The following is a 57671-nucleotide window of genomic DNA, read 5'->3' as shown; positions in this document are numbered from 1 at the left end:
GCTTACTTTTTGACTAGTAATTTGGCACTAATTCAAGGTCTATTTGGTTAATTACTAGGAGTTAGAAGTTAGGAGTTAGGAGTTTGAATTCATAACTTCTAACTTTTAACTCCTAATTTATTTAAACAAAACAGCTTCAATATCATTTAAAGCAGTTTCAAAATCGTCATTAACGATTCTAATGTCAAATTCATCTGCGGCTTGAATTTCGTCTTGGGCACGGAGCAGACGACGGGCGATCGCTTCTTCAGAATCTTGGGCACGAGAGCGTATTCGTTTCTCTAATTCATCAAAGGAAGGCGGTAAAATAAAAATGCTGAGGGCACTGGGGAAGGAAGCACGAATTTGTCTTGCCCCTTCTAGTTCAATTTCCAGCACCACCAACTTACCAGCATGAATTTGGTTAAGTACAGCTTCACGGGGGGTGCCGTAATAGTTACCAGCAAATTCTGCCCATTCTAAAAATTCACCTTCAGCAACTAATTGCTCAAACTTACTGCGGCTGATAAAGTAATAACTTTTGCCATCGATTTCCCCTGGACGGGGAGAACGAGTTGTCACGGATACTGAATAATAGAGTTCTGGATGACGCTCTAGGAGCGATCGCATTAAAGTGCCTTTACCGACCCCACTGGGGCCAGTTAAAACAATTAATCTGCCTAAATGTAAGCATTCTTCGGTAGTTGCACTACTCTGGATGGGTAAAACTGGCATCATCCCTTCAACCTGTGAATCAATCAATACATATTACTCATTAGTCTTGTGTTCCTGGCCTAGTCCACTAATGACTAAAGAATTTGTAGTAAGGGTGACAAAAAAATTGTCTAATTCACATGGTACTACCGATACGGTGCAAAGAGGAGTGGGAAAAAGCCACTGCTAGTCAATTATCTACAGTTTGATGCTCGCGGGAAATCACAAAGCGATTCGCTACCGTTTCCGGCTGAATCGCTGACAGAATTACGTGGCTGGAATCGGTGATAATTACAGCCCTAGTCCGACGACCGTAAGTTGCATCAATCAGTTGACCTCTGTCTCGTGCATCGGTAATAATCCGCTTAATCGGGGCAGACTCTGGACTGACAATGGCAACTACTCGGTTGGCAGACACGATGTTACCAAAGCCGATGTTGATTAACTGAATGTCCATAAAAAAAAACTAACGCTAAACGCGGTTTGATAAAGCTTGAAATAAACTTCTTTCCATGTTATCGCCAAAAAACGGGAGTTACAACGCTTAAATTCAAGCCAATCTGCGTTTTTAAATAATGTCTGTTTCTTTTAGCTATTTATTAGCTATTTTTCCTAAAAATATTCCTAAAGATACAGGCAAAATCATACTGATACAAGCTAATTAGGTGATGTATCTTCATCAAAATAACTAGTAGCGAAAGGCTAATTCAAAATTAATAATGAAACTTGCGGACTTGTTAACAAAATTCAAAATGAATACAGTGTAAGGATTTTACTGATTTTAATTTAGTGGTTTATTTACGCTATGCTGGAAAAAGTTAGCTTATCTTTAACCAGGGGCTATGCCACGCAAGAGCATTTCAAAGGAAGTAAATAAATTTTGAGCTGATATTTTTGTTCATGACCCAATCTTTCAATCTCGTCAATCAAATAATCCCAATTAAAATGCTCTAAATCTCGTTCTTGCAATTATTTCAATGTAGTTTATAACCAATTTATATAAAATTTGAGTGAGTATTTTTAGACATTACTTAGTATTTTTCTAATTGGCGAAGATTGGGAATTAGGTTTTATTGACGTAAACTTCCAGCTTCACAATCGCGCAACCATGCTTTAATCCCTTGGGCAACAGTACCGTTACTACTATTGCGTGGTGGAGATAGTGGTTGCTGTTGTGAATAGGAACCAGCTTGAGAAAACATCATTACTAGTTGCCAACCACTTTGAGTTTTAGTCAATAACAGCCAGTGAAATTGTTGTAATTCTACAACTTTCTTACCTATGTACTGCCGCTCCAAGGTAGTAAAGAAAACTTGCTCAACTCCTGATGTAGCACTTTTAGATGCATCTGCACTATATTCTTCAAGGTTAAGGGGCAGAGGAGTAAACTCAGGTTTTCCTGCAACAAGCATATAACTGTAAACCTCACTGCTTCTACTGAGGCGGCGGGCGCGTTGACTAGCGCGATTGGTATAACTAGGTAATTTTTGCAGTAGCTGTATAGTTAACGTTTCTAAATTTTGCTCAGAACACAAAGACCTTTCGCCACTGTTGACATTTTCCCTTTGTGCTAGCGCCGAGGGTTTAGGGGTGGCGTTTATCGAGTAGGCTGGGTAAGTAAAGCTATTTGATACTACAACCCAGAAGCCACAAGCTAAAAGCCAACTATAATTTTTCTGATTGAGCGAAGAGGCAAGATTGTTCTCCCTTACACCCTGCACTCTGAGTGTCTCACGAACTCTTAGCTTCATGCCACCGTGGTTAACTCCTCAGAAATCCGCTTCCAAGCTAACTCAGGCTCACTAGCAGCGGTGATGGGACGACCGATCACGAGATAATCTGCACCGGCAATAATAGCTTGGGCTGGAGTGAGCGATCGCTTTTGATCGCCAATATCAGCCCAAGTTGGTCTAACCCCCGGACAAACTAGCAAAAACTCATCTCCACAACTTTGTCGTAGCTGTGCCACTTCTTGGGGCGAACAAACTACCCCATCCAAACCAGATTCTTGAGCCAGCAGGGCCATTTCTAGGGCATATTCTGGCAATTCTAGGGGGATTTTTAAATCAAATGCCAACTGCCGAGCAGAAATGCTCGTTAGCAGAGTAATCGCAATTAACTTTGGTGGTTCTATACCTGCTTTTGCAGCCCCTTCCTGTGCGGCCTCAGTTGCGGCTTTCAGAGCATCTTTACCAGCAGTAGCATGAATTGTCAGTAAATCCACTCCATATCTAGCTGCACTCCGGCAAGCACCAGCAACGGTATTGGGGATATCATCAAACTTTAAATCCAAGAAAATGCGCTTTTGCCGAGACTTTAACACTTCCAGAATTTTCGGCCCAGTGCTGGTAAACAACTCTAAACCGACTTTCCAGAAAGTAACTTGTGGTAGCTGATCTATAAGAGCGATCGCACTTTGTTCATCCGGGACATCCAAAGCCACAATAACTCGTTGTTCTACCTGTTCCCTATTCCCCATTCCCTACTCCCCATTCCCCATTTAAGGCACTAAGCGCACAAACTTATTTTTCCCAACTTGTAAAACTTTACCTTGTAATTCACTAGGAGCATCGAAAGTGGTATCAACATCAGTAATGCGATCGCCATCTAGGCGCACTCCACCCTCTTGAATTTTCCGCTTTCCTTCACCTGTACTTTTGCACAAGCCAGTGACATTGAGTATATACGCTAACTTCGTAGGAAATTGCTGTACGCCAGCTAGAGAGAATTCTGGAACTGCACCTTCCTTACCACCGCTTTGGGCTGCTTCTTTTGCCTCTTGGGCTGCGGTTTCACCGTGGTACTGTTTGACAACTTCCCATGCTAAAAGTGTTTGGCGATCGCGAGGATTTTCTGGCAGATTATCCAAAGGTAAATCCGTCAACAGTTCAAAATACTGTTCTAGAAGATTATCGGGAACTCCTTGCAACTTTTGATACTTTTGTCCTGGGTGTTCTGACAATCCGATATAATTACCTAAAGACTTAGACATTTTTTGCACGCCATCCGTGCCAATCAAAATTGGCAGCAGCATTCCAAATTGGGGCTTTTGACCAAAATGGCGCTGCAAATCTCTGCCTACAGCAATATTAAATTTCTGATCGGTGCCACCTAATTCCACATCTGCCTCAACTGCAACCGAATCAAAACCTTGCATTAACGGGTACAGGAACTCATGGATAAAAATTGGATTCTCTTTTTTATAGCGTTCAGCAAATCCTTCCTTCGCTAACATTTGTCCCACCGTCATCGTGGACAGTAACTCCAAAATTTTCTTTAAGTTGAGCTTAGAGAGCCATTCGGAGTTATAGCGCACCTCTAACCTTCCTGGTGTGTCAAAATCCAAGATAGGACGTACTTGATCTAAATAAGTCTGAGCATTTTGAGCTACATCTGCTTCTGTAAGCTGACGACGCACTTCAGATTTACCAGTTGGATCGCCAATACGCGCTGTGAAATCACCAATAATTAAAACTGCTGTATGACCTGCATCTTGAAATCCTCGCAGTTTTCGTACTGGTATGCTATGACCTAGATGAATATCAGTACCAGTAGGGTCAATCCCCAATTTGACCCTCAAGGGTTTGTTTGTAGTTAGTAAGAGCCTTTCTAAACTTTCGCTGTTAACATCAACTGATTGTGGGAATACTTCTACTACACCACGACGCAACCAAGTAAAATCTGGTGTCATGCTAAAAGATTCATTATTACCTATGTTTTGCACACTAGAAGTTAAGTTGGTTATAAACACTTGCAATTTATCCACTTTCTCATCTGCCAAACTACTATAATTGCAAAAAACTAACCGCCTTGCTTCACCCAATCAATTACAGTTAAATTTACAAGTGAGGAAGTGAAATAGCCGTGTCGTCGTCTAGGACTTTTGAAGATAAACAGCCACAGCGTCGGGCTTCATCAGGTTTTGAGTTTTTGAAAGGAGTCGGTCAGGTAACTGGCGGTACTCTCCTCTCAATCACCATGCTGGCAAGTTCCATTGTAGCCGGAGGACTGGTTGGTTTAGCCATCAGTTTCCGTAATTTGCCAGATGTGAGACAGCTACGTAACTTCTTTCCCTCAGAAACGACTTACATTTATGATGTTAAGGGCAAACTCTTAACGAGTATTCACGGGGAAGCCAACCGGGAAGTCGTACCTCTAGACAGAATTTCCCCGAATTTAAAACGCGCAGTGTTGGCAAGTGAAGATGACCACTTCTACGATCACCACGGAATTAATCCCACTAGCGTTGGCCGGGCCGTAGTAGCTAACGCAGCAGCAGGTGGAGTCAAAGAGGGTGGCTCTACTGTCACCATGCAATTGGTAAAAAACCTATTTTTGTCTCGTAAGCGCGCCTTTACCCGAAAGTTAGCAGAGGGGGTGCTAGCAATCCGGTTAGAGCAAATTCTTACTAAAGACCAAATATTAGAAATGTACCTCAATCAAGTTTATTGGGGTCATAACAATTATGGTGTACAAACGGCAGCCCGCAGTTACTTTAATAAATCATCAGAATATTTAAGCTTGGGTGAGTCAGCAATGATGGCGGGTTTGATCCAAGCACCAGAAGAATTCAGCCCCTTTGTGAGCATGAAGCTGGCAAAACAGAAACAAAAAGAAGTGCTAGGACGGATGCTGGAATTGAACTGGATCAACCAGTCAGAGTACGACAATGCCCTCAAACAAGAAATCAAACTTGGAAGAATCAAATCCTTTCAAGGTAGTGCCTTACCTTATATAACCAATACAGTAGCGCAGGAGTTGGCTAAAAAGTTTGGGCGTGAGACATTACTCAAAGGTGGGATGCGCGTACAAACTACAGTTGATGCCAACTTCCAAATAATGGCAGAGGAAACTGTCGTTAAGTGGCATAAATCATTGCTTGGGCAGGGATTATCTAAGAATCAAATCGCCTTGGTAGCAATTGATCCGCGCACACATTTTATTAAAGCACTGGTGGGTGGTGTAGATCCTAAGATCAGTGAATTTAATCGTGCAACTCAATCTCAACGTCAGCCCGGCTCTTCCTTTAAACCGTTTGTCTACTATGCTGCTTTTGCTACTGGTAAATATGGGCCAGACTCAACGGTGGTAGATTCTCCAGTCAGCTATCAAGATGGTAATGGTCGATACTTCCCCAGAAATTATGATGGAGGTTTTAGCGGTCCTATGCCAATTCGCACGGCTTTAGCCCAGTCGCGCAACATTCCCGTGATTAAGATTGGTAAAGCTGTTGGCATGAATCGAGTGATCGAAACTTGCCGTACTTTGGGGATCATGAGTCCGATGGAACCTGTCACCTCTCTGCCTCTTGGTGCAATTGGTGTCACTCCCCTAGAAATGGCTAGTGCTTATGCTACCTTTGCCAATTATGGCTGGCAATCTCCACCCACTGTAATAGCCCGTGTCACCGATAGTAGTGGTAACGTGTTACTAGATAACACCCCGAAACCCCAGCTAGTTCTAGATCCTTGGGCATCGGCAGCTATTATCGATGTGATGCGAACGGTAGTTACTAATGGTACAGGTAAAGGTGCCGCCATAGGTCGTCAAAGTGCTGGGAAGACGGGTACAACTTCCTCAGAAAAGGATATTTGGTATGTTGGCACTGTGCCACAGCTAACCACTGCTGTTTGGGTAGGTAGGGATGACAATAGACAACTAGCTAGCCGTGCTACAGGCGGTGGTATGGTTGCTCCCATTTGGAAAGATTTCATGGAAAAGGCACTTAAGAACGTACCAGTAGAAAACTTCAAGTCACCTTCCCAGTTTCCTCGTCCTAAGTCACAATAATTTAATTTTAGATTTTGAATTTTGGATTACCAATGAATCCAAAATCTGTATTGGAAAGTTGGAGCGCCAACTTCTAGCGATCTGACTTTCCGCAAAATCTAAAATTGACTAAGGCTGTTTTTCTAGCTCGGCTTTCATCCGTTCTAAAGTGAGGTGCATTTGGTCAAACATTTGTTGCGGGGTGACACCGAACTGACCTAATTGCGTTTTCAGTTGTTCTACTGTCATTTGTGCCATGAAATCTTCTGATAGCTCGAAGCGCTTCATAAAGATGCGGTACCGATCCATCATGGTTTCCATTTGCTCAATAAACAGCTTTTTGCCATCGCGGTCAAATTTGCCGTAGCTGTTGCCAAGTTTGATCAGCGCTTGATAATCCTCAAACAGCTGTTTTGCTTCTTGCTGAACTATTTCAGAATCGAAGAATCCCATATTGCTTATATTAAACTGAGCGCCCAGACTCAGTAGCTTAATAGTTTTACTTCTATTTATTATTTTAGTCTAGGGGAGTAATCTAGTCACGAAGCTTCGGTTTTGGTACGGTTTGTTACCGAAATTTCAACACTTGACTTGAGAAGGTTTCCCCTTGTTACCCTTGTTAAATCGACTTAATAAAGCCGCGATACTCAGAGCTTTACCCATTGATTTAGGATTGGTGTTTTCACCCAGTTCCATTTTCAGTCTGGTGGCGTATTTCAAAGCTAGTGAATCTTGCGGGTTAAGTTTTAATGCTTGACGGATGTAAACCCTGGCCATACCGATAAATTTCTGTTTTAGATGTACTAAACCTAATAAGGCATAATAGTCGCTGTTATTTGGCTCTAACTTGATGGCATCGCGCAGTTCTTGCACGGCTAGGGGCCAGTTGGCTAGCTTGACGTACTCAATAGCTCGCTGATAGTGACGTTGAGCGTAATTTGTCAAAACTGGTTCGACATTAGTTTTTTCATTTAATCTTAATTCCACTGGCTTGACTTCTATTTCAGGGGTGATGCGAACAGCTTTTTGCGCTAGAAACAAGTCAGGTTTATGCAACTGTAAGTAAACTAAATTCAGTATGCTAATTTGTTGTGTAATTTGATAGAACTGATGGAGTGATTTGTATTGAGCTTCTGCATAGGAGGCGATCGCTTCTTCGTAAAATAATTCTGCTTGGGGTGCAGGCATTTCTATAATTTCCTTAGCTATGGCACTTTGCCCACACAAAGCTTGCTGCTGTACTACTCTTGCGTCCGATCGCAGCATAGCTATGGCAATCAAGCGCTTGTGTCGATTTTTGAGTTGTTCGTAAGCTGGATTGATTAAATAGCTAAGTATTGCCGTTGCTAATTCTTCGTCTGGATTGCAGCTTTTAGCATAGCGATCAGGATGTAGCAGTTTTGCTAAAGTGTGATAGCGTTTAAAAATCTGGCGATCGTCAGCACTCACAGAAATTCCTAGCACAGCGTAAGGATCACAAAGCTGTTTAAACCATTCTGGCGGTAGGAAGGTCTGTGACATCGTAGTAATCTAGATCCATTAAAAACTTAAAATTAGCATCAAAGCTCAATGCACAGTCATGTGAAACTTACTCAAATTTCTTCAAATTGGGGATTGGGGATTGGGAAGATTTAGTTAGGGTGAATTGTTTCTGCGCCTTTTGGCTGTCTTCTTGTAGGAACTATGATATTCGTATACTTATTAGAAATATGTTGACTAAGCGCAAAAGTCGAAGTGTTGCCGCTGTTTTAGCTTTTTCTGGCACGCTGACAATTTCAGGATTACATAAATTCTACCTGGGACAACCGCTGTGGGGTGTTTTGTATGTGTTGCTTTCCTGGACGCCGATCCCCAAGGTAGCTAGTGCGATTGAGGGAGTTTGGTATTTAGCCCAAGACGAAGAAGCTTTTGATCGTAATTTTAATCTAGGCAAGTCAGCGGCAAGAAACTCACAAAAGGTGATTAATCAGGTAGGAGCGATCGCTGATGCAATGCGGGAATTAGATGCTTTGCGCCAGGATGGACTAATTTCAGAGTATGAATTTGAGCAAAAGCGCCGCCAATTGCTAGATCAGATTTCTTGAGGTGAGCGACAATCATGAATAACTGGCTACCTTTAAACTCTAAGCTGCAAAAACTCCGCGCCAAGCTCCTCAACGATCCCTACTATCGCCTACAATCTGGGGAAGAAATTCAGATAGCGGCCCAATTAGGTATCCGCATTGATGCTAATCAAGCCACTGTAGATGATTGGTTACGCCTGCCAGGTTTGTCAATTCACCAAGCGCGATCGCTTGTGGAACTTTCACATTCGGGTGTGAAATTTTACTGTATTGAAGATATCGCTGCGGCTTTGGGTATACCAGCGCCGCGCTTAGAGCCATTAAAGCCTCTGCTGAATTTTATTTACTATGACCACGAATCTTTAGAAAATCCTACCCATTTAGTCAACCCGAACACAGCAACCGTTGAAAAATTAGCACAAATTCCATTTATAGATTTGTCTCTAGCGGAAGCAACGGTGCAAAATCGGCAATCAGCCGGGCCTTACCGTAACCTAGCTGATTTCCAGCGACGGCTGGAGTTAACTGGTGATGCGATCGCCCAGATAATGTATTATTTGAGGTTTTAAGTTAAAAGTTAGAAGTCTTAAAATAACTCCTAACTCTGGCAATTTTGGATTGAAAGAAAAATCCAAAATCTAAAACTGATTAAATGAACCCAATGCGATTGAGAGGCCAAAAGCGAAACGTTGCCCGACCGATGACATTTTTTCTGGGTAAAAAGCCCCAATAGCGAGAGTCATTACTATCGTTGCGATTATCTCCCATAACGAAAAATTCGTCTTCTGGGACTTTTGCTGGTTGATATGGCTGATTTGGAGGTTCAGCGATGTAGTCTTCTGCCAAAGGTTGACCGTTGAGGTAGACTTTGCCAGAAGCAACACTAATTACCTCACCAGGCTGGCCAATAACTCGCTTGATAAACGCTTGGTCTTTGGGATATCCTCGACGTTGTAGTTCTGCGGGTGGCTGAAAAACAATAATATCCCCAGTTATGGGAGGGTGAAAATGGTAGGAGATTTTTTCAACTACCAAGCGATCGCCAGTATGTAAGGTGGGTAACATCGAGTCAGAAGGTATATACCGGGGTTCGGCGATAAAAGTCCTGATTAAGAATGCCAAACACAGTGCGATCGCAATTAAAATCAGATTTTCTCGCCAACTACGCCATACTTTTAACGACGCACGCTCTTTTTTTGCATCACTTTCGTGAGGAATCATAAAAGTTTCTAGCCAGTTTCAGAAGTGAGACAAATACCTTGATTATTTTGACTCAAAAGGTATATCAATAGGAAAGCAGGATTGAGGGTCAATCTATACAGACATTAAATAATACACTTATCCATTTACCAAAGATAAGCAAAAGTGCTGTAAATAAACTATGACTTGTCTAAGGTAATATAAGCAAATAATTAGGATTGCTAAATAAATAATTAAAAATAAAAATTCTAATTGCTGTAATTATAAGGCAAGTTATGAAATAATTGTTAGTCTTGTTTCTTCCTGCCAAACAAGCTAGTTACAGACTGCTAAAGAGATACAACTAGTAGGTTTTTTTTCTTTAAACGGCAAAATACTCTACCCCATGTTTGGCAGTATCTACCTCACTTTACTGAAAAAAGGCGAAGGGCAGTTTTGCTGGAGGTTGAGTTGCAAGAAAATATATTTGGGTCTGTATTTTAAGTGATATTACATAAAACTAATCACAATTTAAATGTATTATTTAATGCAAAAAATAGTTAATCTAAGCGTTTTTAGTAAAAAATACGACTTTTAAAGATGAAATATAGACCTCATTGCTTCAAGGGATAGATGCAATCCTATTGTGATTTTAATCACTTGCCTATATAACCGGAAATAATTTCCGTAATTACACGGTGACAGTGCATATTAAACTGTACTATTAATTAAGATATAAACATACTTAATTGTCGAAAAAAACATTCATAGACAGAAAGCTCTAGCGATTTCGGCTAAAGTATCAGCATCCGAAAGAGAAGTAAGCTGCTGATAGAATTATTTTTGTTGAATGAGTCAAAGGTGACTAGATTTAAAGAATAAATGCCCCTTGGCAATGAGAAACTATATTGAATCAATTTTCGTCTAGTCTATTTCAGAGAAAATACTAGGTAACATTCTGTCAGTTGAAAATTTAACTTTTTCTTAAAAAGGAAATAATAGCAACAGGCAGTAAAATATATTTTATCAAGAGTAGAACTAATAGTTTCCCAGATTCTTTTTTTAAAGATACCCCACCCTTGTAAGTAGTTTTGTATGTTAATCAAACAATTGACTTAAGTTGTAAATTATACAGATTTGCTGTCACAAAGTCTGGCTAAAAAAACTTCAGTCTGCTAAAAGTGTAAATTGTAGGTATGAAACTGAGTTCATCTTATTTGAAAAGCTATAAAACTTGAAAGGATAATGCTGCCTTAGCAGTGAACTGAAAAATAGCAACTAATTCAAAACTCCTATTTAAGAGGATTTTGGGGTGTGGTTAATTATCTAATTCTGTTCCTCTCCTTCTTAGAGCTAGCAGTAAGAATGTGGAAGTGTAGAGCTTACCTTTTATAACTGGGTTGAAATTAAACAGTACCAAGTATTGTATATTCAACGCTGTCCAAATCTAGAGCATATAGATTTTAGTTAAAGCAATATAGTCTGTCTTATCAATTCGGAATTCCCGTTAGTACCAATTCCAATTTTCATGATTACCAGAAAGTAACTGGTATCTAAATATCTAATAAAAATGTGCTACAACGTACCGTCATAAGCGTGGTGATGGTTCGATCTTTGAAGGAGCTTTGAGGTGGAAAACAATAAGTCGTTTCTGTGGCCAGAAGGAATATTAATTGCGCTACTTGCTTTAGGTGGTGTTTTTAGTCTTGCTTTTATGATGCTTCTAAGACCAAATGCTTCGGATGCTCAAAGTAGACCAAGTTTAAATATCAAGGATGTATCTGCAAACGTAGGAATTCAGCAGCGCATTGAGAAATTAAAGGCAGCGATGCTTACAAGTTGGCAGCAAGAAGCACAAACAAAGGGTCTAGCTTACCCCATACCATCACGTTTTCAAGGGCAAACTATTAAGGCTGCAAAACTTACTCAGGGTGAGAAAGTGATTGCTCTCACCTTTGATGATGGTCCTTGGCCTCAGACTACAGAGCAAGTGCTAAGTATTCTGAAATCAAATAATATCAAAGGGACGTTTTTTGTAGTCGGGCAGAACCTAAAAAATTATCCAGAGTTAGGAAAGCAAATTGTCGCTCAAGGTCACGTCATTGCCAACCATACTTGGCATCACTGGTATCACTTCTTTAATCAACAAGCAGCTGCTTTTGAAATTGAGCGCACAACAGACTTAATTTATCAAGTTACAGGTGTTAAAACAAATTTGTTCCGACCGCCTGGTGGCAACTTACACAATGGATTATCTGCTTATGCTAAAGGGCAAAAGTATGCTGTGGTGATGTGGTCGGCTGACTCTACAGACTACAAGTTACCAACTGTACCAAAGTTGATCGATAACGTGATTAAAGATTCTAAACCTGGAGGTATTGTGCTAATGCATGATGGTGGTGGTAATCGTTCCAGAACTGTGCAAGCTTTACCAGAAATTATTAACAACCTTAAAAAGCAAGGCTATCGCTTTGTGACTATTCCAGAACTTTTAGAAATAGAAGATACAGATCAAAAGTTGCTTGCTAAGAAAAACTAATAATGAATTATGGGTCATTAGTGAATAGTAATTGGCTACAAACTAAAATTATATTTTTTGGTTAAAATGTATTATCTGTGGATTACAGTTTAGACAAATTACTGCTGTGAGACTAAAAAAAATCAACTTAAAAGTTGATGAATGGTCTTGGTTATTCAGATGAAGGTTTAACCCAGCGATGGAGAGGCAATAACTGTCCAAGTTGCCATATATGTTCCAGCATACTTATTGGAATAGTCAGTAGTGCTATCGGGCACGAACCAGTCAGGAGTCGTCTTCTGCTGTCTAACCTGTTTGTCCAAGCCAATTTGCAGAGAAATATTCTCGGAAACAATTTTTGCCTTTACAGCTTTCAGCAGTTCTTCTAGCAAGTTTTGTAACCATTCTGCCCGAACATACAAATTATGAGATGGATGTTCCCCATAAGCAAAAGGTATAATAAGCACCAAATATCCTTTGTCACTTATTAGTTTGTCCAAGCAGAATTGAACTAGTTCTTGATCGTTATTTTGCTCTAGTGTTTCCTTGTCAACATTATGAAATAGTAAGCCAGCTAGTACGACGGCATCAAATTTTTGATTTCCGGAAGCTAATTCTGGGAGTGCAACCGATAAATTTTTGCAAGTAAACTTCTGGTTAGGGTATAGTTTTGAACAGTATTGAATCGCACCTTCACTGTGGTCTATCCCAAGGTAGTCACACCGCTCAGGTAGATATTTGTTCAAAGCCCCATTGCCACATCCTAAATCTAACAAAGAGAATGAACGTTGCTTAAAAGCCTGATCGAGATACCAAACTGATGGTGTGTATCGGGTAGCATTTTCAGGAGATTCAAAGTATGAATAATAATCATCTTGGAAACGTTCTTCTTCAGAAGTTTTGCGATCGGGAGCTTGCTCTTCTATAAGCATTTTGATAGACAAGTATTACTTGCCTGAAAACTTTTCTATGGCAGTTTACCAGTATTTAGATAATGCCTTCTATACGCAATTAGGTAGATTTCAGGACAGTCCTGATCTCGATTTTACTACTTGGACTTTCACAATATTTGATTGCTCGGTCACTTTGGTGTTCTTATTCTAAAGTTGATCTGTGAGTATTCCCCCTTTTTTAGGGGGAATATTTTTTCTCTCTACGCTCTTTTTAAGAGATAAATTCAGGCGACTGCTTTGTGCATCCATCCAAAGGGGTTTCGCAGAGTATCTGTTTGTGCAGCTTCTCCTACGGGCGAATAGCTTAAGAGAGAGTATGAGAACGGTTACAGCTACTAATGACTGCTTACTAAACTGAACTCAGTCGTTTTGTTTTCAGGATTAGCTTCTGGACTATCAATTTCAGAAGGCGGAACCAACTGCCAAAATTTCGGCAAAAATTCTTGCCAGTTTTGCAGAATTTTCTTCGCCTTTGGTGAACCAGTGCGTTCTGCATGAGTTTGGATTAACTCTTGCAGTTGCTTTGCACCTACTTCGGTAATCACCCGCTGAATTTTGACAATTTCTGGGTTGACTAACTCACGAAATGAGTCGTCTTCATCCAAGAAGTATGCGAGTCCACCAGTCATTCCAGCAGCTACATTACGTCCTACTTTGCCAAGGACGACAATTACACCACCTGTCATGTATTCACAGCAGTGATCCCCAGCGCCTTCAATCACTGCTATGCCTTTGGAATTTCTCACCGCAAATCGTTCTCCTGCTAGACCGTTGGCAAATAACATGCCACCAGTAGCACCATAGAGACAAGTATTGCCAACTATCACGTTTTGTGATGCGTTATAGGTAGCAGCAGTTGGAGGTTTGATGATGATTTCACCACCATGCATCCCTTTACCTACATAGTCGTTTGCTTCTCCTTCCAAGTTCAGAATTATGCCTGGGAGGTTGAAAGCACCAAAGCTTTGCCCAACACTACCTGTGAAGTTGAGATTAATTTGTCCTTCAAAGCCACTGTCACCATATTGAAAAGCGATCGCACCCGCTAATCTTGTGCCCACTGTTCTGTCAGTATTGATAATTGGGTAAGTCTTGGTGACAGTAGACTGATCCCTAATAGCAGCCTGAATGTCAGGATCAGCAAGGAACTTGTCATCCAAAACCACGCCGTTGCTGTGAACTTCTTCATGTACCAACCAGCTACGATTGTCTCTGCTATTTGGTAGCTGAAGTAAACAGTCAAGATTTAGCGATCGCGTTTTGGTGAGATTTACCTCTGGGCGCAGTTTTAATAAATCTGCACGTCCAACGATTTCTGACAAAGAACGGTAGCCAAGTCGGGCTAACAAACTCCGCACTTCTTCAGCAATGAAGTAGAAGAAGTTGACAACTTGTTCCGGTATTCCCGTAAACCGCTTGCGGAGTTCTTCTTTTTGGGAGGCGACACCGACGGGGCAATTATTTGTGTGGCAGATCCGCGCCATGATACAGCCTTCAGCAATCATGGCAATGGAGCCGAAACCAAATTCTTCACCGCCCATCAATGCACCTATTACCACATCCCAACCACTCTTGAGTCCGCCATCTACGCGTAAAATCACGCGATCGCGCAAGCCATTTTCCATCAAGACGCGATGCACTTCGCTTAAACCCAGTTCCCACGGTGAACCAGCATGTTTAATCGAACTTAGTGGCGATGCACCTGTACCACCATCATGTCCAGAAATCTGAATAATATCAGCGTTTGCCTTAGCTACACCAGCCGCGATCGTGCCAATGCCAACTTCTGAAACTAGCTTCACCGACACCTTTGCTTTCGGATTAATTTGGTGCAGATCAAAAATCAGTTGTGCTAGGTCTTCAATGGAATAAATATCGTGGTGCGGTGGTGGCGATATCAGCGTGACGCCTGGTTTGGAGCGTCTTAACATCGCAATGTATTGGCTTACTTTGGGCCCTGGCAGTTGTCCACCTTCCCCAGGCTTTGCACCTTGGGCAATTTTTATTTCAATTTGTTTGGCGTTGACTAGGTACTCTGGGGTGACACCAAAGCGTCCCGATGCAACTTGCTTAATGGCACTATAAGCTCGATCGCCATTCCGCAATCCTTTTAAATGAGGTAGGGTTGGCGAGTGACCAAACTCGTCTACATCATCTAAAACTGTGTAGCGGACTGGATCTTCGCCGCCTTCTCCAGAATTGGATTTACCGCCAATGCGGTTCATGGCGATCGCTAAAGTTTCGTGGGCTTCTCTTGACAAAGCGCCTAAAGACATACCGCCTGTGCAGAAACGCTTGACTATTTCATATACCGATTCCACTTCTTCTAGAGGAACCGACGGGCGATCGCCTTGGAAGTCTAGTAAATCTCGTAAGGCTGTTACTGGTCTGCCTTGGAGGTGCTTTTTGTAAACTTCGTAGTGGTCGTAGTTTTTGCCATCTAGAGCCTTATGCAGCGCCTTAACCATTTCGGGGCTATTCATGTGGTACTCGCCGCCAGGACGGTACTGCACAAAGCCCAGGTTTTCTAACTTCTTGGTCGTTAGTTCTGGGAAAGCTTTGACGTGGAAGGAAAGCACTTCATCAGCAAGTTCGGTAATGCTCAAACCACCGATGCGGGAAGTCGTCCCACGGAATCCCAGGTCGATTAAATCTCCACCAATGCCAATCGCTTCAAAGATTTGGGCTGCTTGATAGCTGGAGAGCAGAGAAATTCCCATTTTGGACAGAATTTTCAGCAAACCTGACTCTACTGCTTTGCGATAGTTTCCTAAAGCTTGTTCTAGGGTGAGGGTGGGAATTTTTTGCACACCCATTAACTTTTGAGTTTTGGGATCAGACCACCAATCACGCACCGTATCTAAAGCCATGTATGGGCAAACTGCGCCAGCACCATAGCCAATCAGACAAGCAAAGTGATGGGTACTCCAACATTGAGCAGTATTCACAATTAGCGATGTTTTCATTCGCAACCCCTCACGAATCAGATGGTGATGCACCGCACCCACTGCTAATAGGGGAGGAATGTAGGTATATTCTTTGTTGAGACTGTCATTGACCCGATCGCGATCGCTTAATATTAAAATCTTTGCACCTGCCCGGACTGATTCAGCTGCTTGTGCTTGTAAAGATTGCACTGCGGCTTTTAGTCCTTCTGGGCCGCTGGCGATCGCAAATAGGGTTGACAACTCAGCCGTGGCAAATCCTGACAGCTTAATTGCCTCTAATTCACTATCAGTTAACACTGGTGATTCGAGTTTCAATCTCCGAGCATATTCTGGCTTAGGTTCTAATAAGTTACCCCGTTCACCCAGTTCAACTTTTAGCGACATCACTAGCTTTTCCCGCAGCGGATCGATCGCCGGGTTCGTCACCTGAGCAAAGCGCTGTTTGAAATAGTCATAAAGCAGGTGGGGCTTTTGTGACAGCACCGCTAAAGGAATATCATCACCCATACAGAAAGTCGGTTCTGAACCGGCGATCGCCATTGGATGAATCACCATTTCTACATCTTCTGTGGTGTAGCCAAAGGCAGTTTGACGCTGAAGTAAGGTTTGCTTGTCAATAGTCAATTGTCCTGAGTCATTTGTCAATTGTCCTTTGCCATTGCCATTTGCTAATGACGGATGACCAATGACCAATGACTTTAATTCTTGACGATGCTGTTGCAGCCATTCTCCATAAGGATGCTGCTTGGCAATGCGTCCTTTTATATCCCAATTCTTCAGCACTTCATGATTTTCTAAATCCACGGCAATCATTTGCCCTGGGCCGAGTCTACCTTTCTCGACAATATCGGCTTCTGGGAAATCCACCACACCAGCTTCCGAAGCTACAACAATGTAATCATCTTTGGTGATTGCGTAGCGAGCTGGTCTTAAACCATTACGATCTAAAGTTGCACCAACTTTTTTGCCATCGCTGAATACTAAAAGTGCTGGCCCGTCCCAAGCTTCTTGCAAACCACTGTAATATTCGTAGAAATCAACAATTTCTGGAAATTCACGTAAAGAAGGCTGATTTTGGTAAGCTTCTGGAACCATAATCATTAAAGCTTCCAAGGGGGTGCGTCCAGAGCAAACCAGCAATTCCACGACGTTATCTAGGGTAGCTGAGTCGCTGTTATCAATGTGAACTAATGGCTTGAGTTCCTGGATGCGATCGCCCCATACAGGATGATTCAGGCTAGCTTCTCGTGCCATCATCCAGTTGATGTTACCCAATAAGGTATTGATTTCGCCGTTGTGACCCAAAAGCCGCATCGGTTGCGCTAGGGGCCACTTGGGCATGGTATTGGTACTAAAGCGGCGGTGATAAACAGCAAAGGCGCTTTTATAAGCTGGATTTTTTAAATCGTCATAAAAGCTGCCCAAGACAGCAGAACGCACCATGCCTTTGTAGACAATTGTGCGACTTGACAACGAACAGATATAAAATTCTTCTGAGATGTTAGTTGCAGCTTTACTAATTCGGCGGCGGGTAATGTACAACTGCCGTTCTAATTCATCACCGCTTTTGTCAACAGAAGCTAACAAAACTTGTTCAATCTGGGGCTGATTTTCTCTTGCTTGTACCCCCAGCAAATCAGATTGCACTGGTACTACTCGCCAACCCAATACAATTAATTTCTCTTCAGCAGCTACTTGCTCGACAGTCGCCCTCGCTTGTTGTGCAGCTTGCTGGTCTTGTGGTAGAAATATCATTCCCACAGCTATGCGATCGCTAGATGGAAATTCCTTCCCTCTTTGGGCAAAGTCTTGTTGGAACAGTTCCCAAGGGATAGCTGTCAAGACTCCAGCACCATCACCAGAGTCGCGATCGGCGCTACAACCTCCCCGATGTTCTAAACAGGCTAAAGCAGCTAAGGCTTTTTCGACAATTTCATGGCTGGTATGATTTTGGCGATGAGCAATAAAACCTACACCACAGGCATCTCGTTCCTCTATTAACCACTTTTGCCCCTGATAGGTATCTCTTGAGTTGATATTCGCTGTGATTTTCTGGTCTTGATTCATCGGTTTATTATTCATACCCTGTTCCTGAAGTATTGAGTTACCAATTTTGCCACTACATTGTGGGAAAAAATTTCTAAATTCAGCGATGGAAAAATATATAAGCACCGAAATTTAGGGAAAAAAAATTTTAACTTCGGTTTTCCTTTATCAGTTCTCCCGTGTTAAAATGATTGCGTGTTTTTTATGTGTTTATGCGGTGTTAGACAATTTACCTCCGCCAAGACATTATTTTTGCCCTGACAGTTTCTTTTTTATATTTTGAAGTTAAGTATTTTCTCAATCCCTTTTTTCCAGATGCACACTAGCTACTCATGGAGCCTATTTCGGCTCACCTGAAACAAAACTAAAATTGAACGCTGCACTATTTTTTAAAGCCAAAGCCCAGATAATTCGTAATTGCTCGTGACAATCAAGAACTCACTCTAAGCAGTCGCGTTGCGTTTCTTAGAGAAGCTATGCTAAAAGCTTTACGCTACGCTACCTTAATTCGTGGTTGCAATCAGTGAGGGGTTCTACCCTCCATTGTTTTGTTAACCATTGAATTAAAAATTGAGTCTGAGCTGGTGTACCCTTTTAATTACGAATTAGTAATTATTTGGTTATCCCGATCCAGCAATAAAATCAGCGTATTACAATATATACCCATTTGACAATTCCCAAATATTGTTGTTGTCTAGAATTTTGCCGCTTACCAGTTGCTGTATGTATTACTATTAACTAGACATTACTGAAGCAATAACAGTAGCAACGTTCAGTTAGGATTAAATATCTTAATCCAATTTTGATAACCAAAACTACCGTATATAGTGTGGTTAGAATTAGTGGGAGTTAAAAAACTTGATTGCAGTGGCTTTAGCGTCTAAATAAATTTGTGTCTAAAAGAGATAACTAGCCAATATATAGATTACCATATTTATTCAAAAATAAAGTCATGTTTTCTTTATATTTCCAAATAATTGGTTAGTTTAGACCTTGGGTGATAGTTTTCCAAAGTACCTAGTAAATTATGGTAAAAATGCCGAATTGTTGCCAATCAGAGATTAGCGACGGCTCTACAAACGCCAAGGGCGATCGCAGATTTTTCCGGGCTACTGTGTCACCAATACTTTTGACAGTAGTGTGCTTAACCACTACCTGTGCTACCAACGCCCAAGAGTCCCCAAAAACCACCAAATCAACACCTAGATTAATTTCTCAGTCGGCTGCACCTCCTTTAACAGGTGTAGCATCCTCTGGTAATCAAATTTCCCTCAATGGTCGTACTTTACCAGGAACTTGGTTACAGCGGCCTGGAAAATCTGGCCAGGTGACAACCAATATCAGTGATGGGGCATTTAGGCAATTAATTGGAGTAAATTTCTTAAACAGTAGTAATTCAGCGAAGCAACCAATACAGTGGTTTTCGTCGGTGACAACGCCACTGGTTTTATCCACCAGACTACTAGGAGCATATCGCTATCTGGATATTAGCAATTTTGCTCAAACATCTGGATGGGAAATCCGAACCAATGGCAACACTTTGCTGATTTCTACCCCAAAAACACAAATCACAAATATTATTCAGAGTCAGCAACCTCCAGAAGCGAGTACCCCTTTGCAACAGACTCGGATTATTGTCGATTTAGATCGTCCCACTCCCTGGCAAGTTGTACAAGGGTCAGCGATCGCAAAATTGCAAACTCCTTCCTCCGATCCAGATACGCCAACTCCAAAATCCACTGCACCGCCAAATAGACAGTGGACAATTACTCTGGATGGAATCGCTGACCCCGTTTTGATAGAACGCTATACCCCCCAGCCACCAGCAGCACCACCAACATTGCTGCCAAACTTGCTCAAACAATTATCACCAGCTACACCAACACAACCAATACCACCAGCCCCTGAACCGCTCATTCAAAAAGTAGAGGTGGTGAAAAACCAAACGATTATTAGTCTGAGCGTTCCCTTTGGTCTATCGCCTCAAGTTAGTACTGTAGATAACCCCAATCGCCTGATTATCAATATTCGACCCGATCCTCTAGAAGAACGAGATATTACTTGGGCCCCAGGATTGCGCTGGCGACAGCATTATGTCAACTTAGGCACAGAACGCTTTCCAGTCGTTTGGTTAGAAGTTAATCCTCGTAAATTTGGGCTAACGTTGAAACCTATGTGGGCTAGTCCTGATGGGCTTGCGGGTACTGCTCCCTTAATTCAAACAGCACAACGTTACTTAGCAATAGCTGGAATTAATGGTGGTTATTTTAACCGTAATAATAAATTGCCATTGGGTGCGATTCGTCGAGATAGTCAATGGTTATCAGGCCCGATTCTGAATCGAGGTGCGATCGCTTGGAATAATTCAGGCCAATTTTACTTCGGTCGTCTCACCTTGGAAGAAACTTTAATTACGGCAAATGACCAACGCCTACCAATTCTGTTTTTCAACAGTGGCTACGTCCAGAGTGGTATTGCTCGTTACACCTCAGCTTGGGGATCAACTTACACACCCCTGACAGATAACGAAATTATCTTAGTAGTAGAAAAAGACCAAATTACTAATCAGTTACCAGGCGGTAAAGTTGGTGCTACAGCGGTTCCGATTCCCCAGGATGGCTACCTGCTAACTTTACGCGCTAACGCTACTACTGCTGCTTCCCAGCTACCTATTGGAAGCGCAGTAAGTCTTTCCAGCACCACTACTCCAGCTGATTTTAGTCGTTATCCCCACATTATCGGTGCTGGGCCGCTATTAGTCCAAAATCGTCAAATTGTCCTTGATGCCAAAGGCGAAAAATTCAGCAATGCCTTTATTGCCGAAAAGGCTATTCGTAGCGGTATTTGCACAACGGCAACAGGCACACTGATGATTACTGCCACACATAATCGTGTTGGCGGTTATGGGCCTAATTTGGCAGAACATGCTCAATTGATGCAACAGATGGGCTGTGTGGATGCTTTAAATTTGGATGGCGGTAGTTCTACCAGCCTTTATTTAGGAGGGCAACTACTCGACCGATCGCCCAGTACCGCTGCTCGTGTTCATAACGGAATTGGTATTTTCTTGCAACCACGAAAATGAAGGAATAGGGGAAAAACTTAATCCCCAATTCCAGTCACTTTTTAAAGTTTAGAACAAGCTGTCATTTTGCTTGATGAAGACTTGGTGTAGACATCAGAATTTTAGTAGTGATGGTTTACACCATAAGGGTTGATTTTGCTATGTTTATCAAAGTGCGACAAAATTGCTGATTTTTAAGGTTGCAAGATAGCGCCAGATTTTTTATCAATAATTAAGAGTACCAACGGTTTGTTATGTCTTCAAATGAGGTAACTATGGCTCGATATCAAGAAACTACACAGACTGAAACTCTACACCTACCTCCAACCATAACTTCCAGGGGCGTTGCTGCAACTGAATTACGTCCTTGGGGTGCTTTTACAGTTTTGGAAGAAGGGCGCGGATACAAAATTAAGCGCATCGAAGTTAAGCCTGGACACCGCCTCAGTCTACAAATGCACCATCATCGCAGCGAACATTGGATCGTCGTCTCTGGTACAGCTAGAGTAGTTTGTGGTGAGAAAGAAGTACTACTAAGCAATAATGAGTCAACATACGTACCCCAATGTACGTCTCATCGTTTAGAGAATCCTGGCGTGATCCCCTTGATATTGATTGAAGTCCAAAATGGCGAATACTTGGGAGAAGATGATATTATCCGCTACCAAGATGACTATGCCCGTACCAAAGATTAAAACCAAAAGAACGCAATTAAAGCTTTAATCCCAAAGCTAAATACATTTTTGTGTAAACCGTCTTTGTAAACGAACTACTACACCCCAGAAGTCCCTACCTAGTTAAGGTAGGGACTGAAGCATATTAGTGTTATAAATGTAGTAATAGCGATCGCGCTCATGCCTTGGATAATTTGGAATTTTGCACAGCAAGGGTCAACCTATCTGTAAAATGGAAGATGGGGTATTCAATTGCAAAAAACGAGTTCCATGATTCATCTGAGTCAAGCAGCCGTAAGTGAGATTGGGCGAATAAAGTCCAAGCAGCCAAATGTCTTATTTCGATTGGCAGTAAAACCAGGTGGTTGTTCCGGGTTCTTTTATGATATGTCCTTCGATGAAGCAATAAAAGTTGACGACCAGGTTTTTGATTTGGATGAGATTCAAATAGTCATAGATGGCGCAAGCTTAAATTACCTCAATGGTTTGAGAGTTGATTATTCAGAAGACTTAATGGGTGGTGGTTTTCGCTTCCACAATCCCCAGGCGATCGCTACCTGTGGCTGTGGCAATTCCTTCTCCTTGAGTCATTAGTGATTGAACAATTAGTCAAAAAACAGATGTTCAATCCTAAGGAAAAATAACAATTGACATAAAGCGATAAAAAAAGATATAATCAGGATTTGTTAAAACTTAGACCATAAGCAGCTTTACGCGCTGTAACTCATGCCAACAATACAGCAGCTAATACGAAATGAGCGCGAACAAGCGCGTCAGAAAACCAAGTCCCCTGCTCTGAAACAATGTCCCCAACGTCGGGGAGTTTGTACCAGAGTATACACGACCACACCAAAAAAGCCTAACTCAGCCCTACGCAAAGTAGCAAGAGTCAGACTTACCTCTGGATTTGAAGTCACAGCTTACATTCCAGGGATTGGTCACAACTTACAAGAACACTCAGTTGTGATGATTCGTGGCGGTCGGGTTAAGGATCTACCAGGCGTGAGATACCACATTATCCGTGGCACCCTAGATACAGCCGGAGTCAAAGACCGCAAGCAAGGCCGTTCCAAGTATGGAACCAAGCGTCCTAAAGAAGCGAAAAAATAGGATTAGGCGATTAATCGCATCCAACACGATTAATCGTCTACCTTAAAAACGCCCAAGGGCAAAAGAAGGAGCGCCGTCTTTGTTCTAAAGGTAGTGATGAAGGCTGCTAAAGTCAGTTTCAAAAAATCAAGCAAGCTACATCTACACTAAGCGAGCAAGTGTAGAAGTTCTGAGGAGGAAAATGCTGTAATCTACAGCTAATTTCTCAGCTGAACATTAAAGTTAATAATCTTGTCGCCTTGAGTATTTCGTTGCAGGTAGTTAAGTCAAACAATTCTTGATTTTAGACTTCGGCTACGCTCAGTCGAACGATTTGCGGTTTTGGATTGGTCGAACCCACAAGGGAATTAGGCTTACAAACTTTTGATTTGTTCAGATCATTGCGATCAGAATATATACCGAAAACTTTTAATCCAAAATTAAAAATCAAAAATCAAGAATTGGCAGTAAATTAAGTCAGCCTTGCTGCAACGGTCGAAAAAAATTGAGGAAGTCTGAGGGTTGGGTTCTACCGCTTTTAGTTTCCGGTGTCTGATAGCATATAATTTCGTTGCCAATTCCGAATTAAAGGTGAAGTATGTCTCGTCGTGGTGTTATTCAAAGGCGCCCAGTTCCGTCTGACTCCGTATATAACAGTCGCCTTGTGAGCATGATTATCAGACGGATCATGCGTCATGGCAAAAAATCACTTGCCGCACGCATTGTTTATGATGCATTAAAAACTATTGAAGAACGCACTGGTGCTGGTGCCTTAGAAACCTTTGAAAGAGCAGTGCGAAATGCCACGCCTTTAGTAGAAGTAAAGGCTCGGCGAGTTGGTGGAGCAACCTACCAAGTACCAATGGAAGTGCGTACAGAACGGGGCACGACCCTAGCACTGCGTTGGTTAGTGCAATATTCTCGGTCAAGACCAGGCCGTACAATGGCCAGCAAATTGGCAAATGAGTTAATGGATGCTGCCAACGAAACTGGCAATGCTATTCGCAAACGTGAAGAAACGCACCGGATGGCAGAAGCTAACAAAGCATTCGCACACTATCGCTACTAAGTAAAAAAGCGATATATCACATTGCCGAAGCGGTATATCGTAGATTTACAAAAAAAGACGGTTTTCCGTAAAAGTATAGAATCTTAACAAAGAGTAATATACAAGATATCATGAGGCAAAAACGATAGGAGGCACCTGTGGCACGCACGATCCCGCTAGAGAAAGTACGCAACATTGGTATTGCGGCGCATATAGATGCGGGCAAAACAACAACAACAGAGAGAATATTATTTTACTCTGGGATAATTCATAAAATTGGCGAAGTTCATGAAGGAACTGCCGTCACAGACTGGATGGAGCAGGAGCGGGAGCGGGGAATTACCATTACTGCCGCTGCAATCAGTACCAGTTGGAAAGATCATCAAATTAACATTATCGATACTCCGGGTCACGTAGACTTCACAATTGAAGTTGAGCGTTCCATGCGCGTGTTGGATGGTGTAATCGCAGTATTTTGTTCTGTGGGTGGCGTGCAACCGCAGTCTGAGACAGTGTGGCGTCAAGCAGAACGCTACAAAGTTCCTCGGATAGCCTTTATCAACAAGATGGATCGCACCGGAGCGAACTTTTATAAAGTTCACGACCAAATCCGCGATCGCCTGCGGGCCAATGCGATCGCTATTCAACTACCAATTGGTAGTGAAAATGACTTCCGAGGTATCGTTGACCTAGTACGGATGCGTGCGTATATTTACGCCAATGACCAAGGAACCGATATCCAGGAAACCGATATCCCGGAAGAATTGCAAGCGCAGGTAGAAGAACACCGCACCAAGCTAATAGAAGCCGCAGCAGAGACCGATGATGCTCTGATGAATAAGTACTTCGAGGGCGAAGAACTTACAGAACAGGAAGTTCGGACTGCCCTGCGGAAAGGCACAATTGCGGGGACAATTGTACCAGTACTTTGCGGTTCGGCATTCAAAAACAAAGGCGTGCAGTTGATGCTGGATGCCGTTGTCGATTACCTGCCAGCGCCAAGTGAAGTACCGCCAATTCAAGGCTTATTGCCCAATGGCGATACTGTTGAGCGGCGGGCTGATGACAACGAACCCCTAGCGGCTCTGGCATTCAAGATTATGGCTGACCCTTACGGTCGCCTGACATTTGTTCGTGTTTATTCTGGTGTTCTGAAAAAGGGCAGCTACGTTCTCAACGCTAGTAAGAATAAAAAAGAACGGATTTCCCGCTTAGTTCTCATGAAGGCAGATGACCGACAAGACGTCGATGAACTGCGAGCGGGTGATTTGGGAGCAGCTTTGGGATTGAAAGACACCTTGACAGGTGACACGCTTTGTGATGATGGATCGCCAGTAATTCTGGAATCCCTATTCATTCCTGAGCCTGTGATCTCGGTGGCGGTTGAACCCAAAACCAAAAACGACATGGACAAACTGTCCAAAGCTCTGCAATCTCTCTCAGAAGAAGACCCCACCTTCCGTGTCCGCGTCGATCCCGAAACCAACCAAACCGTGATCGCGGGGATGGGAGAGCTACACCTAGAAATTTTAGTAGACCGGATGTTACGAGAATTCAAGGTGGAAGCGAATGTAGGTGCGCCACAAGTAGCTTACCGAGAAACAATTCGGAAAGCTGTAAACAAAGTTGAGGGCAAATTCATCCGCCAAAGTGGTGGTAAAGGTCAATACGGTCACGTTGTGATCAATTTGGAACCTGGAGACCCCGGTACTGGCTTTGAATTCGTTTCCAAAATTGCCGGCGGTTCAGTACCTAAAGAGTACGTTGGCCCCGCAGAACAAGGAATGAAAGAAAGCTGTGAATCCGGTGTTCTAGCTGGATATCCATTGATTGACGTCAAAGCGACGCTAATTGATGGGTCATACCACGATGTAGACTCTTCGGAAATGGCTTTTAAAATCGCCGGCTCAATGGCGATGAAAGAGGCTGTGTTGAAAGCTTCACCCGTCCTCTTAGAGCCTATGATGAAAGTTGAGGTTGAAGTTCCTGAAGACTATATCGGGAACGTCATTGGCGACCTCATCGCCCGCCGAGGGCAGATTGAAAGCCAAAGCACCGAACAGGGACTTGCTAAGGTCGCATCCAAAGTTCCACTGGCGACCATGTTTGGCTACGCCACTGATATCCGGTCAAAAACGCAAGGTCGGGGTATCTTCACGATGGAGTTCAGCCACTACGAAGAGGTGCCTCGCAGCGTAGCTGAAACTATCATTGCAAAAAGCAAAGGGAACGCTTAGTTAAAATAAGGAAATGAGTATTCATGGCACGCGCAAAGTTTGAAAGGAATAAACCCCACATCAATATCGGTACAGTTGGCCACGTTGACCACGGTAAAACTACCTTGACAGCAGCCATCACCATGACCTTGGCAGCTATGGGTCAGGCTGTAGCTAAGGGCTACGACCAAATTGATAATGCCCCAGAAGAAAAGGCACGGGGTATTACCATCAATACCGCTCACGTAGAGTATGAAACTGCAAATCGCCACTACGCTCACGTAGACTGTCCAGGACACGCTGATTATGTGAAGAACATGATCACCGGTGCTGCACAGATGGACGGAGGTATCCTTGTAGTTGCTGCTACCGATGGGCCTATGCCCCAAACCCGCGAACACATTCTGTTGGCAAAACAGGTTGGTGTTCCCAGTCTGGTTGTCTTCTTGAACAAAGAAGACTTGATGGATGACCCAGAACTCTTGGAACTAGTGGAACTAGAACTGAGAGAACTGTTAAGCAGCTATGATTTCCCTGGCGATGATATCCCTATTATCAAAGGCTCTGGTCTGCAAGCTCTGGAAGCAATGACCAAGAATCCCAAGACCCAACGCGGAGAAAATCCTTGGGTAGACAAAATCTATGAACTGATGGATGCTGTAGATTCTTACATCCCCACACCTGAGCGGGATGTTGATAAACCCTTCCTGATGGCTGTAGAAGACGTGTTCTCAATCACAGGTCGTGGTACTGTTGCCACTGGTCGGATTGAACGGGGTGTAGTTAAAGTTGGCGATAACGTTGAACTAGTGGGTATCAGAGATACTCGCGCTACTACCGTAACTGGAATTGAAATGTTCAAGAAGAGTCTTGAGCAAGGTATGGCTGGAGATAACGCTGGCGTACTACTCCGGGGTATCCAGAAGGCTGATATTGAACGGGGTATGGTAATTGCCAAACCAGGTTCAATTAAACCTCATAATGAATTTGAAGGTGAAGTGTACGTCCTAACAGAAAAAGAAGGTGGTCGTAAGACTCCATTTTTCGCTGGCTACCGTCCCCAGTTCTATGTGCGGACAACCGATGTAACTGGCACTATCAAAGCCTACACTTCCGATGAAGGCAAAGAAGTAGAAATGGTGATGCCAGGCGATCGCATCAAGATGACAGTAGAATTGATCAACGCGATCGCGATTGAACAAGGAATGCGCTTCGCTATCCGCGAAGGTGGTCGCACCATCGGTGCTGGTGTCGTCTCCAAAATTATCAAGTAGCACCTTTTTGCTCATAACAAAGGAGCAGAGATGGTATAGTGCCTCTCTGCTCCTTTCTCTTCCTTTTTAATTAAAGAGAGTAGGGAGTAGGAAGAAGCCAAGCAATTTTGTCTCCCTTAACCCCCACTCCCCACTCTTGTACAGACGCGATTAATCGCGTCTCTCCCCATTCCCCATTCCCCTAATTACGCAGAACCTGGAAAATTAAAGATGGCAACTCTACAGCAGCAGAAAATTAGAATTCGCTTACAAGCTTTTGATCGACGCTTATTAGACACATCTTGCGAGAAGATTGTAGATACAGCTAACCGCACCAATGCTACAGCCGTAGGTCCAATTCCTTTACCAACAAAACGCCGGATCTATTGTGTGCTGCGATCGCCTCACGTAGATAAAGATTCACGGGAACACTTTGAAACCCGTACTCATCGCCGGATTATTGATATTTACCAGCCCTCTTCTAAGACTATTGATGCCTTGATGAAATTGGATCTACCATCAGGTGTAGATATTGAAGTCAAACTTTAATTTAGTCATTAGTACTCAGACAAACGACAAAAGACAAATACAATAGTATAATTTTTTACACAGCCCTGAAGAAATATATCTCAGGGCTTTTATTTAGCTAGGAAACAAATGATAGAATGTAGATAAAGTACGGGAAAAGCAGAGAAAAAGAAATTTTAAAGATTAAGTTTATACCAAGATAACAATGACATCATCTTCTAAAATTGCAGTTCGTGAACTACCTCTGTTCCCGTTACCCGAAGTAGTTCTGTTTCCTACCAGACCATTGCCTCTGCACATCTTTGAATTTCGCTACCGAATCATGATGAACACGATTTTGGAGAGCGATCGCAGGTTCGGTGTTTTGATGTTTGATCCAGTCAAAGGTACAATTGCAAACACTGGTTGCTGTGCTGAAATCATTCATCACCAAAGGCTACCAGACGATCGGATCAAGATGATGACTTTAGGGCAGCAAAGATTTCGTGTATTAGAGTATGTTCGTGAAAAGCCATATCGCGTTGGCTTAGTTGAATGGATTGAAGACCAACCACCGACTAAAGATTTGCGACCCTTATCAACTGAAGTAGAACAACTACTGCGAGATGTGGTGCGTCTGTCAGCTAAATTAACCGAACAAAATATTGAATTGCCAGAAGATTTGCCCGATCTACCGACAGAGTTATCTTATTGGGTAGCTAGTAATCTTTATGGTGTCGCCGCAGAGCAGCAATTATTGTTAGAAATGCAAGATACTGTGACTCGTCTAGAGCGGGAAGCAGAAATTTTAACTTCTACTCGGAATCACTTGGCAGCTCGCGCTGTTCTCAAAGATACATTTAGTGAAAAGTGAGGAGTTAGGAGTTAAGAGTGAGGAGTTAGGAAGAAAAAACAAAAATAAAAAATCGACAACTTATAAGTTATATTTACTAGCTGATAACTAGTAAATCTTAAATGATAACTCTTAACAAATAACTTCTAACTTTTTAAGTAACGGCCGCGATCGGTAAAACATTGTAAGCGCCAAGAATTTTTAAAATCTCTGTGTGGGTAGTTAATTCTGCTAAAGCAGATTGCATTTGTGCTTCCTTGACATCTGCTTCTAAATCCATGAAAAACAAGTATTCGCCTAGCGATCGCTTCGTCGGACGAGATTCAATCCGGCTGAGGTTAACCCCTAGTTGAGCAAATATTTGCAATGGTTTGACTAATGCTCCGGGTGTGTTGGCAGGCATACTAAAAGCCAGCGATGTGTGACTAGCAGGCGCTTTTGTTGCCTGGTATCCAGCGTCCAGTTCACCCTGACTTACTACCCAAAAACGAGTAAAGTTTTCTGGATAGTCGTTGATGTTACTGGCAAGTATCGGCAATTTGTAGAGTTGAGCGGCTCTACTAGAAGCGATCGCTGCTGTTGTTGTCTCTTGCTCCAATCGCTGTAGTGCTTCGGTTGTAGAATTGCTGGGAATAATCTGTACAGTCGGCAAAAACTTCTCTAACCATCCCTGACATTGTGCCAAAGCTTGCGGGTGAGAGTAAACAGTTTTAATACTATCTAAATTAGACGCACAAGAAATTAACATATGGGCAATGGGTAATACCAAAGCCAACTGAATTCGCAAACTGTCCAACAGCCAAAGTGTATCCAGTGTTGTAGTAACACTTCCTTCAATAGAATTTTCCACTGGTACAACAGCCAACTGCGCTTGACCATTCGCAACGGCATGCAGTGATTGGGAAATGCTGGGATAGGGGCATAATCTAGCTTCAATTCCCCTATTTTTGCTCAACCAGTTGGCATAAAAAATAGTTGCTTGTTCTGCATAAGTACCGGGAGGCCCTAAATGTGCGATCGATAAAGTCATACTTTTAGCCTTGAATTGCGAGTTTAATGCCTAAACAAAGATTATGATATTTTGGTTTGGCAAATATATCCAACATTTACTCTTACTAAACACTGTTATCTCTAAAATTTACGCACTAAAGGGATAGAAGGAAATATGTATCCAAGAAAACAAGTTATGGAAATTAGTCTTCTAGCAGATAGATTTCCTAGTAGTTTTTTTTACTAAATCCCTCTGAAGATTTAAGAGCAATGATATTGGTTTCTACCCAAATAAATAAGCATATTCTTGATTTTGTGTCAAGCGTTAAATCCTAATCTATATTTCTTGAACTCAGGATAGAATGAGCGCAACAACTTTTTGCTAATGACGTATAGCAGATAAGCAACAATCGTTTTTCTAGTCAATAAATTTTGTACTTTTCTAATAATCAGAACTAAGTTGTTAAAAAATATTAAAATTAAGAAACAGATATTTTTATTAGCTCATGGCTACCCGGTTTACTGCCTCCCAATCGGTTGAAATCGCTGTTCCAGAGCAGCCTATTCCCATTCAGCACTACTTGCGTCAGCCTCAACGTCTGGTTAAGGCTTTGGTTGACAATAGCCGGATTCAGCAGCTTTCTGAGGAAGTATTTCGTTTGAAAATGCGTCCGCTAACTTTTATGTCATTGAGTATTCAACCTACTGTAGACATGAGAGTCTGGGCAGAATCAAATGGAATAATTTATTTGCGATCGCTCAACTGTGAAATTTTAGGTTTCGAGTATATTAACCAGCGTTTTGCTCTCAATTTAAAAGGGTATTTGTCTCCCAAAGAATTTAGCACTGGCACTCGCCTGCAAGGAAAAGCTGATTTAGAAGTAGTGGTGGATTTTCCACCGCCATTTTCCTTTACTCCTAAGCCGATTTTAGAAGCTACTGGCAATGGTTTGCTTAAAAGTGTACTGTTGTCGGTCAAGCAACGGTTATTGAATCAACTTTTGACGGATTATCGCTACTGGGTGATATCACAAACCAAAGATAGAGGACTTGACAGTGATAGTACTGAATTACCAATCCTGAATGCTGAGTAATTTGTTAACAAACAGAATTCAGGAGTCAGGAGCCAGAATACCCTTTCAGGGAAGCAAGCTACAGAATTGAATTCTGTAATTAGTAGAAGGTCTGTAGCTTGCTTCCCACAGCTTATCCCCTACTAAACTAATTGATTCTGAATTCTGTATTCTTCTTCAATCACTCAACACTCAGACCTTTGATTTGGCAAGGACGAAAAGACTGACGATGTAGGGGCGAGGGCCCATATTGTTGCAGAGCCAGCAAATGCTGCTGGCTTCCATAACCCTTGTTACACTCTAGGCTGTACATAGGGTATTTTAATGCTAGGCGCAGTACCAGATCGTCACGCCAAACCTTGGCAACAATACTAGCAGAGGCAATAGCGAGCGATCGCTCGTCCCCTTTAACTATTGTTTGTTGCGGCAATAGCAAATCTTTGATTGACTGATTGCCGTCAATCAAGCAAAGTGCAGGCTGTACCTTTAACTTCAGCACAGCCCGCTTCATTGCTAACAACGTCGCTTGCAAAATATTTATCTTGTCAATTTCGGCAGTAGAAGCAAACCCAATTTTCCAGTCTATAGCCAGCGCACAAATTTGCTGCGCTAGTTGAGTTCTCCGAGAACTAGACAACTTTTTACTGTCTTTGATTTTAGCTGCCATCAGTATTGGCAAAGCGCGATCTGGTAAGATCACTGCCGCTGCCACCACAGGGCCAAATAGAGCACCTCGCCCTACTTCGTCCACACCTGCAACCAACCCTGGAATTTCTGACAAGGTAGAAAACTCCAACCAAGTGGATTGTTCCAAAGGCGTTGGCAATATTTCTACCATAAAGCAAATTAATTATCCTCGATCGCTGAGGAACGGCGGCGGCGGCGACGGCTGGCAGTGGCGCTGCTATTAGCTTCGCTTTCATCTGCGATTTCGTTCGCGGCGGCGGCTTTCGCAGACAAGCGTCCCGAAGAATTCACACTCAACTCCGATGGTTCAGTTGTCTCTTCGATCAAAGATTTCTGTTCTAGCTCAATAACTTTTGGTGTCGGTATTTTGCTTGCAGTTATTTCAGGTGTTGCCTTTTGGGCAATAGTGATTATTTCAGGTGTTGCTTTTTGGACAATAGGTGATTCTGAGGTTGATTCAATTGGGGTCGTTGGCTGTTGACCGGGCTGAATCACATTAATAATTACAGACTTGGTATTTTTCACCTCTTGCTCTAACTTCACCAACGGAGATATTCCCATTAAGGCAAATATATCCTGTTCTTGGAGGCTCATTTCTACAGTTCTAATCTCCGGTGGTTCTACCACTGGCTTAACTGGTTCTGCCTTGATAATTTTAGTGCGTTCTACTCTTTCACTCCAGCCTGGTTTACCAAGGGTGGGCGAGGGAATTTCTGGTGCAACTCCTAGTTCTGGTTCTACATCCAGGTCTAAATCTGGCTCGTTAACAAAAGCGAGGGGATTGGGAACAATCCGAGCTTCATCTTTGCCGTTTAATCCATTGACACCAATTCGACTGCGGCGAGTCCGGGTACGGCGCTTATCATTCAGTTCTTGATAACTAGGATGATTGATCAGATTTAGGTTGCTCAATTCCGAGTCGCCGTCAAATGCTTCCCCAAATCCATCATAAGTTTCTCGTGGTTCAGGAATGCGGGCAGATGGCTGACGTGGTTCTCGGTGAGGCAAGGATACAAAACGTTCGCGCTCTGGTGTCTCTGCCGGTATTGGCAATCGGTTTTCAATTTCTCCAGGCAGACGCACAGTATGTCCTAAACCGCCACAGGTGGGGCAAGTTTCACCAAACAATTCATAAATATTTTGACCCTGACGTTTTCGGGTCAATTCTACTAAACCAAGTTCGGTAAGTTGGGCAATCTGGGGACGAGCTTTGTCTGCTTTGAGTGCTTTATTAAAGTGTTCGAGTACTTGCAGTTGGTCGCGTCGCGATTCCATATCGATAAAATCAACGACGATCACCCCGGCGATATTTCGCAGACGCAACTGACGAGCAATTTCTGTTGCTGCTTCGCAGTTTGTCCACAAAACTGTTTCTCTAGCTGTTGCCGATCGCGTAAACGAACCAGAGTTAACATCGATTACGGTTAATGCCTCCGTCGGCTCGATGATAATGTAACCGCCAGAAGGTAGGTCTACCCTTGGTTTCAGGGCTTCTCTAATCGCAGCAGTGATGCGGAAGTATTCTAAAATTGGGGAGCGATCACGATGATGGTCAATTAACAATCCCTGCGGTGTTTGACCGCCACTCCAATTCTGCAAGTACTGTTTGACGCGCTTCAATCCAGTACTAGAATCTACAACAATCCGATTGACATCCGCGCCGTACATATCCCGCAATACGCGCTGGATAAAGTCATCGTCTCGGTTGAGCAGCGCTGGAGCACGGGTGGAATGAGCTTCCTGCTGAATGGCCTCCCATTGCTTTTGCAGCAACTCCAAATCTTCCATAATCGCTTCTTCGGGTTTGCCTTCTGCTTCTGTACGCACAAGCAAACCCATTCCCGCCGGCTTGACCAAAATCGCCAGCGCTCGCAAGCGGTTGCGCTCACTTTCACTTTTAATCCGTCGAGATAAATTTACGCCTCGACCGTAAGGCATCAGTACTACATAGCGTCCAGGTAAGGTGATATTACCCGTGAGCCTGGGGCCTTTTGTCCCCGTTGGCTCTTTCATTACTTGCACCAAAACTTTCTGTTGTGGTGTAAGTAGTTCTGTAATTGCTGCTGCGGTACGCTTGAGCTTCAATGGGCCCAAGTCGGTAACATGAATAAAACCGTTGCGCTCTGGGTCGCCAATATTAACAAAAGCCGCATCTATCCCAGGTAATACGTTTTCTACTACTCCTAAGTAGATATCACCTATTTGATGATGACCCGTAGCAACAACGAGTTCCTGTATTTGATCTTCAGAAAAAACCGCAGCAATTTGGTGCTGCTCCGCGATGATAATTTGTTTCGGCATTCAATTTCCTCAAAAATTGGCAGCACTTATAGGTTTGAGGTTTGTTGTATCAAGTCCGGTTAATTACTTAATAATTCAAAACTAATTGCGTCTCCGCGTCAGTTTTAATCACCAGTGTTTTCTCGGTTTGATATTATACTTTCGCTGCCCTCGCAACCCTCAAAAGGCGCTACTGATAATAAAAATCGCAAATCTGAGCTTCTAAGTTAAATAGCTATTGGCGCTCTTAAGAGCGTTTCTACGGCTGATTATTCCAGAACTGCTGCATATCGTTTAAGCAATTAAATCAACCGTCCGTGGTTGATTTGTGATGCAATACCCTCAAATCTTGAGAGTTCTGAGTTGAAAGTTCTAAATCCTGAGTGAGCATTTTAACTCAGGATGCTTTATTTGAGAGTAACCTACTGAATTCGTTAAGAAAAAGAAACTATTTCTATTTTCCATTCCCTGGATTTATTTTAGGGTTATATTCAGATTTGCCAGTTGCCAACCTGCCTTGAGCGGCTCTAGCCTAAGACAAGCAGCCCTTTGTGCGTCTCGTGAACGTCTACAACAAGTCGGCATAACCGACAGCAGTTGCTTTAACTCTAAAAAAGTAATGCACTAGCTCTTGGGCACTACCTGGATTAGACATTCAGCAGTTGTTTAAAAGCATGGATTTAGAGAAGCTAACCGAGCCTGCTGTTAGTTATTGATTCACAAGGTAGCTATAGAGAGAGTGTGCATTCTTTAATCTGCTTTTTGTTTGTCTAGGATAAAATCCTAGAAGTTGCACTCTAATATCTTTGCTTTCGTCCCCTGAATACCAGGGTAGTGAACCAGCTAATTCAATGCAGCGCCAGAAAATTTCTCTTCACCCTATTCTAACGCAACCTTGCTAAAAATCAATTCCTGTGAGCTGCCATCTTAGGACAACTACTAGCAAGTTGCCCTACAGGGATTATATCCCTAAAATTAGCCGATTGCGGTGGATGTGCAGGAGTTGAAATTCTACACCAGCCACTGTCTCTAGCATAAACAGGATTTGTTCGGGACGCAACACCAAACCGTCTTGGCGATAGCTACCTAGATAACGGATTACAGATGACATAGATTCTGCAACGCAATTGTAGTTTTCTACTAACTCCAGTTCAAATAAGCGATCACGCAGATTTATTAACTGGCTCTTGCCTGATTTAGTTATTTGCTCGTACCAAAGTTCCTCTTTTGCTTTGATTGTATCAATCCAGTTTTGCCATTGTATGGGTGTTGTTTCTGCAAGTGCTGCTACAGTAATTAAATACTCTGCGGACTCTAACAGTTGGGTAGCGGCACTAGCTTTTAAATCTATCTGCTCCACATTATATATAGGTATGTCTGTGGGCATTTCACAAGCCAACTTTCTGAGGAAAGTATCAACTTCCACTGGCACAGTTAACTCAAAATCTGCAATTTCACCGCTACTAGTAGCCCCTAAAGCCAAAGCAGTTGCTAGAGAAATCCGTGGCATTGGGTGAAAGCCACCAGTGAAAGCAATTGGTAAGCCTGCTCGTCGCACAACTCGGTCAAATAGACGGATTAAATCAAGATGGCTCATCAAAGCCATATTACCTTGTTTGCCAAACCAAACTCGTAGTCTTTGCGCCTTAGTTGTGTTGGGGACAAATTCGCCAGCAAATTTTGGGATAGCAGGTGATTCAATCACGATATTATGCCCAAAGTCAGTGCTACAGACGCCACAATGAGAACAACCTTCAAAAGAGCAGTCGGGTACAATTGTAGCTTCTAGAGCGCGTTGTAAGTCTTCTTGGAGCCACTTTTTGTCAATCCCAGTATCAATATGATCCCAAGGCAGGGGAATATCGAGGGAGTGGGGAGTACTGAGTGGGCTATTCTCCTCTGCTTCTTTGCCCTTTTGCGTCTCTACGTGAAACAAATTCCATTCGCCATTTTCTACTTGGCGGTATTTCCAATCTAAATCAGCTTGGGCGATCGCAGATCCCCAAGCGCCAAAAGCTCGATCTAAATTTTCATACCAGGAATCCATACCTGCACCCAATTCCCAGGCAAGGCGGACTACTTTGCTCAAATTGCGATCGCCTCGTCCCACAAAATCTTCCATTGCCGAAATGCGGACATCGGTAAAATTTACCTTCACTGCCTTGATTCGGCGGAATTCTTGCCGCAACAGGTTTTGTTTGCGCTTAAATTCAGCGGTAGAAACTGAGTGCCACTGGAATGGTGTATGGGGCTTGGGCGTAAAGTTAGAAATCGTCAGGTTAAAGTTTAGAGGTTTTCTGCCCTTGCCTCGACATTCTCGCTGTAGCCAGCTTACCGTTTCAGCAATGCCCAAAACATCAGCATCCGTTTCACCCGGCAAGCCAATCATAAAATACAACTTTATTTTATCCCAGCCTTGCTCCCAAGCGGTTTTCACCCCTCGCAACAATTCTTCATTTGTCAACCCCTTATTCACAATGTCTCGCATCCGCTGAGTACCAGCTTCTGGAGCAAAAGTCAGTCCACCTTGGCGCGTACCTCCCAGGATGTTGGCAATATTCTCATCAAATCTGTCTACCCGTTGGCTTGGTAGAGTCAGAGAAATATTTTCATTTTTTAAGCGATTTTTGATTTCCATCCCCACTGCTGGTAGGGATAAATAATCAGAACAACTCAGAGATAGGAGGGAAAACTCATTGTAACCAGTTGCCCGCATACCCTGTTCAATTGCTTCTACAACCTGATCGGGTTCTACATCCCGTGCTGGTCGAGTCAGCATTCCTGGTTGACAGAAGCGACAGCCACGAGTGCAACCACGCCGAATCTCAATGGTCAAGCGGTCATGCACCGTTTCTACATAAGGAACTAACCCTATGGAATATGCTGGTATGGGAGTTGCAACCCGCCGCAGAATTCGTTTTGGCACGTCTAGACGACGAGGGTGAACTGAGCCATCCTCTGCCATGTCGTAAAACTGAGGCACATATACGCCTGGTATCTGTGCCAAATCCAGTAACAGATGTTCCCGACTTAATCCTGCTTGTTTGCCTTCTTCCAACACCAAACCAATTTCTGGCAGCAGTTCTTCTCCATCTCCAAGGGCGATAAAGTCGAAGAAGTCAGCATAAGGCTCAGGATTTGATGTCGCTGTTTGCCCACCAGCGAAAATCAACGGAAAGGGCGACTGGGTATCAGTAGATTCCTTACCCTCCTGCCCCTCTGCTCCTCTGCTTCCCTGCCTCTCTCGCCACGTCAAGGGAATTCCAGCCAAATCCAACATTTCGAGGATATTAGTTGCACCCAGCTCGTAACTGAGGCTAAAGCCTAAAATGTCGAATTCTGTCAGCGATCGCTTTGACTCTACCGCAAACAACGGCGTATTAGTTTCGCGTAGTTTGGCTGCCAGGTCTTTTCCTGCGAGGTAGGCGCGATCGCACAATTGACGCGGTTGGGCATTCAAGATGTTATAAAGTATGATGTGCCCTAAATTAGATGCACCGACTTCATATACTTCTGGGTAGGTTAAAACCCAACGTATTGCTGCCGTATCCCAAGGTTTGTGTACTGCTAACAGCTCGTTACCTAAGTAACGTGCTGGTTTTAAAATATCCGACGTTATTAATTTTTCAACTGCAACAACCACTGTGCTATCTTCTAGCTACCTTAATTACAGCTACCCAACCCCAACATTAGCATTGAATTAGGTCTTCTAACAGATTTTATCGTTGCAACTTACAACTCCTTTACATAAAGTCCGCTTATTACCTAAACATTTGCGCTTTTACATAAAGTTATGTTTGGGCTAATTCGGCTTCAGCGTCTAATATTTCAAATACCCTATCAAGTTGCGTCAGTTCAAAAATCATTCTAATTTGTGGAGCAACAGCGCGAAGTTGGCAACTTCTTCCTAAAGTAAGAGCCAGCTTGTGTGTAGATAACAATGCCATCAACCCCGCGCTGTCTAACGATTCTACTGCTGCGAGGTCTACTACCAAGATGGAAATCCCATTTTGCGCCAACGCTGTGGTCATATCTCGTTCAAATTCCAAGGCGTTTGCAGCATTTAAACACCCTTGGGGGCGAATAACTGCAATCTTGGGATAGTTAAGCACTGCCTGCATAGTTACATCCTATTAAGAATTTTGAAGCGTCAAGCTAAGGATTATTTGAACATAAACTCTATTTTGTTGCATCGACCATACGTCTTAGCTCTCTTTGCTGAATCTTTATTGCTTTAGTATGTCTGTTTAAAGATTGTTATAATTCCAGGTTAAAATGTGTTTATATATACTTTTTTTTTATGTCAGTTCAAAAACAATCAACTATAGACAGCCATAAAGCAGACAAATTATCAGTAACTATGCTGAGAAACCTTGCTTAGTCTATAACTAGAGCTAATTTAGCCCAGTCTTAACGTTAGGTTAAATCTCGCACTTTAGCGTTGCTGATGGCATACGGCAAAGTCATAGTGAATTATCTATCTAACTAATTAAATTGTGATATATATCACTACTAAGTTAGTATTTGGATCACTCTTTATACTGAGGCTGATCTGGGATGATTAGTGTCATATTACAGTTGGGTTATTACTTATGAGAACTCAGTACGCTATTCGTAAATTGGTAGAAAAAGCTCTTGACATTAAAAAACTAACTCCTGAGATAGAGAATGAAATCAACTCAGAACTAACAGAACTGGGTTACATTTCTGATGTTGATTATGAAGCCCTAGAATTATTAATGGCAGAGATGGATGCTGGACGAATCCAGTTGGTTCCTAGCCTGGGATTTTAGATGCTCTCTACGTTCGCGCAGCTTGTGGTAGACAAAAGTTGTGTGTAGCTTGCTTCTCAAGGATACGAGGACGCCCTAACGTATTCGTAATTAAATTTAGCAAAGGGATACAAAGGCGATATGATTGCTAGTCTTTTTCTATGAGGTTGATTATTTAAATAGTTAAGGTGGCGTAAACTGTGCTAATGAACATCTAGATTGTACATTCGTAGTCAATTTTCATACAGTTCGCTAAATGCTTAAAAAAATTCCTCCCAATCTGTTTGCTGAATTTGTCCACAAGCGGAATGAACTCGTTGCTAAGGGAGTTGATATGATCAATATAGATACTGGCGAGCCAGATAAACTGACTTCTAGTCATATCCTTCAGGTGATGCATGAGGCGATTGACGACGCTGCTAACCACAATTATCCAATTTACGAAGGTACGAAAAAATTTCTGGTACGAAGGATGTAGCAATCGAATTTCACAGTCTTCAACGCATGAAAAATGTTGGTATTCGCTACAGTTGAGGAAGAGACTGGGAATTAGGGATACAACTCTTGGAGAGGCTGCGCCAACAACCAGCGGTAGTTGAATCCCGACTTAGCTCGATTTTTGCGCAGCGATGCACTAAGCGCAGTCGTTGTGTCGAAACTCAGTGCATCGCTGGGAGATGGGAAGACAAGAGGGACAAGGAAGACAAGGAAGAATTATTCAAGAAGTCTCTATGTTGCCTAATCCCCAATCTCCAACCCCTCTTGATATGCTTGCCAAAGTTGGTGAATAAACTGATTCAGTTGCTGCTTTGCGACTGAATCAGCTTCAGTTTTTGGTTCTTTCGCTAAAAGTTGGCTCAAGAAGGTAATTACTTCTGTGTCTAATGCTGGGCGAAATAAATTGGCAGGCCAAAGTAAGTCAGATGCATCTCGCAAATCGGTAATTAGGGGTGATTCTTCTATGAAAGTAACCATTAATAAGGGACGCACCCAGCACAACTGGCGGGAAACTACAAATTGAATGACTTCTGCATACAGGTTCCTGTCGCCATACTCTAGAGACACAATTTGTCCCGGTTGAAGAAAATCTAGGCTCATGTCCATCTTGGGCAGGGGCAAGGATTATTTTGCTTGCAACTTCTTTAATCTTAAAAGTGAAAATGCGCTACGTTTAAGAAAAGCTTCTGTAAGATTAGGGTAGCACTCTTACGGCAGCCATGTCTTAGACATGTGCCTTATCAAGTGGCTACGCAAAACTAATACAACCAATCCCTGCCAGCAAAGGTTTTCCTCGCATAGTATTTGAGCAGAAATACTATAGAATAGGTAAACAACTGTTGAGCGATCGCAAAACAGAGACTTTGTTGTAGTGAAGTAACGAGAAAAGAGCAGAGAGCCGTGTCAGTTGAAACTATTCAAAAGCCTTCCACAACCCGCAAGCTCGCGCCTCGGTATCGCGTTTTGCTCCATAACGACGACTACAACTCTATGGAGCATGTTGTACAGTCGCTAATCGCCACTGTACCAAGCCTTACCCAACCCCAAGCTGTGAGCATCATGATGGAAGCCCATACTAACGGGCTAGCTTTAGTCATTACTTGCGCCCTAGAACACGCTGAGTTTTATTGCGAAACATTGAAAGGTCACGGTTTAAGTAGCACTATTGAACCTGATGAATAGTCATTAGTTATTGGTCATTGGTCATTGGTCAAAATTTAGAGTATTGGCTGGTGACTTACATTGGTATGAAAGAAAACCTTATCCGTTTAGCTGAACGCCCTGCCCCTATCAGGCTGGGCTGTTTTATTTTGACTTTACTGTTGCTATGGTTGCCATTGGCTACACCAATATACTTACTAGTAGATAATTCAAACTTAGAAAGTATATTGACATTGGTATTGTTATATGCGGTATTTATTTTCCTCCTGAGACTATGGGGCAAATATGTCTACCAGCAGTCGCAAATTCTGCGGCATTATGGCTTAGAATTCACGCGGCAAAACGGTGTAGATTTACTGCGTGGGTTGGCTCTGGGGATAATTAATATTCTGATACTTTTTGGGGTAGAAAGTTTGTTGGGTTGGTTGGTGTGGCAACAACCGAAAGTTTTTTTGCTGAAAGTTGTTTTAGAGGGTTTACTTGTTGGGTTAGGTGTTGGATTTGCTGAGGAATTGTTATTCCGAGGCTGGTTGCTAGATGAATTACAACGAAATTACAGCCCGCGTGTGGCACTGTGGACAGATGCAATTGCCTTTGCTACATTGCACTTTATTAAACCATTGGAGGCAATTATTCATACACTGCCGCAATTTCCAGCTTTAGTACTGCTGGGGTTAACGCAGGTATGGGGAAAGCGTTGGCGGAGGGGACGCTTGGGTTTTCCAATTGGTCTACATGGTGGTTTAGTTTGGGGTTACTACATTATTAATGTAGGTAAATTAGTGAAATATTCCGGTCAGGTTCCTGATTGGGTAACTGGTGTGAATAACAACCCCCTGCAAGGAGTGATGGGAGTGTTGTTAATGAGTGTACTAGCTTTGGGGATACGGGGGCGAACTGAGCGATCGCGTCATATATGAAAATAAAAATATTAATCGTATCAGCTTTATTACTCACTTTTATTTCTGGTTGTACAGATTGTGAGGCTAAAAAAACTTCAAATCCGGCTCATGTGAAGCAGTTGCTAACAACTAAAAAATGTCCCAAGTGTGACTTAGGTGGTTCTAATTTAACAAATGCTGATTTGGCTGGAGCAGATTTAAGAGAAGCTGAACTAACAGATGCTAAATTAGATGGTGCAAATTTACAAGGATCTGATCTACGCCAAGCAGAAATGCGATGGACTGATAAATCTGAAGATGATCATGGAGAATCTGGATTCTCAGAAATCGGTGATATCGATTTTAGTTGTAATGTTGATTATAAAGTTTCGTTAGAGAAAGTTAACTTACAATCAGCTAACTTTTCTGATACTAATCTCTCTGGCTTATTTATTTCTGATAGTAATCTCCGTGCTGCGAATTTAAGTGGTGCTAACTTAAAAAGTGCCTACCTTACAGGTTTAGATTTAACGGGAGCAAATCTAAATCAAGCTAATTTATCTTACGCGAGCTTCGGCAATGTTAACCTTCACTCGGCAAACTTACAAAATGCTGATTTAAGCCACAGCGAATTAATCGTCGATGTAGACTTAAGAAATGTAGATATGAGTGGTGCTAGATTAAATGTCGCAAAATTGGATGGAAATGATTTAAGAGATGCAAATCTCCGTGATGTTGACTTTACTCAAAGTAGCGTAGATAGAACAGACTTTCGTCATACTAAAAATCTCACAACCGAGCAGATTAAATTGGCACAAAATTGGGAAGAAGCAGTATACGACGAAGAATTTCGCGCCAAATTAGGACTACCTGCTTGCAAAACTAGGTTAGGTAAATATTTGGGATATCCTTTCATTTTTAGTAAAATCAAGAAAGGATGTTTTCAAAATTAATCAGTTGCCTCCTTTACAGGAGTACATATTTATCAGCTACAGCACGCAGCATCAAATATCCTCCCGTGGAAAACTAGCCCATTCTTCAGTACGGGCTACATCAGTTTCCTCTGCCGAAGGTGCTTTTCCCAAATCCGCACACAGTCCTCACAATAATTTGCGGAGAACGATAGATGATTTATCTGTTAACTCATGTTCTATATCAGGAGCAATTTGCTGGATAAAACGTACTTTGTCCACGGTTGAAAGTTGCTTTGCTAGTCTGATAACTTCTTTTAGGCTCACAAATTTTCACCTGCTTCATTTGCGAAAATTTTAACAATAGCTAAGAATATTGCGAAACCACGAAGTAGTGACCTTCGGATGGCAATAAAAACGATCGCCATAATTCACTTTGTGCGATCGCACCTACGCCATATTTTTGACTGAGATAACTCCTTCACCACACCACTGAATCAGTAGCCATCTGTCAGAATCTTTATCCAGTGCTGGCTTGAGACGGAAATTAAAAACCTCTTGCCATACCTCTACACCATACTGGGATACAAAATTAGCCTCCAGTTCTTTGAACTGTTCCCATTGCCGATTTGCGATCGCAGTCAACATGGGAATGATTGCGCTAATTGAGACTTGTGCAGCGACGGGTATCATTGTGGGTAGTCCTCAAAAATACAAATAATCGGCATAGGTGGTTTTTTGGTGCAATATTTACGCAAGCGTCTCAACCACAGTACCTACCACACACGCTTTATTCAAATTAACGCCGCTCAAATTTGTACCTTCTAACTCTGCACAAAGTAAATTCGCTCCCGTCAAATTAGCCCCCGCCAAATTCGCCCCCCGCAAGTCAGCTTCTTCCAAATTTGCTTCACTCAATAAAGCCCCTTGCAAATCGGCGCGGCTCAAGTCTGCACCTTTGAGATTTGCCCCAGTCAGGTTTGCACCGCGCAAGTCAGCACCGCGCAAATCAACGCCTTGCAAGTTCACGTTCATTAAATTGGCACCACTCAAGAAAGCACCCACCAATGACACATCACTGAGCCTTGCTCCCATCAAGTTAGCACCACGCAAATTGCTACCTCGCAAGTCAGCGCCTGTTAAATCTGCTTGCATCAGGTTCGCTCCCATCAAGTTCGCCCGTAAGTCAGTTGCTTGGAGGTTGGCTCCCATCAAATTTGCCCCCTCCAAATGCCCACCTTCGAGTTTGGAACCAGTGAAATTAGTGCCGACAAGGGTAGCACCAGCAAGATTAATCCGGCTTAAATCCAGTCGGGAGAGTTCCTCGTCTTCTAAATTTGCCCCTGGAAGTTGTTTGAGTTTTCCTAATTTAATGGCTTCAATATTCATGTAAAGTAACTACCAATCTGCTCGCTTATCTTGCTGTGGCTATCCCATTGGGAATCAAGTATCCAGATGCCGGCGCTGAATTTGGGTGTCATCAAGGGTAAGTCAAGTCCCTGTTGTAAACCCATTACTAATAAAGCTAGGGTATCTACAAGTTTAGGGTCAAAGCGGGTGGATTGTTGCTGTCTGCACTCATCTAAAGCTTGAGTAAATATCTGTTCCCGGCTTTGATTTGACGATTTTCGCTGATTGAGTCGCCACTGAAAATCTGCCAATAATGCCAAAATTCTCGACTCTAGAGGTATTTCATCTCCAGCTAAACCTGCTGGTTCCCCTGTGCCATTCCACCACTCGCTTTGGTGAGTGATAATTTGGGCAACTGCTCGCAGCCGTGGCATGGTTCGCAATACTTGCGCCCCTGGTACTAAGGGACAAGTTAATGGAGAACTGGGGGCATCTTCTTGGTAGCGTGTGGATATACCGCCTGTGAGAACGCTTTCGGCTTTTTGTAATGGATCTATGCGATGTAATAAAGCCGCTAACCGCAACCTCTTAATCTGCCATGCGGGAAGATCCAAAAGCTGGGCGATCGCTTCAGCAAGAACTACTATTTCCGCAGCTGCCATTGGATTGTTGACATCTGCCATATCCATCAGTTGCGCCATTCGCAAAAAGGCTTGAATTTCGTTAGAAACCAAGTTGCGATCTAGGGTTTGCTGGTGAGATGCTGTTGGGATGGATAAATTTTCTTGCCCAGTCTGGAGGTAATCTACTACACGAGAGACAACTGCACCTAAATTTTGGGATCTGTCCATTGACGGGACAATTTGCTGTTTATCGCCTGTGAGTTTTTGGGCCAGTTCTGGGTTGTATTTTTTGATGTGAGCGATCGCTATTTCTGCTGTCTCTTGTACTAACTCTGGCTCAAATGTCCACAAGCCATAGAATTTGCGCTCTAAGTCTGATGTTGGTACTCCAGCGCTACCATAATCAGCCTCAGATAATTCTTGACAAATTACCATTGCTGTGTATTTAGGCGATAAAATAATTAAGTGCCACTCCTGCGCCACTGGATCGCCTGAATCTAATCCTACTAAGTCTACATTGGGTAGCTGGCTGGTAGGATGTTCAGCAAAGCCAGATTCAGCAGCAGCCATGATGGCAATTTGGCAACTATATTGGGCGATGTCTGCATATCGATCAGCTTCTTGTAGATACCATTTACCTTGTTGAAAAGCTGTGATGACTAAGGGTGTACCGTCATCGGTTAAGATATGGTCTTCTAGAGCGTGGCACAGGGCAACTAAGGTATTTTTGTAGTAAACACCGAATCGAATTGGCCTGGTGGTGTGACGATGGGCTGTTTCTAGTTTTTGTAGGATTGAACCTTCTAACATGGGATTTGGTAAAAATAACCGCAGAGGCACTGAGGAAGATAGAGGGAGAAATTCAAAATTCTGAATTTCTTCACATTTTAGTGTTTTCTAGGATACACCCGCTAACTGTTTTTCTTTCGTCTCTAATGGTGCTGTCAGTGCTGCTTCTAAGTCAGCACAACCCAGCTTTTCTTCTAAGATTTTCATGACTTCGCGCCCGAAGTCGTTGGGGTTTTGTTGCCAAGCTTGCAAGCAGACTTCGCCGAAGAATGAACCAAGGGGTTCGGGATTCCAGAGAAGTTTTTTGGCTGTCCACGGCATCAAACTCATTGGATTGTACCCTGGTTTGAGGATGCCTTCTTTGAAAGCGTATTCTTCTAAATGGGTATGGGGTTGTAGTCCAATAAAGAAGATAGCAGGTTCCACTTTATCTGCACCAAAAATCCGTTCTAGTTCGCGGTGGTAAGCAATGGTTTGGCGGATGGTTTCGGGACGTTCGTCAATGACGTTAAAAGAGTAGTTCACAGAAACTAAGTCGTTGAAACCAGCGGCTTTTAAGTCACGGCAGTTTTGCAAGACGGTTCGCAAGTTATACCCCATCCGCATTTTCCGCACAAGTTCTTGAGAACCACTGGTAATCCCGATTTCAAAGTAGTTCATCCCCGTTTTCGCCATCAACTCACACAATTCAGGTGTCAAATTGTCGGCTCTGATATATGCTGCCCAGTGGATATCTGTCATACCAGAATCGACGATTTTTTGCAATAGTTCTACAGCATCGGCGATAAATTTTTTCGCAGGGATGAATTGGGCATCGGTAAACCAGAAGTTGCGAATGCCGCGATCGTATAATTGGCGCATCTCCGCAACTACTTCATCTGCTGGGTTGATACGTACTTGTTTGCCTTCGACGACAGTGTAGACGCAATAACAACAGTTGTGAGGACAACCACGCTTCGTTTGTACACCTATATAAAAGTCTTGCTCTTGCAGGTAAAAGTTAAATTCCGGCCAGATGCTTTCGATATAGTCGTAGTTACAAGCTGTTTTTTCTATTGGGGTGGGTTGTTCGTGAATTAGCCGTTGACGTGGTTGAGTTTCTCCGGCAACGTAACAGCGTTCATCTCGAAAATCTCTGCCACTTAAAAGTTTTTCCAGCAGGGTTTCGCCTTCACCTACAGAAATAATTGTCCCTTTGGGTAAGCTTTTACCCAATTGTTCGTAAAATACGCTGACTGCACCACCACCGACAACTACACGAGCATCAGAATTATATTTTTGGGCACGGTTTAAACCGCGTTTGATTAAGCCCTGGTTTCGCCACAACTCTACATAATAAGCGATGAAGATTCGCAAACCGCCCAATCCACCGCGTAGTTTCAATAGAGGATTTTTGGCGTAGTAAAATTCAAAAGCGTTTTGCAGAGGGTTGCCACCACGCCCACCAACTGGGGCATAAATTTGAATATCCCGCCAAGAAAATACTAGTAGTGTCGGTTTAAATTCATCAATACAGCGATCCAAAGCCGAACTGTAATCTAAAGGTGGCACTGTTCCCAAATCAAAGATGCGCTGTTCAATATTAGGAAACTGCTTGTGGACATGATCGCTTAGGTAGACAACCCCAATAGGAAAGATGGGGTTACAAGGAAGGCGAACGTAAAGAATTCGATTTTCCATCATCTGTGTTTTAACTTCCATCTTGCCAATCTGTGGAGAAAGCGAGAAAAACATTCAGTTTTAAAGTGTGTGCTTGTTTTATTTGGTTTTATTTATCACAATCGTGCTTGACATTTCAGCCAATTATTGATACTAGGTCACTTGCCGTTAACAACTGCGGAAAACGCTAAAATTGCTGTGCATAAAACATACATGGAATGTATAGAGAGCTTTATGAAGATATTTTTCATATAGCTTTACCATAACATCGAGTTTATTCATTAAGCGATGATCCCAGCCGATTAATCCTGGGATAGATGAAAGAGCAAAACTTACTTCTTCGCTATGCTAAAAGCTAGGGGATCATCGTTATGTCAATTCCCTAACAATCTGTTTTAAGAGAATTGAAACTTTTATACCAGAAAAAAATATCAAAAACTTTTGTTTATAGTGTATAATTCCGAAAAAGGTGTGAAAAGTTACAAAATTTTCACAACTGAAAATATATCTTTAGACAGAAATAATCTACAAAGATTCAGTTGGTATTCGCAGTTACAGCAACTGGGATCAGTGGGTGCTAGGCTTGGCTAGTGTAATGTAAAATTGTGGCGTAAAGCTCCTCAGCAGTTATGGCTCAAATATTAGATCCTCTACCACCTGAGCAATCGGGAAAAATTCTCTGCTGCTACATTAATGCCACGAGCAAAATACAGGTAGCTCGCATCTCCAATATTCCCAACTGGTATTTTGAAAGGGTTGTTTTCCCTGGACAACGTTTAGTTTTTGAAGCTCCGCTAAAAGGTCAAGTGGAGATTCATACAGGGATGATGGCTAGTGCAATTTTATCCGATAAGATTCCGTGCGATCGCCTGATGCTCGAAGAACCCAGTACTAATGAGTTTGATACAGACTCATCAGATGAAAAAGACCCTTTTAATACCAAACTAATGGTGCAGCAAATTAATACAAAAATCGGAGATACTACAAAACCCTTGCAAATCCTTGGTTTAGCCTCGGTTGATTAAAAAAAAACAATTTTATCTAAATTTAAGGGTTGCTAATTTAGCAGCCCTTTTGTTTATTATTTATTGGGTATGGGACATTGGTTATTCTCATTGTCTCCCTCATCTCATCTACAATCATTCTTATGAATCTGCCTTCATTTCTTTGGTTGTGGAAAATAGCCGCCTGGTCTATGGGGTTGTCTCTGTTGGCATATCTGATGTTAGCAGTCACCGGCGTTTGGATGTTTCGGGCGAGAACTTCGCAACAATTTCCTTTTATCACGCCATTTATGGGCGGTAATAAAGGGGTGCGATCGCTCCACTATACAATGGGCATCAGCATGGTAAGTTTAGTCTTACTACTGCTAGCGATCGGTATTGTTGGCACTTTAGGGCACTTTGGCTCTTTAGGTCACTCATCGCACTTAATCGCTGGATTGATAGTGGTAGCACTAGTTTTACTATCTGCTTTCAGTGCCAGCCAAATTAGTGTCAGACGACCTTGGGCTAGACCCTTACACATCGGCGTCAATATTATTCTATTTATAGGATTTGCCTGGGTGTCCCTTACTGGTTGGATTGTAGTGCAAAAGTATTTACCGTGAACTACTACACATCAACTACCAGGGACATAGACCTATCCTACAATGAAGAAAAGCATTGTAATTGAGCCGTGACAGCAAACTCAGCCAATATCTCAACTTCTGTTTTTCGTTTGTCTCCTTTGATTCGGATAACGTTGCTGAGTCTATACATAGCACTCACAGTTCCATTACCATTTTTATCGCAGGTAACAGCTGCACCCGTACCTCCAGAATTATTGTGGATAGGGATTGGCATCGGTTTAGTTGCCTTGTACGCGGTATTAACCGAACAAGTCATGGTAGATGACCAAGGAATTCAGGTTACTTACCCCGCCTGGGTGCCTCGCTTTTTTCGTAAAGGCTGGTCTTTACCTTGGTCACAAGTCAAAGAGTTAAAACCCCGCAGCACTGGTCAAGGAGGGCTAGTTTATTATTTCCTCAGCCAGGATGGGAAAGCTTATTTACTACCGATGCGTGTAGCTGGATTTGCCCGTTTGGTGCAAATTGTCCAAGCAAAGACGAGCATTGACACCACAGATGTTCGCCCTTTAGCACAGCCCTGGATGTACCTGATTTTACTAGTATTCACTCTGCTGCTACTATTAGTCGATGGCTGGGCGATCGCTACAGCCTTAACTACTACACAATTAACTTAGGTTATTTCTCTGCAATCCTCAGTCCCGTTGAATACAGCAAAAGCCATACTCAGGCTAGAGCAAGTTAATCTGTTTACAAAGCTGAAAACCCAACTTCCCGGCAATCAGCAAGGGTATCCCATATTGCGAGATATTGGCTTGGAAGTATTTCAGGGCGATCGCATTGCCATTGTAGGCTCAGTAGGCGCTGGTAAAACTTCGTTATTACGCCTCATCAACCGCCTAATTGAACCCACGAGTGGTAAGCTCTATCTAGAAAATCAAGAATATCGCCAAATTCCCGTCATCCAGCTACGACAGATGCTTGTACTTGTATTGCAAGAGTCAAAACTGTTAGGGATGACAGTTGGGCAAGCCTTGGCTTATCCTTTAGTTTTGCGTGGTTTGCCCAAACAGACAATTCAGCAACGAGTTAATCATTGGACAGACCAACTGCACATTCCCAATGAATGGTTAGGGCGAACAGAGGTGCAACTTTCTGCGGGACAACGACAACTAGTAGCGATCGCTCGTGCCTTAGTTATCCAGCCTAAAATATTATTATTAGATGAGCCAACCTCTGCCCTCGATACTGGTACGGCTTCTCATCTAATGCAAGTCTTAATCCAGTTGAGTCAAACTCATCAAACCACGATTCTGATGGTAAATCATCAACTGGAACTAGCCCAGATGTTTTGTACTCGGTTATTACACCTACAACAAGGTCATTTATTCGCAAATCAAAGAGCCTCAGAGATAGACTGGATTGAATTACGAAAAAACCTGATTCAAGCAGCATCTCAAGACGATTTTGGATTTTAAATTTTGGATGAGACAGGAATCAGGAATCGTTTTCTTACTCCCCCTCACCCCAATGCCCACTTGCCCTGAGCGTATCGCTAAAGCGAAAGCTCCGCTAACGCGTAGCGTCTCGTAGAGAAGCCGTTCGCGTAGCGTCTCGCAGAGAAGGGATGCCCTATTCACACTTGACTACTAGTAAGTGTTGAACGTTGATTATTAAATCTCTCTCTAGCTAACTTTGTTGTTTGTGACTGTGAAATATTCGTATTCAAAATTTCCATGTTAAAACGGTATCCAACATTGCGGATAGTTTGAATCAAATTGGGTTGCCGGGGATCGAGTTCAACCTTTTTCCGCAGCGATAAAACGTGAGTATCAATGGTACGAGGGTTATCGATAGCGTCAGGCCAAGCACGACGCAGCAATTCCGATCTACTTAGAGGTACTCCTCCAGCTTGTGCCAAAACGTACAGCAAACTAAATTCCTGGGGCGTTAAGTCAATAAACTCCCCTTGGAAGCGGACACGGCGCTGAACTAAATCGATTTGCAAAGTGCCATAATCCAAATAAGCTGGTGCAGTAGGTGTGCGCTTCCGGCGAATCAGTGCCTCTACCCGTGCCAAAAACTCTTGCATCCCAAAAGGTTTGCTCAAGTAATCATCTGCACCCGCCTTTAAACCTGCGACTATATCAGCTTCACTATTACGGGCAGATAGCATTAAGATTAGAGGCTGCTGCTGACGATGCAACCAACGACAAAACTCAATGCCATCACCATCAGGCAGGTCTGCATCTAAAACTACCAGTGTTGGTTGATGGCTTAAAAATACTTCCCTTGCTTGATAAATACTGGCAGCTTGATGCACGCGGTATTCCAGTTGTTGCAAGTGCCAACCCAACAACGACCTCAGATGGGGATTCCCCTCAATGATTTCTATACAAACCGAACCCACGGTGGCAAGACCCCTTAGCGTCGATGACTTTCAAAGTAACAAGCCCATCTCTAAGGTTTTGTAGCCTTTGTTACTTCAATTGCCATTAACTTTACATTTCCTAATAAAATCAGTGGCAATATATTTAATTTATGCCTTGCCAATAGGGGATGAGAAATATTATTAAATTTTTATTAAATTTCTCGAAAGTATTGTTAGACTTATGAAAAGTTCTTTTAACTTAACATTTTGCTTTTAGATGGGTGTAATGTGGCAAATATGTATAACCCAACCAGCTAACAACAACAGCTTTTCAACCTGATTCGAGCTTATGGTACTTATGGTAAAAGTGGATTTTTTCGCAAAGATTTAGTACTCCCATCCAGGAATATAACATCAATACAATTGGGCTGTTGATTGTGAAAATCAAAAAAATAACTTAAGCAGCTAACTAGAATCGATGTTTTCTGGAATAGGATTAAAGTAGCTTGTAGCTGCTATGAGGGTAATACCCAAAGTAGATGTGTTGACTTTGAGTTTATGCCAAAGTGAAATTACACTTCACTTTTTAGCGTGAATCATTTACAATTCTCATTCCAAAGAGATTAATACAGCAGTTATGCTCCAAGACACACAAACCATCCGCTATTACCAAAGACTCACCGATGCCTTCATCGAGTTATGGAATCGCGGTTATCGCACGGATGACATGCGGATGTATTTGGATGGATATCTAGCCGCACTGCGACATAGCAACGTCATTGAACCTTTTCTGATTCATCGCCTAGAAGAGGAGGCCAGCCGCTTCTTGTACGATGGATCAAACTTTGCAGTGCCGCAACCACAGCCACAACCCGATTACTACTAACTACCATTTACCTGGTCATTGCTAGTAACCGTTAATTACCGCAGATAATTATAGCATATTATCTGTATTGGTCAACGGATTTCGTGGTGTGAAATTTTGGAGATATTGTATTGATTAAACGCATCCCCTCAGCCCTATATTGGTTTTGCCAATCAGAGTGAGGGGATTGTTGTCTAGCAATAAAATCAAGTCCAACAAAGAGTATTTTTGTCAGAAACCGATTAAAAAAACCTTGAAAGGGGAAAGAAATAGTATCTCTCCTTTCAAGGATATTAAAAACAGCACATTGCCTTGATTGCAAAGGGCAAATTCAGCAACATACCCTTTAGTTTGGGTAAAGAGAGCTTAAGAAGCTAATGCTACTTCTACCTTTTCCTGCAATTCACCTTTCTGGTACAGTTCAATCAAGATATCAGAACCGCCAAGGAATTCACCATTGATATATACTTGGGGAATTGTGGGCCAACTAGAGTATTCTTTGATACCTTGACGAATTTCAGGGTCTGATAGAACATCAACCGTCTCAAAGGGAACTCCCAAGGTATTGAGGATCTGCACAACGTTGTTGGAGAAACCACATTGGGGCATTAACTTGTTTCCCTTCATGAAAACTAAAATCTTGTTTTCTTGTAGCAAGCTATCAATTTTGTCTTTGAGTTCTGGTGTCATGGTATTTATGTTTCCTATGTTGGATTCAACAGTGAGGAGTGAGAAGTAAGGAGTCAAAATTTATAACTCCTAACTTCTGACTCTTATTTACGAAGCTGCTGTTGCTTGCCAAGCTTCGGGAGTGTATGTTTTCACCGCCAAGGCATGAATCGCTTCAGTTGACATAGCTTGACCCAACGCACCATAAACTAACTGGTGCTGTTGCACTAGTCCTTTACCTGCAAAGTGCGATGAAACTACTGTCACCTGATAGTGGTCGCCGCCACCAGTCAAGTCTTGCACCTGAACCTGTGCGTCTGGCAGTCCCGCCTTGATCATTTCCTCAACCTGTTGCGGACTAATCATCGCAATTCCTGAAAAAACTTACTTTTCTATTATTAACAGATATAGAGCAAATGCCTGTGCCAACTTCAGGCTTTGGCAAGGCTATAGATAAAGGGGCCTCTGAGGTGTATTGCTTGAGAACGCTCAGGTCTTGGTTATGGCGGATAGCTCTATCCTAGCACTGGGGCGTTCCCAAGCGACTGGTTAGGGAAATGTGGGTAGGGAAAAACAGGCAACAAAAATTTTATTTATTTTTTGGGGGATGAAGAGGATGAATTACCACCTTCTCTGGGATAGGGAGAATCAACAAAACCCAACTCAAACAACTGTTTATAGGCTTTCTTGCCTAAATCACGCGTCGGGTTCTGACTCTTAATTATTTGAACTAACAATGGTACAGCTAATTCTGGCTGATTTTGTGCCCGATGTACCAATGCTAGCTGAAAGGTGGCTTCATCTCGCTTTTGGGCTGTTAATAGAGCTTTTTGACGCTGAGAATCAGAAACTCTGTTGTCAATTCCCGAAAAGCTAGAATTTAACTCTTGATAAAAATTAGATAGCTGATTATAAACTTGACGTGCTTCTTGCAGTTTCTTGGCAGCTAAGGTGTAGTTTTGAGCAGAAACGGCTTGTTCTGCATCTTTTACTAAGCGATCGCCACCTGCAATGCTCAAAAGGCTGTTACTTTGGGTTATGGGGCGGAGGTTATTAGGATCGTTGGGGTCAATGGGTTGTGGTTGGCTGGTAGTGCCTGGTGACTGTGATACCTGAGCATTCACAGGTGATAGCAGGCTGAGGACTGCTATAACTGATAAAACAGTACGGTGCATCAAGGTAACAGCGACAGCAGTGTTCATGGGATCAATTAGTGCAACAACTATATAAAAGAGTTAGGGAAACTTCGGGTATCTTAACTCTGTTTTGGTCTTGGACAAAGCAAAGTTACTTCCTAAGTATCTCTGATTTAGACTAAAAATCAGTTTAATAGAGTTCCCATTACCCCTGTATACCAACTAACTTATATCACTGCGATGGCGATACTGAAGCTGGAGTGCGTCACCATCCGTCTGAGTACTTACTTTTATCTCCAATAATTATCTCAGTTTAACTGGGATATTTGGCAGGAGAATTTTTCCAAAGCACTGCTTGAAGTATTTGCGTAGGTGAATCCCACCGTAGGCATCGCACCAAACTAGTTCAGAATAGCGATGTCTTCAGTCGGCGCTTCCCAACTTTTATTTAACTATCTGACCAAATGTGAAAATATTTATCATCCAGCAATTCAGTAGTTTGCAGACAATTAATTTAGCTATTGGCTCAAAAAAATGCCAATTTGGCTGAATATATTATCAATAGAGGGTAATTTATATATACATCCTCAAAGGTTGCAAAATACCACTAATCTTTTTTGACTTACTTAGGATAAATATAGCAGTGCAGTTAGCAATTAGTCTCAAATATTGAATTTTGCAGTTTCTGAATTATGCACGGTCAATGATTATGAGGTTTGACTTTATCAAGAATTAGTAATTTCTGCAAATGCGTGATTAGTAACTTTTGTTTCTTGATGGCTCAATTGTTGCAGTGCCTTTGCTAAATCAGTTGTGATGCTTTTTGCATCTTGTTTTATACAGCCATTCATGTAATCTGCGACTTTTATTGGGGAGCCAATGTCAATACTCACATCTGTACCCCAATTGGGATAAGGTTGGCTGTAGTTAATGCCTACGGGTATAATTTTCACTCCCAGCCCAGAATGGCTAGATTCGGCACTCAAAGCAAGACGAGCAATTCCTGGCTTCAACTGGTGAACTTGGCCATCACGAAAAATGTTACCTTCTGGAAAGATGACCAGGGTTTTGTGCTGCTGAAGTAGCTCTACTCCATGTCGCAGCGTGCGAATTGATGGATGCTTAGAATTTACAGGAAATCCCCCTAAACGTCGAACAAACCAGCCTTGCAAACCTTGGCATTCGTCAATAGTCACCATAAATCGCAAGTCTTGCTTTCTCAGGCAAGCGGTAGCGTAGGGTACAAGTAACGCATCCCAACGCGCCCGATGTGTAGGCGCAAGGATCACAGGCCCAGTTGTGGGGATATTTTTTTGTCCGGTTATTCTAATTTGTCCAAAGAATAATGGTAATAGGCAGTGACGCCCTAATAAATATGCCAGGGGACTTAACCAAGGAGAAACCTTTGAGGTAGTGCTATCTACCTGAGGACTTACTGAGGTGTGCTGGCTGGTATCGGATGAAGAGTAAAATTCCATCATGACGGATGCAGCTGATTGACGGGTAAAAATTTAACGAAAGGCGTGATTAGTTACACCGTAGATTCTCTTGTGTGACTTGTGTCGTAGTAGATGGACAGTTTTACCTCTGTCCGTTAGTTTACTTTACGCCGCCTAATAGCAAACCAAGTCTGTAATTGCTGACGACAAGCTGACTCTAGAATGCCTCCGATTACTTGGAGACGGTGATTAGAAGCAGCACTATCGGGGATGTTAATAACTGTACGAATTGCGCCAGTTTTTGTATCGTCTACTCCATATACCAGTAGTCCTAGTCGTGATTGGACGATCGCACCTGCACACATCGGGCAAGGTTCGAGAGTGACATAGAGTGTGCATTCATTAAGATGCCAATTTTGTAAAGTTGTTGCAGCTGTCTTGATAGCTAGAATTTCCGCATGAGCAGTAGGGTCTTTATCGCGCTCTTTTCTGTTTTCTCCTTCTGCTAGCAATTTGCCTGTTGAATCAATGATAACAGCACCTACAGGGATTTCACCTGCATCACCTGCTGTTTTTGCTAATTCTAAGGCATAATTCATCCATTGTTGATGTATAAGATATTCCGTATACATGGTTAACATATTCTTATCAATTCAATATTCCTTGCCCTAAAGGTGGGCAAACTTGTGCCACAGTTTTCTGGCACTTTGTCAAGCTAGTTTTGAAAGTTTAGGGTTTGTAGTAAGCACTTTAGTGCTTAGAAAATTAAGGACTAAAGTCCTTACTACAAACTTGCTTACTGAGCAATTTAAAATCAAAAATTGCCCAACATAGCATCACCAAGAAAATTGTTGGGGTTAATTTGATTTCTAAATAGCGGCTTGAGCTAAAAGGGGATCGAGTTTACTTTGTGTGTCTAACTGATAGAGGTCATCGCAGCCGCCAATGTGCTGGTTATTGATAAAAATTTGTGGTACTGTGCGGCGGCCGTTAGCGCGTTCTGCCATTTTCGCTCTGGCTGCTTCGTCGCCGTCGATTTTGTATTCAGTGAAATTTACACCTTTCCACCACAGCAGCATTTTGGCTCGAATGCAGTAAGGGCAAGTTTGCCATGTGTAAAGTTCGACGTTGGCTTTGACTCGCTCTGGATGGCGATTTAAAAGGGGATTAAGAAAGTCGAGCATATTGATCTTAAGCAAGGTTTTAACTATGTCTTTAGCCTAGATCATTGCTTACCGCATCGGCGCTGGAACCCACTTTTGGAAACCCTCTAAATGATTCCAGTAAGCCAAATATCCAGTCAATGCCCAAATTAGAGCGGCTACTATCAGCACTGCTACGCCAATTAGCCGCCAAGTTCGGTTGGTTTTCCAATAAAGAGTTGGTGCTGCAAAAATACCGCCTAATCCAGTTAAAATAAAGCCTATTCCCGATAAAAGCGGTTGCTTTGTCAAATTCAAGTTGATGATACGGATACCGACTACGATCGCAACTACACCAGCAAAGAAGCCGTAAATGGCGATTGTCAATAAATCCCAACCTTGAGCAAGTGCGATCGCAGCCGCAATAAACAAGATTCCAAATAGGATACTCGTCTCACCGAAGGCAATGTTAAAGCTACCCATTACTGGCCAGGTGAAGCTCATGTGTAAACCAGTCGTGAGTGCGATCGCACCTGTAATTCCGAATCCTGGAATCCACTGTCTTTGATTAGAACTATCTATACCACGATACACATAGTCAGCCAGTAGAAATAACCCAGCTACCATATTGATCAACATGAGTGTGATGTAGTCGATAAACACAATTCACCTCTTAATTTGACAAGCTAACTACTCTGCGCCTCGTTTTTTGGTTTTGAGTGAATTCACCAGCTTTTTTTTCTTTATTATTTTATACCTCAAGATAAACACTGAAGAAAAGCAATGTTGTATACATAAACTGCTACCCATTTGTGCAAGTTCTTAACCTAGTTACTTTTAAACGCGCTTTATACTGGAGTAGTTAAGAGTAAAAAATAAAGATGTGTTAACTGGCACTTTTGTAACCAGTTAGCAGTAAAACTTAACTTTCTTCCACGTGTATCCGCCCTTTGGTAGACTTGAAAACTGAAATGGCCAGATAAAGCGGCGGAAATTCAAGCAGTTGAGAGGGCAGACTCTGTGGAAAATACACTTGGGTTAGAGATTATTGAAGTAGTAGAGCAAGCCGCGATCGCATCCGCAAAGTGGATGGGTAAAGGCGAAAAAAACATTGCTGACCAGGTAGCTGTAGAAGCTATGCGGGAGCGGATGAATAAAATCTATATGCGCGGTCGCATTGTGATTGGGGAAGGCGAACGCGACGACGCGCCTATGTTATACATCGGGGAAGAAGTTGGTATTTGTACTCAACCAAATGCCGAAGCTCTCTGTAACCCTGATGAACTAGTTGAAATTGATATCGCCGTTGACCCCTGTGAAGGTACGAACTTGGTAGCTTATGGACAACCTGGTTCGATGGCTGTCTTGGCAATTTCTGAAAAGGGTGGATTATTTGCTGCTCCTGACTTTTACATGAAAAAGTTAGCAGCACCTCCCGCAGCTAAGGGCAAGGTAGACATCAACAAGTCAGCAACAGAAAACCTGAAGATTCTCTCTGAGTGTCTAGAGCGCTCGATTGAAGAACTCGTAGTTGTGGTCATGAAGCGCGAACGCCACAACGATTTAATTAAAGAAATCCGTGAGGCTGGAGCAAGAGTCGCTCTAATTTCAGATGGTGATGTGGGTGCAGCCATTAGCTGTGGCTTTGCTGGAACTAATATCCACGCGCTGATGGGTATCGGTGCGGCTCCTGAAGGTGTAATCTCGGCAGCAGCAATGCGTGCTTTGGGTGGACACTTCCAAGGTCAACTAATCTACGATCCAGCGATAGTCAAAACAGGTCTGATTGGAGAAAGCAGAGAAGCCAACATCGATCGCTTAAAGTCTATGAATATCAATGACCCTGATAAGGTCTATGATGCTCATGAACTGGCATCTGGTCAAACTGTACTGTTCGCTGCTTGCGGCATTACCAGTGGTAATCTCATGGAAGGT

Annotated in this window: 56 protein-coding genes (2 of these 56 cut by a window edge); 26 read left to right on the top strand and 30 right to left on the bottom strand. The window is 42.6% G+C overall.

Going from position 1 to position 57671, the window contains the following annotated elements:
* Positions 1-51 carry the end of a photosystem I reaction center protein subunit XI gene (locus RMY27_RS12550; RefSeq protein WP_322663575.1) on the top strand. 471 nt of this gene lie to the left of the window's left edge, so only the last 51 of its 522 coding nucleotides appear in the window; the start codon falls outside the window, past its left edge; its stop codon occupies positions 49-51.
* A 66-nt stretch (positions 52-117) separates the two neighbouring features.
* Here the strand turns inward: RMY27_RS12550 and gmk are convergent, their stop codons facing one another.
* From gmk to tyrS, 6 genes are all read right to left on the bottom strand, one after another.
* Complete coding sequence (gene gmk, locus RMY27_RS12545; RefSeq protein ID WP_322663637.1) at positions 118-717, bottom strand: guanylate kinase; 600 nt, start codon at positions 715-717, stop codon at positions 118-120.
* A gap of 166 nt (positions 718-883) precedes the next feature.
* Positions 884-1150, bottom strand: coding sequence for an extracellular matrix/biofilm regulator RemA (gene remA / locus RMY27_RS12540; RefSeq protein WP_041233849.1), 267 nt, complete (start codon positions 1148-1150; stop codon positions 884-886).
* A gap of 383 nt (positions 1151-1533) precedes the next feature.
* Positions 1534-1662: a DUF29 family protein gene (locus RMY27_RS35510; RefSeq protein ID WP_416212338.1), complete on the bottom strand. Its 129-nt coding sequence runs from the start codon at positions 1660-1662 to the stop codon at positions 1534-1536.
* A 101-nt stretch (positions 1663-1763) separates the two neighbouring features.
* Positions 1764-2444, bottom strand: a complete 681-nt coding sequence (locus RMY27_RS12535) for a hypothetical protein (RefSeq protein WP_322663573.1) — start codon at positions 2442-2444, stop codon at positions 1764-1766.
* Positions 2441-3172, bottom strand: coding sequence for an orotidine-5'-phosphate decarboxylase (gene pyrF / locus RMY27_RS12530; protein WP_322663572.1), 732 nt, complete (start codon positions 3170-3172; stop codon positions 2441-2443). Before pyrF ends, RMY27_RS12535 begins: the two co-directional genes overlap by 4 nt.
* A 21-nt stretch (positions 3173-3193) precedes the next feature.
* Positions 3194-4384 carry a tyrosine--tRNA ligase gene (gene tyrS / locus RMY27_RS12525; protein ID WP_322663635.1) on the bottom strand — a complete coding sequence of 397 codons (1191 nt, stop codon included), beginning with the start codon at positions 4382-4384 and terminating at the stop codon, positions 3194-3196.
* A 173-nt stretch (positions 4385-4557) separates the two neighbouring features.
* Between tyrS and RMY27_RS12520 the strand changes: the two genes are divergently transcribed.
* Complete coding sequence (locus RMY27_RS12520) at positions 4558-6483, top strand: transglycosylase domain-containing protein (RefSeq protein WP_322663571.1); 1926 nt, start codon at positions 4558-4560, stop codon at positions 6481-6483.
* A 108-nt stretch (positions 6484-6591) separates the two neighbouring features.
* Here RMY27_RS12520 and RMY27_RS12515 read toward each other — a convergent pair whose 3' ends face one another.
* Positions 6592-6915: a DUF1825 family protein gene (locus RMY27_RS12515; protein WP_094349476.1), complete on the bottom strand. Its 324-nt coding sequence runs from the start codon at positions 6913-6915 to the stop codon at positions 6592-6594.
* 126 nt (positions 6916-7041) lie between these two features.
* The gene (locus tag RMY27_RS12510; protein WP_322663570.1) at positions 7042-7983 is read right to left on the bottom strand and encodes a J domain-containing protein; all 942 of its coding nucleotides are present in this window, start codon (positions 7981-7983) and stop codon (positions 7042-7044) included.
* Positions 7984-8171: 188 nt separating this feature from the next.
* On the opposite strand from RMY27_RS12510, the gene RMY27_RS12505 reads away from it, so the two are divergent.
* Positions 8172-8546, top strand: a complete 375-nt coding sequence (locus tag RMY27_RS12505; protein ID WP_292724826.1) for an NINE protein — start codon at positions 8172-8174, stop codon at positions 8544-8546.
* A gap of 14 nt (positions 8547-8560) precedes the next feature.
* On the top strand, positions 8561-9094 hold the full coding sequence (locus tag RMY27_RS12500) for a ComEA family DNA-binding protein (protein ID WP_322663567.1): 534 nt from the start codon (positions 8561-8563) through the stop codon (positions 9092-9094).
* Positions 9095-9173: 79 nt separating this feature from the next.
* On the opposite strand, the gene lepB is transcribed toward RMY27_RS12500, so the two are convergent.
* The gene (gene lepB, locus RMY27_RS12495) at positions 9174-9746 is read right to left on the bottom strand and encodes a signal peptidase I (RefSeq protein ID WP_322663565.1); all 573 of its coding nucleotides are present in this window, start codon (positions 9744-9746) and stop codon (positions 9174-9176) included.
* 1588 nt (positions 9747-11334) lie between these two features.
* Here lepB and RMY27_RS12490 point away from each other — a divergent pair.
* Complete coding sequence (locus tag RMY27_RS12490) at positions 11335-12243, top strand: polysaccharide deacetylase family protein (RefSeq protein ID WP_322663563.1); 909 nt, start codon at positions 11335-11337, stop codon at positions 12241-12243.
* Between the two features lie 167 nt (positions 12244-12410).
* On the opposite strand, the gene RMY27_RS12485 is transcribed toward RMY27_RS12490, so the two are convergent.
* Entirely contained in the window at positions 12411-13154 is a 744-nt protein-coding gene (locus tag RMY27_RS12485; RefSeq protein ID WP_322663562.1) for a class I SAM-dependent methyltransferase, read from the bottom strand.
* Positions 13155-13510: 356 nt separating this feature from the next.
* Complete coding sequence (locus RMY27_RS12480) at positions 13511-18205, bottom strand: glutamate synthase-related protein (RefSeq protein ID WP_322663560.1); 4695 nt, start codon at positions 18203-18205, stop codon at positions 13511-13513.
* Between the two features lie 991 nt (positions 18206-19196).
* Between RMY27_RS12480 and RMY27_RS12475 the strand changes: the two genes are divergently transcribed.
* The 9 genes from RMY27_RS12475 to RMY27_RS12435 all read left to right on the top strand — a co-directional run bounded on the left by RMY27_RS12475 (position 19197) and on the right by RMY27_RS12435 (position 28894).
* Positions 19197-21254: a phosphodiester glycosidase family protein gene (locus RMY27_RS12475; RefSeq protein ID WP_416212337.1), complete on the top strand. Its 2058-nt coding sequence runs from the start codon at positions 19197-19199 to the stop codon at positions 21252-21254.
* Positions 21255-21508: 254 nt separating this feature from the next.
* Positions 21509-21928 carry a cupin domain-containing protein gene (locus tag RMY27_RS12470; RefSeq protein ID WP_322663555.1) on the top strand — a complete coding sequence of 140 codons (420 nt, stop codon included), beginning with the start codon at positions 21509-21511 and terminating at the stop codon, positions 21926-21928.
* 249 nt (positions 21929-22177) lie between these two features.
* On the top strand, positions 22178-22501 hold the full coding sequence (locus RMY27_RS12465) for an iron-sulfur cluster assembly accessory protein (protein ID WP_322663553.1): 324 nt from the start codon (positions 22178-22180) through the stop codon (positions 22499-22501).
* Between the two features lie 132 nt (positions 22502-22633).
* Positions 22634-23017, top strand: coding sequence for a 30S ribosomal protein S12 (gene rpsL / locus RMY27_RS12460; protein WP_012410236.1), 384 nt, complete (start codon positions 22634-22636; stop codon positions 23015-23017).
* 577 nt (positions 23018-23594) lie between these two features.
* Positions 23595-24065, top strand: coding sequence for a 30S ribosomal protein S7 (gene rpsG / locus RMY27_RS12455; protein WP_069070112.1), 471 nt, complete (start codon positions 23595-23597; stop codon positions 24063-24065).
* A 137-nt stretch (positions 24066-24202) separates the two neighbouring features.
* Positions 24203-26281: an elongation factor G gene (gene fusA, locus RMY27_RS12450; protein WP_322663551.1), complete on the top strand. Its 2079-nt coding sequence runs from the start codon at positions 24203-24205 to the stop codon at positions 26279-26281.
* Positions 26282-26304: 23 nt separating this feature from the next.
* The gene (tuf, locus tag RMY27_RS12445) at positions 26305-27534 is read left to right on the top strand and encodes an elongation factor Tu (RefSeq protein WP_069070114.1); all 1230 of its coding nucleotides are present in this window, start codon (positions 26305-26307) and stop codon (positions 27532-27534) included.
* A 210-nt stretch (positions 27535-27744) separates the two neighbouring features.
* The gene (gene rpsJ, locus RMY27_RS12440; RefSeq protein ID WP_017320518.1) at positions 27745-28062 is read left to right on the top strand and encodes a 30S ribosomal protein S10; all 318 of its coding nucleotides are present in this window, start codon (positions 27745-27747) and stop codon (positions 28060-28062) included.
* Between the two features lie 184 nt (positions 28063-28246).
* On the top strand, positions 28247-28894 hold the full coding sequence (locus tag RMY27_RS12435; RefSeq protein WP_094349488.1) for an LON peptidase substrate-binding domain-containing protein: 648 nt from the start codon (positions 28247-28249) through the stop codon (positions 28892-28894).
* Positions 28895-29027: 133 nt separating this feature from the next.
* Here the strand turns inward: RMY27_RS12435 and pheA are convergent, their stop codons facing one another.
* Entirely contained in the window at positions 29028-29903 is an 876-nt protein-coding gene (gene pheA, locus RMY27_RS12430) for a prephenate dehydratase (protein ID WP_322663549.1), read from the bottom strand.
* A gap of 466 nt (positions 29904-30369) precedes the next feature.
* Between pheA and RMY27_RS12425 the strand changes: the two genes are divergently transcribed.
* Positions 30370-30957 (top strand): DUF1997 domain-containing protein, encoded by a 588-nt coding sequence (locus tag RMY27_RS12425; protein WP_322663547.1) that lies wholly within the window; start codon positions 30370-30372, stop codon positions 30955-30957.
* Positions 30958-31117: 160 nt separating this feature from the next.
* Here RMY27_RS12425 and RMY27_RS12420 read toward each other — a convergent pair whose 3' ends face one another.
* The 4 genes from RMY27_RS12420 to RMY27_RS12405 all read right to left on the bottom strand — a co-directional run bounded on the left by RMY27_RS12420 (position 31118) and on the right by RMY27_RS12405 (position 38024).
* Positions 31118-31774 (bottom strand): ribonuclease HII, encoded by a 657-nt coding sequence (locus RMY27_RS12420; RefSeq protein WP_322663545.1) that lies wholly within the window; start codon positions 31772-31774, stop codon positions 31118-31120.
* A gap of 8 nt (positions 31775-31782) precedes the next feature.
* Entirely contained in the window at positions 31783-33924 is a 2142-nt protein-coding gene (locus RMY27_RS12415) for an Rne/Rng family ribonuclease (protein WP_322663543.1), read from the bottom strand.
* 940 nt (positions 33925-34864) lie between these two features.
* The gene (locus tag RMY27_RS12410) at positions 34865-37546 is read right to left on the bottom strand and encodes a TIGR03960 family B12-binding radical SAM protein (protein ID WP_322663542.1); all 2682 of its coding nucleotides are present in this window, start codon (positions 37544-37546) and stop codon (positions 34865-34867) included.
* A 148-nt stretch (positions 37547-37694) separates the two neighbouring features.
* On the bottom strand, positions 37695-38024 hold the full coding sequence (locus RMY27_RS12405) for an STAS domain-containing protein (protein WP_194043404.1): 330 nt from the start codon (positions 38022-38024) through the stop codon (positions 37695-37697).
* A gap of 471 nt (positions 38025-38495) precedes the next feature.
* Here RMY27_RS12405 and RMY27_RS12400 point away from each other — a divergent pair, with 471 nt between their 5' ends.
* Both RMY27_RS12400 and RMY27_RS12395 read left to right on the top strand, forming a co-directional pair.
* Positions 38496-38696 carry a hypothetical protein gene (locus RMY27_RS12400; protein WP_094349495.1) on the top strand — a complete coding sequence of 67 codons (201 nt, stop codon included), beginning with the start codon at positions 38496-38498 and terminating at the stop codon, positions 38694-38696.
* A 313-nt stretch (positions 38697-39009) separates the two neighbouring features.
* Positions 39010-39153 (top strand): hypothetical protein, encoded by a 144-nt coding sequence (locus RMY27_RS12395; protein ID WP_322663539.1) that lies wholly within the window; start codon positions 39010-39012, stop codon positions 39151-39153.
* A 260-nt stretch (positions 39154-39413) separates the two neighbouring features.
* On the opposite strand, the gene RMY27_RS12390 is transcribed toward RMY27_RS12395, so the two are convergent.
* The gene (locus RMY27_RS12390) at positions 39414-39779 is read right to left on the bottom strand and encodes a hypothetical protein (protein WP_322663634.1); all 366 of its coding nucleotides are present in this window, start codon (positions 39777-39779) and stop codon (positions 39414-39416) included.
* A gap of 294 nt (positions 39780-40073) precedes the next feature.
* Here RMY27_RS12390 and clpS point away from each other — a divergent pair, with 294 nt between their 5' ends.
* The 3 genes from clpS (at position 40074) to RMY27_RS12375 (ending at position 42168) form a co-directional block, all read left to right on the top strand.
* Complete coding sequence (gene clpS / locus RMY27_RS12385; RefSeq protein ID WP_322663538.1) at positions 40074-40355, top strand: ATP-dependent Clp protease adapter ClpS; 282 nt, start codon at positions 40074-40076, stop codon at positions 40353-40355.
* Between the two features lie 65 nt (positions 40356-40420).
* Positions 40421-41254, top strand: coding sequence for a type II CAAX endopeptidase family protein (locus RMY27_RS12380; RefSeq protein WP_322663536.1), 834 nt, complete (start codon positions 40421-40423; stop codon positions 41252-41254).
* Entirely contained in the window at positions 41251-42168 is a 918-nt protein-coding gene (locus RMY27_RS12375) for a pentapeptide repeat-containing protein (RefSeq protein ID WP_322663534.1), read from the top strand. Before RMY27_RS12380 ends, RMY27_RS12375 begins: the two co-directional genes overlap by 4 nt.
* A 147-nt stretch (positions 42169-42315) precedes the next feature.
* On the opposite strand, the gene RMY27_RS12370 is transcribed toward RMY27_RS12375, so the two are convergent.
* From RMY27_RS12370 to RMY27_RS12350, 5 genes are all read right to left on the bottom strand, one after another.
* A complete protein-coding gene (locus RMY27_RS12370; RefSeq protein WP_322663533.1) occupies positions 42316-42453 on the bottom strand; it encodes a hypothetical protein in 138 nt (45 codons plus the stop codon).
* A gap of 123 nt (positions 42454-42576) precedes the next feature.
* Positions 42577-42819 (bottom strand): hypothetical protein, encoded by a 243-nt coding sequence (locus tag RMY27_RS12365; RefSeq protein ID WP_322663531.1) that lies wholly within the window; start codon positions 42817-42819, stop codon positions 42577-42579.
* Between the two features lie 57 nt (positions 42820-42876).
* A complete protein-coding gene (locus RMY27_RS12360; RefSeq protein WP_322663529.1) occupies positions 42877-43515 on the bottom strand; it encodes a pentapeptide repeat-containing protein in 639 nt (212 codons plus the stop codon).
* Positions 43512-44909: a DICT sensory domain-containing protein gene (locus RMY27_RS12355; protein WP_322663527.1), complete on the bottom strand. Its 1398-nt coding sequence runs from the start codon at positions 44907-44909 to the stop codon at positions 43512-43514. Before RMY27_RS12355 ends, RMY27_RS12360 begins: the two co-directional genes overlap by 4 nt.
* Positions 44910-44996: 87 nt before the next feature.
* The gene (locus RMY27_RS12350; protein WP_322663526.1) at positions 44997-46589 is read right to left on the bottom strand and encodes a photosystem II high light acclimation radical SAM protein; all 1593 of its coding nucleotides are present in this window, start codon (positions 46587-46589) and stop codon (positions 44997-44999) included.
* Between the two features lie 587 nt (positions 46590-47176).
* Here RMY27_RS12350 and RMY27_RS12345 point away from each other — a divergent pair.
* From RMY27_RS12345 to RMY27_RS12330, 4 genes are all read left to right on the top strand, one after another.
* Positions 47177-47572 (top strand): DUF1830 domain-containing protein, encoded by a 396-nt coding sequence (locus tag RMY27_RS12345; protein ID WP_322663524.1) that lies wholly within the window; start codon positions 47177-47179, stop codon positions 47570-47572.
* 122 nt (positions 47573-47694) lie between these two features.
* Positions 47695-48156, top strand: a complete 462-nt coding sequence (locus RMY27_RS12340; protein WP_322663522.1) for a DUF4079 domain-containing protein — start codon at positions 47695-47697, stop codon at positions 48154-48156.
* Between the two features lie 68 nt (positions 48157-48224).
* A complete protein-coding gene (locus tag RMY27_RS12335) occupies positions 48225-48791 on the top strand; it encodes a hypothetical protein (RefSeq protein ID WP_322663520.1) in 567 nt (188 codons plus the stop codon).
* Between the two features lie 27 nt (positions 48792-48818).
* The gene (locus RMY27_RS12330; protein ID WP_322663517.1) at positions 48819-49592 is read left to right on the top strand and encodes an ABC transporter ATP-binding protein; all 774 of its coding nucleotides are present in this window, start codon (positions 48819-48821) and stop codon (positions 49590-49592) included.
* A 158-nt stretch (positions 49593-49750) separates the two neighbouring features.
* Here the strand turns inward: RMY27_RS12330 and RMY27_RS12325 are convergent, their stop codons facing one another.
* Positions 49751-50524, bottom strand: coding sequence for a response regulator transcription factor (locus tag RMY27_RS12325; protein ID WP_094349507.1), 774 nt, complete (start codon positions 50522-50524; stop codon positions 49751-49753).
* Positions 50525-51122: 598 nt separating this feature from the next.
* On the opposite strand from RMY27_RS12325, the gene RMY27_RS12320 reads away from it, so the two are divergent.
* Positions 51123-51371, top strand: a complete 249-nt coding sequence (locus RMY27_RS12320) for a DUF6761 family protein (protein ID WP_099102685.1) — start codon at positions 51123-51125, stop codon at positions 51369-51371.
* Between the two features lie 345 nt (positions 51372-51716).
* Here RMY27_RS12320 and grxD read toward each other — a convergent pair whose 3' ends face one another.
* The 7 genes from grxD to RMY27_RS12285 all read right to left on the bottom strand — a co-directional run bounded on the left by grxD (position 51717) and on the right by RMY27_RS12285 (position 56399).
* Positions 51717-52040: a Grx4 family monothiol glutaredoxin gene (gene grxD / locus RMY27_RS12315; protein ID WP_094349509.1), complete on the bottom strand. Its 324-nt coding sequence runs from the start codon at positions 52038-52040 to the stop codon at positions 51717-51719.
* Between the two features lie 87 nt (positions 52041-52127).
* Positions 52128-52385: a BolA family protein gene (locus RMY27_RS12310; protein WP_094349510.1), complete on the bottom strand. Its 258-nt coding sequence runs from the start codon at positions 52383-52385 to the stop codon at positions 52128-52130.
* A 227-nt stretch (positions 52386-52612) separates the two neighbouring features.
* Positions 52613-53221, bottom strand: a complete 609-nt coding sequence (locus RMY27_RS12305) for a hypothetical protein (protein ID WP_194042006.1) — start codon at positions 53219-53221, stop codon at positions 52613-52615.
* Between the two features lie 659 nt (positions 53222-53880).
* Positions 53881-54636 (bottom strand): 1-acyl-sn-glycerol-3-phosphate acyltransferase, encoded by a 756-nt coding sequence (locus RMY27_RS12300; protein WP_322663514.1) that lies wholly within the window; start codon positions 54634-54636, stop codon positions 53881-53883.
* A 113-nt stretch (positions 54637-54749) separates the two neighbouring features.
* The gene (gene tadA, locus RMY27_RS12295) at positions 54750-55235 is read right to left on the bottom strand and encodes a tRNA adenosine(34) deaminase TadA (RefSeq protein WP_322663512.1); all 486 of its coding nucleotides are present in this window, start codon (positions 55233-55235) and stop codon (positions 54750-54752) included.
* A gap of 228 nt (positions 55236-55463) precedes the next feature.
* Entirely contained in the window at positions 55464-55778 is a 315-nt protein-coding gene (grxC, locus tag RMY27_RS12290; protein ID WP_322663510.1) for a glutaredoxin 3, read from the bottom strand.
* A 48-nt stretch (positions 55779-55826) separates the two neighbouring features.
* Positions 55827-56399 carry a DUF981 domain-containing protein gene (locus RMY27_RS12285; RefSeq protein WP_322663508.1) on the bottom strand — a complete coding sequence of 191 codons (573 nt, stop codon included), beginning with the start codon at positions 56397-56399 and terminating at the stop codon, positions 55827-55829.
* 357 nt (positions 56400-56756) lie between these two features.
* Here RMY27_RS12285 and glpX point away from each other — a divergent pair, with 357 nt between their 5' ends.
* Positions 56757-57671, top strand: the 5' portion of a protein-coding gene (glpX, locus tag RMY27_RS12280) for a class II fructose-bisphosphatase (protein WP_322663506.1). It continues 123 nt past the right edge of the window; 915 of the gene's 1038 nt are visible here — the first part of the coding sequence; it begins with the start codon at positions 56757-56759; its stop codon lies beyond the right edge, outside the window.

It is taken from the genome of Nostoc sp. DedQUE09 (assembly GCF_034530915.1).
Taxonomy (GTDB): Bacteria; Cyanobacteriota; Cyanobacteriia; order Cyanobacteriales; family Nostocaceae; genus Nostoc.
The sequence above is the reverse complement of the archived record's forward strand: the minus strand, read 5'-3'. Positions and strand labels throughout refer to the sequence as shown.

Excerpts from the sequence above, each read along its gene's own strand:
- tyrS (WP_322663635.1), bottom strand. The coding sequence starts at position 4,384 with ATGACACCAGATTTTACTTGGTTGCGTCGTGGTGTAGTAGAAGTATTC.
- lepB (WP_322663565.1), bottom strand. The coding sequence starts at position 9,746 with ATGATTCCTCACGAAAGTGATGCAAAAAAAGAGCGTGCGTCGTTAAAA.
- RMY27_RS12485 (WP_322663562.1), bottom strand. The coding sequence starts at position 13,154 with ATGCTTATAGAAGAGCAAGCTCCCGATCGCAAAACTTCTGAAGAAGAA.
- rpsG (WP_069070112.1), top strand. The coding sequence starts at position 23,595 with ATGTCTCGTCGTGGTGTTATTCAAAGGCGCCCAGTTCCGTCTGACTCC.
- RMY27_RS12515 (WP_094349476.1), bottom strand. The coding sequence starts at position 6,915 with ATGGGATTCTTCGATTCTGAAATAGTTCAGCAAGAAGCAAAACAGCTG.
- RMY27_RS12300 (WP_322663514.1), bottom strand. The coding sequence starts at position 54,636 with ATGATGGAATTTTACTCTTCATCCGATACCAGCCAGCACACCTCAGTA.
- RMY27_RS12470 (WP_322663555.1), top strand. The coding sequence starts at position 21,509 with ATGGCTCGATATCAAGAAACTACACAGACTGAAACTCTACACCTACCT.
- RMY27_RS12435 (WP_094349488.1), top strand. The coding sequence starts at position 28,247 with ATGACATCATCTTCTAAAATTGCAGTTCGTGAACTACCTCTGTTCCCG.
- RMY27_RS12400 (WP_094349495.1), top strand. The coding sequence starts at position 38,496 with ATGAGAACTCAGTACGCTATTCGTAAATTGGTAGAAAAAGCTCTTGAC.
- RMY27_RS12465 (WP_322663553.1), top strand. The coding sequence starts at position 22,178 with ATGATTCATCTGAGTCAAGCAGCCGTAAGTGAGATTGGGCGAATAAAG.
- RMY27_RS12340 (WP_322663522.1), top strand. The coding sequence starts at position 47,695 with ATGAATCTGCCTTCATTTCTTTGGTTGTGGAAAATAGCCGCCTGGTCT.
- pyrF (WP_322663572.1), bottom strand. The coding sequence starts at position 3,172 with ATGGGGAATAGGGAACAGGTAGAACAACGAGTTATTGTGGCTTTGGAT.
- RMY27_RS12320 (WP_099102685.1), top strand. The coding sequence starts at position 51,123 with ATGCTCCAAGACACACAAACCATCCGCTATTACCAAAGACTCACCGAT.
- RMY27_RS12345 (WP_322663524.1), top strand. The coding sequence starts at position 47,177 with ATGGCTCAAATATTAGATCCTCTACCACCTGAGCAATCGGGAAAAATT.
- RMY27_RS12310 (WP_094349510.1), bottom strand. The coding sequence starts at position 52,385 with ATGATTAGTCCGCAACAGGTTGAGGAAATGATCAAGGCGGGACTGCCA.
- rpsJ (WP_017320518.1), top strand. The coding sequence starts at position 27,745 with ATGGCAACTCTACAGCAGCAGAAAATTAGAATTCGCTTACAAGCTTTT.
- RMY27_RS12405 (WP_194043404.1), bottom strand. The coding sequence starts at position 38,024 with ATGCAGGCAGTGCTTAACTATCCCAAGATTGCAGTTATTCGCCCCCAA.
- tuf (WP_069070114.1), top strand. The coding sequence starts at position 26,305 with ATGGCACGCGCAAAGTTTGAAAGGAATAAACCCCACATCAATATCGGT.
- RMY27_RS12535 (WP_322663573.1), bottom strand. The coding sequence starts at position 2,444 with ATGAAGCTAAGAGTTCGTGAGACACTCAGAGTGCAGGGTGTAAGGGAG.
- RMY27_RS12365 (WP_322663531.1), bottom strand. The coding sequence starts at position 42,819 with ATGATACCCGTCGCTGCACAAGTCTCAATTAGCGCAATCATTCCCATG.
- pheA (WP_322663549.1), bottom strand. The coding sequence starts at position 29,903 with ATGACTTTATCGATCGCACATTTAGGGCCTCCCGGTACTTATGCAGAA.
- RMY27_RS12480 (WP_322663560.1), bottom strand. The coding sequence starts at position 18,205 with ATGAATAATAAACCGATGAATCAAGACCAGAAAATCACAGCGAATATC.
- RMY27_RS12355 (WP_322663527.1), bottom strand. The coding sequence starts at position 44,909 with ATGTTAGAAGGTTCAATCCTACAAAAACTAGAAACAGCCCATCGTCAC.
- RMY27_RS12305 (WP_194042006.1), bottom strand. The coding sequence starts at position 53,221 with ATGAACACTGCTGTCGCTGTTACCTTGATGCACCGTACTGTTTTATCA.
- RMY27_RS12500 (WP_322663567.1), top strand. The coding sequence starts at position 8,561 with ATGAATAACTGGCTACCTTTAAACTCTAAGCTGCAAAAACTCCGCGCC.
- RMY27_RS12390 (WP_322663634.1), bottom strand. The coding sequence starts at position 39,779 with ATGGACATGAGCCTAGATTTTCTTCAACCGGGACAAATTGTGTCTCTA.
- gmk (WP_322663637.1), bottom strand. The coding sequence starts at position 717 with ATGATGCCAGTTTTACCCATCCAGAGTAGTGCAACTACCGAAGAATGC.
- rpsL (WP_012410236.1), top strand. The coding sequence starts at position 22,634 with ATGCCAACAATACAGCAGCTAATACGAAATGAGCGCGAACAAGCGCGT.
- RMY27_RS12505 (WP_292724826.1), top strand. The coding sequence starts at position 8,172 with ATGTTGACTAAGCGCAAAAGTCGAAGTGTTGCCGCTGTTTTAGCTTTT.
- RMY27_RS12425 (WP_322663547.1), top strand. The coding sequence starts at position 30,370 with ATGGCTACCCGGTTTACTGCCTCCCAATCGGTTGAAATCGCTGTTCCA.
- RMY27_RS12375 (WP_322663534.1), top strand. The coding sequence starts at position 41,251 with ATGAAAATAAAAATATTAATCGTATCAGCTTTATTACTCACTTTTATT.
- grxD (WP_094349509.1), bottom strand. The coding sequence starts at position 52,040 with ATGACACCAGAACTCAAAGACAAAATTGATAGCTTGCTACAAGAAAAC.
- RMY27_RS12350 (WP_322663526.1), bottom strand. The coding sequence starts at position 46,589 with ATGGAAGTTAAAACACAGATGATGGAAAATCGAATTCTTTACGTTCGC.
- tadA (WP_322663512.1), bottom strand. The coding sequence starts at position 55,235 with ATGTTAACCATGTATACGGAATATCTTATACATCAACAATGGATGAAT.
- RMY27_RS12475 (WP_416212337.1), top strand. The coding sequence starts at position 19,197 with ATGGTAAAAATGCCGAATTGTTGCCAATCAGAGATTAGCGACGGCTCT.
- grxC (WP_322663510.1), bottom strand. The coding sequence starts at position 55,778 with ATGCTCGACTTTCTTAATCCCCTTTTAAATCGCCATCCAGAGCGAGTC.
- RMY27_RS12415 (WP_322663543.1), bottom strand. The coding sequence starts at position 33,924 with ATGCCGAAACAAATTATCATCGCGGAGCAGCACCAAATTGCTGCGGTT.
- remA (WP_041233849.1), bottom strand. The coding sequence starts at position 1,150 with ATGGACATTCAGTTAATCAACATCGGCTTTGGTAACATCGTGTCTGCC.
- RMY27_RS12380 (WP_322663536.1), top strand. The coding sequence starts at position 40,421 with ATGAAAGAAAACCTTATCCGTTTAGCTGAACGCCCTGCCCCTATCAGG.
- RMY27_RS12510 (WP_322663570.1), bottom strand. The coding sequence starts at position 7,983 with ATGTCACAGACCTTCCTACCGCCAGAATGGTTTAAACAGCTTTGTGAT.
- RMY27_RS12395 (WP_322663539.1), top strand. The coding sequence starts at position 39,010 with ATGATCAATATAGATACTGGCGAGCCAGATAAACTGACTTCTAGTCAT.
- RMY27_RS12360 (WP_322663529.1), bottom strand. The coding sequence starts at position 43,515 with ATGAATATTGAAGCCATTAAATTAGGAAAACTCAAACAACTTCCAGGG.
- RMY27_RS12420 (WP_322663545.1), bottom strand. The coding sequence starts at position 31,774 with ATGGTAGAAATATTGCCAACGCCTTTGGAACAATCCACTTGGTTGGAG.